Below are 53,304 nucleotides of genomic sequence, written 5' to 3' on the forward strand. Positions count from 1 at the left end.
TGTCGATTTTGATTATTTCGAAATCGGTCAATAATGAATGGCAATAGAGAAATAATTAATAATACAATGATTACAAAAAGATATTTCTGTCTGTTTTTGCTTATCGTATTAGGCAGAGGACATGCTGTCAATGCACAAAATCCCATTGTACAAACAATGTACACCGCCGATCCGGCGCCTATGGTTTACAAGGACAAAATGTATTTGTATACCAGCCACGATGAAGACAATTCCACTTGGTTTGTCATGGACGATTGGAAACTCTATACAACGGAGGATATGGTCAATTGGACGGACCACGGGGTTATCGCCTCTTATAAGACATTTCATTGGGCAAAAGGAGATGCTTGGGCAATTCAGGTCGTTGAGCGAGACGGTAAGTTCTATTTATATGCACCGATAACTTCCGCTATTAACAACCGTCCGGCAATCGGCGTCGCTGTCTCCGACAGCCCTTATGGGCCATTTTACGATCCACTGGGTCATCCCTTGGTGCAGACGAATGAAGGGGATATTGACCCGACTGTATGGATAGACGATGACAGACAGGCTTATTTGTATTGGGGGAACCCTTTTCTGTATCATGTGAAACTGAACGAAGATATGATCTCGCTGAGCGGTAAAATTACAGAGGTTCCCATGACTTCGGAGGCATTCGGCACGCGGGAGGGAAATGTAGAAAAGAGACCGACGCTCTATGAGGAGGGACCATGGTTATATAAAAGAAAAGACCTGTATTACCTATTGTGGGCTGGTGGGCCTATACCGGAACACTTAGGTTATTCGACTAGCGAATCACCGATTGGTCCGTGGAAATACGGTGGAAAGTTAATGCCGACAGAAGGGCATAGCTTTACGAACCATCCCGGAATTATAGATTTTAGAGGAAAGACGTATTTATTTTATCACAACGGTGCACTGCCGGGTGGAAGCGGTTTTACACGTTCTGTGGCGGTGGAAGAGGTAGAATTTACTAAAGAGGGCGCAATCACACCCTTAAACATGACGCAGGGGGTTACCGAGCAGCTGAAGCCATTGAACCCATACCAGAAAGTGGAAGCAGAGACGATCGCCTGGTCTGAACATGTCAAAGCGAAGCAAAATGAGGAGGTTGGCGTATTCGTACAAGCCATGCAAGACGGTGCCTATACGAGCGTAAAAAACGTGGATTTTGCTGCGGGCGCTTCTAGATTTACGGCACGGATTGGAACGACGCACAACACGGGTGTCACGATGGAAGTCCGTCTAGATGGAGTAGATGGACGGGTACTGACCACGATAGAAGTACCGCGGACGGGAGGAGATAATAGATGGGCACTAGTGTCGCATGATATCCCGAAGATCTCGGGGAAGCACGACGTATATTTTGTTTTCAAAGCAAAAAATAAGCCCGGCATAATCATGTATTTTGATTATTGGATGTTTTCTAAAGAAAATTAGAATGGACAAGCTGTTTTTTCGACTAACCATTGTTTTTTGCTTATTAGGTGGATCTGGTGTCTTGGCCAAAATACGTTTACCTGCACTTATCGGCGACAAGATGGTCCTGCAGCGTGACATTGATCTCCGTATCTGGGGATGGGCGGATGTAGGCGAGAAAGTAACCGTTCGGTTTCAAGGTGAACACTATTATACGGAAGCGGGCAACGATGGCAAATGGTTTGTGTCCTTACCTCCGCAAGCTGCAGGAGGGCCGTATATCATGGAAGTCAATGAAATCGTAATTAGAGACATCCTCATTGGCGACGTATGGTTGGCATCCGGGCAATCAAACATGGAAACGCCTATTGCGCGTTTAACGCATCGCTATCCGGAAATAAATGTATCCAATAACCACATGATCCGCCATTTTAAAGTGCCTACACAAAACACGGTCGAATCGGTACAGGAAGATATTCCTAAGGGCGGAAAATGGCACTCAGCCGTGGCCTCGGAAGTGATGAATTGGACGGCTTTGGCCTATTTTTATGCACAAGAAGCTTACAATCATACGAAAGTGCCTGTGGGTATGCTCGTCTCTAGTTTGGGCGGTTCCGCGATTGAAAGTTGGATTAGCCAAGAACATCTCCGGGAGTTCCCGCATTTATTGGTTGATCAAGTGGCCGTCGACAGCTTGCCTAAAGCAATGCAAGACCAGGGAGCAGGAAAGTGGACGAACCCGAATTGGGATGATATCCACTGGAAAATGATGACCGTGCCGGGGCATTGGCGCTCTCAGGGAATACACACGAAAGGCGTAATCTATTTTCGAAAAGAATTTGAAATGCCTAAATCGATGGACGGACGGCACGCAAAACTCCGTTTGGGCATGTTGATCGATAGTGATTCTGTTTTCGTGAATGGACACTTTGTAGGTTCTACCTCCTATATGTATCCGCCGCGTGAATATCATATCCCGGCGGGTGTGTTGCGTGCTGGGAAAAATAACATTACGGTACAGTTAACGGCAAAGAACGGCGGCGGTGGTTTTGTAGAGGACAAGTCTTATAAGGTCATTGGAGATGATATCGAGGTGGATCTAAGTGGTGAATGGCAATATCAGGTCGGTGTAGACTTTGACGAAATTGCGGTATACAGAGCCCGCCTCCAAAATATAAAAACAGCCGGATCGGGATTGTACAATGGCATGATTTACCCTATCCGTGATTACCGGGTACGAGGAACAATTTGGTATCAGGGAGAGACGAATGCCGGTCGCCCACAGGATTATCAAACCCATCTGGAGTCGTTGATGCGTAATTGGCGGGAATTGTATCGAGCTCCTGAACTGCCATTTTTGATCGTACAGTTACCCAATTACTTAAAAAAATCGGAAGAGCCTGAGGAAAGTGGTTGGGCAGAAATACGCGAAGCACAGCTTAAAGCGACGCAGCGGGTTCCGAATACGACATTAGCCGTGACATACGATGTGGGCGAATGGAATGACATTCATCCTTTGAACAAAAAGGATATTGCGCATCGGTTATTTTTAGGGGCAAGGAAAATATCTTATAGCGAAAAGTTAACCAGCTCGGGGCCTATATATCAGGGTATGAAAATAGAAGGCGATAAAATAGTATTGTCTTTCACGGAGATTGGTGGAGGATTGTGCAGTAGAGACGGAGCGTTACGGCATTTTGCGATCGCAGGAGAGGATAAAAAGTTTGTGTGGGCGCAGGCCGTCGTCAAAGGCAATACGGTTGTGGTCCATAGCGAACAGGTGAAAAATCCGCTAGCCGTCCGCTATGGCTGGAGCAATAACCCGGAAGACGCCAACCTAGAGAACAAGGCGGGCCTGTTGGCTTCGCCGTTCCGTACTGACGATTGGTAGAAATAGGAAGAATGTATAGAAGTATTATTTATAAGAGATTTAAAATGATGTTTAAGAAAAAGCAAATCGTGTTATCCGTTGTTGCTGCGACGTTGTTTTCTGTAACCGAGGTAAAAGGGCAGGACCAGACCACGCAAGGAACAGCTGCTCAGCAGAAATTTGTACACAAGGCGGCTGGAAATCCGTATTTACCCCTTTGGGAGCATGTGCCCGATGGCGAGCCTCGTGTATTCGAAGATCCCGATAATCCCGGGAAATATCGAGCGTATATTATCGGTTCGCACGATTTGAGATTAACCAGTTATTGTGGACCGGACATTCGGATGTGGTCGGCCCCTGTGGAGGATTTATCCAGCTGGAGGGATGAAGGTGCTATTTTTACCTACAAAATTGACGAGCAATGGGACGTGATGTATGCGCCGGATCTTGTAGAGGTAAAAAGAAAAGACGGCAAAAAGGAATATTACCTGTATCCGCATAGCCGCGGACCGCATAGAGAGGCTATGGTGGCAAAAGGGGATCGACCGGACGGTCCGTTTAAACCCATCAACCTAACAGCCGATGGAAAGCGTACGGTGCCAGGAAGTATTCTAGGATTCGATCCGGCGGTATATATTGAATACATCACGGATCCGAATGATCCAGATTATGAAATTGGCTACCGCGCATATGGATATTGGGGTTTCCAACGTTCTTTGGCGGCTCAGCTAGACCAAAATACGATGTATTCGGTTAGACCGGGCACAGAGGTGATCAATTACTTTATACCGGCAAGTGCCCGATATGGCCAGTTGCGTGATCCCGAAGGAACGGAATATCCGAACATCTTACCGGGTGAAGACTTGGGCTCGTTCAACTTTTTCGAAGCGTCGTCGATTCGGAAAGTCGGCAATAAGTACGTTTCCGTCTATAGTGGGTACTCGGGGCCGGAATATGGAATCGGTAGCTCTAATTCTACTCTACGGTATCTGGTAGGTGATTCCCCATTGGGACCGTGGAAAAGCGGCGGTGTATTAGTCGATTCACGTGGACCGGTGCTCAACCGGGACGGAAGTGCTTTGGAAACGACCAATGGCGGACATAATACACACGGCAGTATCGAATTGATTAACGGACAATGGTATGCTTTTTACCACAGGCCTCCGAGAAATTTTGGTTTTGCACGTCAGGCAGTGGTAGCGGCTATAACAATAGATTGGGATGAGAAGCCAGTATCCGAGGGTGGTACCGTCAGGATCCGTGCTTACGACCCGTATGCTGCGGACAGTGTATGGACAGCCAAAGATAGCCAAGGAAGGGAATATACGGGAGCAGAGGTGACGTCAGAAGGCTTTCACGTCTACGGCTTGGATCCTTATCAGTATTACTCGGCGGGTTATGCTTGTTATCTTTCCGACGTAAGCACGATGCAAGATTCTTGGGATATTTGGGATAACCATATGCCGATAACAAAGGTAAAAGATGGTCATATCATAGGGTATAAATATTTTGGTTTCGGCGGGCTCGATCAGGATAAGAAAGGTTTAAAAGCGTTTGAAGGAACGAAAAAAGGTAATGAAACAGCTTTTAATGTATTTCTTACGCCCAAAACTGCAAAAACTTTTAAAGTGAATGTTTGGTTAGATGGACCGTGGGATAACGAAGGCTGGAAGGGGAAAAAGATCGGAGAGATTACGGTTCCTGCTAGTTCTGCGCAGGAGCCGACAAAATTCACGGTAGACGTGGCTGAGTTTGTAAACCATTTAGATAAAAAACATGCGATCTTTCTAGTCGCTGAAGGCGATGAATCGGAAGTGCTTTTCGATCTGGCGGGGATTGGGTTCAGTTCGAATGAAAAGGAAATCGTCCGTCCCATCGTGCCTACCGTGAATATCACGGTCGATGGGAAAGAGATCGTGCTGCCGGATGCCCCTATTCGATCCACCAACGCGAATGGTATTGTCGGTTATAATCGTTATGAGGCGACTTATAAAATGCCGACTAACACGACCACAATACCGATGGTGTCGGCTTCTGCGGATAACCCGGATGTAAAAGTGAGTATAACACAAGCAGAAAACATTTCGGAAGGCGCGATAGTGGAGTTTGATTATAACGATGTAGTTAAAACATACTGCGTTCTATTCTCTTCGGAGTAAGGACGTTGATAAAGAATGGACGTATACGATAAACCCGATAACGATATGAAAAATATATTTTATTCGATGGGTGCTTTTTTGATCACGGTAGTGATGGCCTGCACCCACAAGGGAAATGAAAAGAATGATCATCCTTTTAGAAATCCAGATCTTCCTGTTGAAGAACGAATAGACAACCTCATCGGAATGCTGAACTTGGAAGAAAAAGTTGGATTGATGATGAACAGTTCAAAACCGGTCCCACGCTTGGGGATCCCGGCCTATGATTGGTGGAACGAAGCGTTGCATGGGGTGGCACGTTCCGGTAAAGCAACGGTATTTCCGCAAGCCATTGGTATGGCTGCTACTTGGGATGAAGAGAATCATTTAAAGACATTTGAGATCATCTCGGATGAAGCGCGTGCGAAATATAACGAAGCGGTGCGTCAAGAAGAACGGGGACGTTATTACGGCTTAAGTTTTTGGACGCCCAATATCAATATCTTTCGAGATCCCAGATGGGGACGCGGACAAGAGACGTATGGGGAAGACCCCTATTTGACAACCCGCCTCGGATTAGCAGCCGTGAAAGGTTTACAGGGAGACGATGACAGATATTTTAAAACGCACGCCTGCGCCAAACATTATGCGGTACATAGCGGCCCAGAATGGAACCGACACTCGTATAATGCGGTGATTTCCGATCGTGATCTTTGGGAAACCTATCTGCCTGCGTTTAAAGCGTTGGTACAAGAAGGAAACGTGCAGGAAGTGATGTGCGCTTATAACGCCTTTGAAGGACAGCCCTGTTGCGGAAGTGATCGGCTGATGATGGATATTCTCCGGAATAAATGGGGCTTCGAAGGCATGGTCGTATCGGACTGCTGGGCGATTGATGATTTTTTTAAAAAAGGACATCACGAATCCCACGACACGCCTGCGGAAGCAGTCGCAAATGCGGTGTTAACTTCTACGGATTTGGAATGCGGACAGTCTTATGAACATTTATTAGCGTCGGTGAAAGAGGGACTGATCACGGAAGAACAAATCGACGTTTCATTGCGACGTATTTTACGAGGTTGGTTCGAATTGGGCATGTTTGATCCGGCAGACCGTGTGCCATGGAGTCAATTATCTTATGACATTGTAGCCTCCGACAAGCATAGACAGCAGGCTTTGGACGTTGCGCGCCAATCCATGACGTTGTTGAAGAATGATAACCAAACACTCCCGTTAGGCAAAAAATTGAAACGGATAGCCGTTGTGGGGGCAAATGCGGCGGATAGTATGATGCTTTGGGGCAACTATAATGGTACGCCGACCTCGACGGTGACGATTTTAGAAGGCATCCGGGAAAAAGTGCCCAATGCGGAAGTCATCTATGAAAAAGGTAGCGACCTTGTCGACCCTTGGGTAAGACATTCCCTGTACGAATCGTTCTTCACATCAAAAGATGGTGAGCAAGGTTTGAAAGTAGAATTTTACAACAACAATATGTTGGAAGGGAAGCCCGTGCGTACGTTAACAAACCGTTTGGGAATTGAATATTCTAACCGTGGCGGTACCGCCTTGGCGCAGGATGTCAACCTGGAAAATACGTCCACGCGTATTTCGGGTGTTTTTGTGGCTCCTTATACCGGTGAAGTCGTCTTTAAAGCGAACGCCAACGATGGTTACGTTTTAAACTTTGATGGAAAAGAAATAGGTAAAATGGAAGGTCGTCAAGCGGTTCGTGGTGCGGAATATGCCGTGCAGGTAGAGAAAGGAAAAGCCTATCCGATGGTATTCGAACATCGCCAAAAAGGCAGTATCCTGACGATGGGATTCGCTGTCTTTAAAAAGGAGAAAGCTGACTTTACGGATTTGACAGAGCGTTTGAAAGATGTCGATGCTATTGTTTATGCTGGTGGCTTGTCCCCACAACTAGAAGGGGAAGAAATGTTTGTGGATGCGGAGGGGTTCAAAGGAGGCGACAGAACCTCTATCGATTTGCCCAAAGTTCAGCGCGACCTGTTGGCTGCATTACGCCAAACGGGAAGGCCGGTGGTGTTCGTTCTGTGTACCGGAAGCTCCCTGACCTTGGAGCAAGATGAAAAAAACTACGATGCTTTGCTTTGTGCTTGGTATGGCGGAGAAGAAGCGGGAACTGCGGTGGCGGATGTCCTTTTCGGCGACTATAATCCAGCGGGACGTTTACCTGTGACTTTCTATAGAACCTTAGCACAGCTGGATGGCGCCCTGACCCAAACCGGAGACGAAACACGGCAAGGTTTTGAAAATTACGATATGCAGGGACGTACGTATCGTTATATGAAGGATACACCGTTATATCCGTTTGGGCATGGCTTGAGTTATGCCACTTTTTCTTATGGTGATGTACAGTTAGCGCAATCAACTTTTAAGGGCGATAGTCCGGTGCAGTTGTCCATTCCAGTGACCAATACCTCAAAGATAGATGGCGAAGAGGTCGTACAAGTTTATGTGACGCGGAATAATGATGCGCTCGCTCCAGTTAAATCGTTACGAGGATTTGCGCGGGTCTCCCTCAAAGCAGGACAAACAAAAACGGTCGATGTGGCAATCAGCCCTGAGGCTTTTCATTTTTATGAGGAAAGCGCAGATGCTTTACAGCGAAAAGTTGGCGCATATACTATTCTTTATGGAGGTACTTCGGCCGATATGGGATTGAAAACTTTAACACTTAAAATCGCGGATTAGAGAGCATAAACGCATGATGTAACCAATTGAAACGTTTATGTTACATGTACGAATATTATCATTCGTGCATAATCCTAATATTGCATTAGCAACCAAGATAATTCTATTCACAGTTCCGATACTATTGTAGAAGAGTGCAACCGGTTGTATGGAGAATGCAACAAATTGAACACTAAATTTAAACTTAACATGATAACAAAACCTGATTTTTTATCGTCCGCACGATTTCAGATGAAGAGGAGAAAAGCTCCGCTCCATCGTTTCATGCTGTTACTGTTGTTTTTGTTGGCAAATAATGTATGGGCGCAGGAAAGAGAAATTAAAGGGAGAGTCACCTCGGAAGAAGGAAAACCATTGGTCGGTGTTTCTGTTCACGTCAAGGGAACAACTACGAGCACGTCTTCTGGAGACAACGGACAGTTTTCTTTAGCTACAAGTTCAGGGTCTGTATTACTATTTTCATATGTCGGTTTCTCGGCACAGGAATATGTATTAGGCGATGAAACGTCGCTTCAGATTACGATGTTAAGTTCCGATTCTCAGTTAGACGAAGTCGTCGTCGTTGGTTACGGTACACAACGCAAAGAAGCAGTAACAGGATCGGTGGCTTCCATTAGTGGTGAAAAGATGAACGAGGTGCCGGCGGCTAACATTACACAGGCATTGCAAGGCCGGGTGGCAGGGGTACAGATGACCCAAACATCATCCAAGCCTGGAGCAGCAATGCAGATACGTATACGCGGTACACGCTCGTTAAATGCGAGTAACGATCCGTTAATCGTGTTAGATGGGATTCCATTTGCGGGATCTATTGGTGACATCAATCCCATTGATATCAAAAGTGTGGATATCTTAAAAGACGCTTCAGCTACCGCAATTTATGGTTCTCGGGGAGCAAATGGGGTGATTCTTGTAACAACACATAAAGGGTATACCGGGCAACAAGCAAGAGTCACTTTTAATAGCTACACAGGATTGAAAACATTGTTTGCGCGTTATCCCATGATGAATGGTGCCGAGTTCGTCGAGCTTAGAAAAGCCGCCGGCCTATATCAGAACGGCGTAGATGAATCGGATGATGTGGATGTAGACTGGCAGGATCTGTTATATAAAAATGGTATCATGACCAGTCAAGACTTGAGTGTTTCCGGCGGTACGGAAAAAACAATCTATAATTTTAGCACAGGTTATTTTCGTGATGAAGCTGTCTTGCCCGGCCAAAATTTCGATCGCTTTTCGTTGCGGGGAAGTCTAGACCAGAAAATTGGAGAGCGGATACGGGTAGGTTTCAGCACAAATAATAATTATTCGGTTAATAGAGGAAATAATTTGGGTGTCTATACGACTTTAAGTACGACACCTATTGCAAACCCTTATAATGAGGACGGTTCCTTCAAGAATATCGTCGGGATGGCACAGGATAATCATTGGGTATATTCAAGAGAAACCATAGAAAATCTTGGAAATAAATGGGTAGATATGGCCAAAGGCTTCGGCTCTTATAACACCTTTTTTGGGGAAATAGATATACCTGGTATAGCGGGGCTGAAGTATAGAGCGAATGTAGGGCTCAATTTTAGGACAACGAACGGAGGGGCATATACGGGAGAAGGGGTTTTCAGTTCCGAAATCAACAATCCGTCTACGGCGTCGATTAACAATTCATTACATACGCAGTGGACGATAGAAAACCTATTGACCTACGACCGCACATTTGCAGAAAAGCATAATCTTAACGTGGTAGGACTTTACTCGGCAGAACAAATCCGTTACAATAGCTCGCATGTTTCGGCCTTGCATATTCCGGCAGACCAGTTCCAATTTTATAACTTGGGACATGCGACGGGTGAGATTACGGTCGACCCAAATAATCAGGACTATTATAAAACAGGCTTGTTGTCTTGGATGGGGCGTGTTATGTATGACTATGACGGACGGTACATGGTTAGCGCGACAATTCGCACGGATGGTTCGTCAAGATTAGCACCGGGACATAAGTGGCACGCTTACCCGGCGGTATCCGCGGGATGGAACGCAAAAAGAGAATCGTTTCTCTCGGATGTCAGTTGGTTGGACCTGTTAAAAATCCGCGCAGGATTCGGTCAAACTTCTAATCAATCAGTAGCTCCTTACAAGACGTTAGGGAGATTGTCTACACGCCCGTATAATTTCGCGGATGAGTTTGCAATGGGATATTACGTAACGGAATTACCGAATGCCGCATTGGGTTGGGAATACACGAAGACATGGAATTATGGGGTCGATTTTGCTCTTTTGAATAACAGATTACGGGGTACTTTTGAATATTACACGCAGCATACAAAAGACTTGTTGTTGAGTGTTGGATTGCCAGCATCGTCGGGTGTAGGTAGTTATATGGGAAATATTGGCGAGACGCAAAACAAGGGTTTTGAATTTTCATTGGACGGTTTGATTTTAGATAATCCAGACGGATTGACTTGGGAAGCTGGATTTAACTTCTATTTGAACCGGAACAAGCTATTAGCGCTTTCTTCTGGACGCGACCGCGACGAGGGGAATGCATGGTTTGTAGGGCATCCGATTGATGTGATTTATGATCATGAAAAAATAGGCCTCTGGCAGGAGAATGACCCTTATTTGGATGTTTTAGAGCCAGGGGGGAATCCGGGTATGATTAAGGTAAGGTATACGGGAGAATACAGTGAGGACGGCGCGCCTGTACGACAAATTAACGCCGACGATCGACAGATTATGGATGTTAATCCCCGGTTTGAGGGTGGATTTAATACACGTCTAGCATATAAGGGGTTTGATTTAGGGCTTGTTGCGGCATTTAAAAATGGCGGAACGTTAATCAGCTCACTGTATTCTTCAGCGAGTTATTTAAACTTGATGAGCGGACGTCGGAATAATGTGAAAGTGGATTATTGGACACCGGAGAACACCGATGCCAAATATCCGAAGCCGGGTGGTATAGCCAGTGGCGATAATCCAAAATATGGAAGCACACTGGGGTATTTTGATGCCTCTTATTTAAAGATCAGAACAATTTCGCTCGGGTATAATTTCAATAGCGAAGGTTGGATACAACGAGTAGGTATCGGGGGACTGCGGATTTATGGAACAGTACAAAATCCTTTTGTGTTATTTTCTCCGTATCATAGCGAATCTGGTATGGATCCTGAGCCTAATTCGAGAGGCGATGAGAATCAAGCTGTGTCTTCTTACCAAAGTAGACTTATGGTCATCGGTACCAATACCCCAGCCAACAGAAATTACATGATCGGACTTAATGTGTCATTTTAAAAAGAGGATGTTAGTTATGAAAACTATATATATAAAACTTATATCGGGGGTTGTCTTTTTTGCAACGTTAGGTTTAGGCAGTTGTTCCAAAATACTAGAAGAAGAACCAAGAAGTGTATTTACACCGGATTTTTTTAAAACGGAAAAGGGCGTCGTTGGTGGAATCACCGCGTTGTATGGACATTTACGGAATATATACGGAAACGGTTACTATTATAACGCCTGTTTAACTGGAACCGATGAGTATACCTACGCGCAACAAGCAGATGGGAATTTTAAAGATGCGGATTTATCAGGAGTGGGGTCGTTGACACCGAGTAGCAGCCGATCAGACGTGTTGTGGAACGAAGCTTTTCCAGCGATAAATACGGCAAACGGTGTTATAGAAAATGCGGTGGAAGTAGAAGGCATTTCGGACGCCATAGTCGCAGAAGCCTATTTTTTTAGAGGATTTGATTATTTTATGTTAGTACAGTCCTTTGGTGGTGTACCATTGGATTTGGGATCTGGTGAGCTAAAGTTCAATACATCAACAATCCGGACATCGGTTCGTAATACGGTTCCGGAGGTATATACGCGAGCTGTCTTTCCGGATTTGTTAAAGGCTATTGAGGACTTGCCCGATGTTGGACGTGTCAAGGGAGGTGCAACGAAGACGTTGGCCCGTTTATATCTTTCGAAAGCATATCTCACCTATGCGTGGTGGTTGGAAAATCCCAACAATATACCTACCTATCCAGAAACGGCGCGCACAGATCCCGATGGTCACGATGCAACATATTATTACCAAATGGCCTACGATATTGCTGTCGAGGGGATTGATAACCCGGGAGACTACGGTTTGCAAGAAACGTATTATGACGTCAACTACGGCCCTAACGACCGGAATAGCGAAATTATGCTTTACGCAGATCATACAGAAGATAGTGAGTATTTTAACGGAGGAAGTCATTCTTACGGAAGTGGTGGAGCACCGGATAACTTTGCTGTTTGGATGGTCACCTGGGACTATACTTTTTTAGAAAGTGCAACGACGCAAGACTGGACATCCAAAGTGAGATCGGTACAGCGAGAAGCCGCGCAAGCATACGGCCGGCCGTGGACTCGGATGGCGCCTACGCAAAACGCGATTATCAACACCTTTGAAGACAAAGTGAACGACTCGCGATATGACGGCACGTTTGTAACCACGTGGAGAGCGAACTGGGATAAAGGAGGTATTGCTAATGCAGTGCTTTACAATGCCAACGGCTTGGAAGTTCAGCCCGGGGATGCCATCTTAACAATTTTGGATGAAGAGCCAACCGTGGCCGTGGATTACTCGAACTCACCATATAATAGTAATGTTGGTGCTGGAATTATTCCCGGACAAGCATCATTTGTGATACCTCCTAGTGCAATTAGTAGAAGAAAACACCCCAACTTGTGGAAATTAGGAACCTATCGCACGGATAATGGTACGGGCTTGGGACAGCCAAATGGCGGTAGTACACGTCCTTTCAATATTGCTAAATTTTCAGAACTGTATTTCGTTGCGGCTGAAGCAGCGGTAAAAGGTGCCTCTGTGCAGGCAGGAAAAAGTGCGCGTGAATTGATCAATGTAATGAGAGCGCGAGCTGGAATGTGGCGTTGGGACAATAACGGAAACATAGAAAGAAATGAAGATAGAAGTTTAGATATGATAGCGGCAACTCCTGCCAATATTACCGTTGATTATATATTAGAGGAACGTTCTAGGGAATATTTTGGAGAAGGCTACCGTTGGTTTGATTTGGTCAGAACGCAGAAATGGACGGATGTTGCAAAAACGTACCAAATTGCGGGACCTGATGTTGGAGATCATACGCCTATTACCTTTACGCGGGATATTCAGCCCTTTCATTACCTACGCCCCATCCCTCAAGGTCAAATGGATGCGATGGAACTGGAGGCAAATGAAAAAGCTGCGTATCAGAATCCGGGGTATAATTAATAATATCTAGAAAAACATCATTTCTTAAAACTCGCTCATCTAATCTTGAAGGTGGGTGAGTTTTTTATTAAATATCCGTTGATTTCCTATAGCAAGTTGTTGCTTCAAGTAGAAAGTTTTCATAGACCATACCCTGTCTATTTTGTTGTTTTTCTATCAATGGAATCAATAAGTCCAGCGTAAGTTGTGCCATTTGTTGTGTGGGCTGCCGAATCGTCGATAGTGCCGGATTTAAGTAATCTGCCAAATTGGTATTGGTAAAGCCGATAACCGCAACGTCGTCTGGAACGCGGAGGTCGAGATCAGCCAATACGCCCAAAATCTTAATCGATAACGTGTCTGTACCACCTACAATGGCATTAGGCATATGATTACTGGCCTGCAGTTTTTTGAAAACTTCTTTCAACTCGCTATCAATATCTTCGGTCGGATCTTGGTAGTCGGCATCGATCACATACTCTTTTTGAAAGGGTATGCCGTAGTTGTGAAGTGCATTTTTGTAACCACGAATGCGGTCTTTTGTATTACCGATATCTTTTCCGCACAGAAAAGCAATCCGTGTACGTCCTTTTTTGATGAGTTCTTCTGTCGCTTTGAATGTTTCCAAGCTATTGTGTATACCGATCTTATACGTATTCAGATCATGCTGTATGCGGTCAAATAGGATGACGGGACAGTATTGGTGATGAATATCTCTTAATAACGCCGTATTGGAGTTTTCAAAAGCGGGGGAAATGATGATTCCAGCGACATTCTGACGAATAAGAAAATCTAAGGCTTCTTTTTCTATTTCCTCCCTATTTTGGGTTTGAAAGGGAAGTAAGGTGTAGTGATGCAGCATGGCTAGTTTATAAAGCTCGTCAATAAATTCTAAAAAGAATGGACTGGAAAGGAATGGAATGACGACGCCAATAAGGTTCGTTTTTCCGGTTTTGAGGTGCTTTGCAAATGGATTCGGTCTATAATTATGTTTTGCGGCATACGCCAAAACCCGTTGTTTAGTTTCCTCTCTGATTTCATAGCTATCATTTAATGCCCGGGAAACCGTTGCCGGAGACAAATTGAGCGCCGCTGCAATAGACTTTATGTTGATTTTTCCCATGATGGACTACGGATTGTTTTTGGCTAAATTATCGATTTATTTCCATATAACGGGGCGGTGGGTGGAATAACTGACGCATTTGAATCTATAAGATGCTGTTTGCTTTGGCGCAGAATTTGCACACTGTTGCAAAATAGGAGATTGGATATGAAAAGAATTTTAGGATTTTTAACAATAATATTGCTGTTTTTCGTGGTTTCTTCTTGTTACTCACACCGACACCCTCACGGGCATCTACCGCCGGGTAAAGCGAAGAAAATTTATGGGGACAAATCGGCTAAACGGCATGCCCCAGGTCAGAAAAAGAAAAGATATAAGAAAGCCAAGAAAGGAAGAGGACATTATAAACATGATGTAGTGATTCACTTTGGAGGGTGATCAGCTTGTCTTTAATTCAGAATGGGCTGTATAGTGTTATTTTTTTGTAGATTAGTGTCTTCAAAAAACTCTAAACTAAAGTTATGCTAAAAAAGTATGTTGGCTATAGCACATTGATGTGTTTATTAACAGCAAGTTTGATTTCCTGTAACAACGGAACAACGGAACAAAAACAGAAAGAGGAAATACATAATGCCGCTACACAGGTGGTGCCCGAAGAGGCGGAAGGACTGATCGGGCGATGGGATATCACAGTCGATAAAGAAGGCAAGGAAGCGCCATCTTGGTTGGAAGTGAAACTGTCGGGATTTAATGTATTAGTAGGATCTTTTGTCGCGGATGCGGGAAGTGCTCGACCTATTTCGTTTATTCAACTCAAAGAGGGGAAGTTTTCATTTCAGATTCCACCCCAATGGGAAGGAGGAGATGGATTCTTTACAATCGAAGGTGAATTAGTAGGGGATGGAATCAAAGGTACGATTACAACTAATAAAGGGAACAAATTCGATTTCACTGGGGTGAAGGCTCCCTATCTCGTTCGTACAGGCGAAGCACAATGGGGAGAGCCTATCGAGCTTTTCAATGGAAAAGATCTTGCCGGATGGAAGACTTCGGGTGATAATAGTCAATGGATGGTAGAAGGTGGTATCTTGATTAACAAGGAAACAGGAGCTAATCTGATTAGTGAACAGAAATTTGATGATTTTAAGCTTATTGCAGAGTTTCGTTATAAAGAAGGAGCTAATTCGGGAATCTATTTGAGAGGCCGCTACGAAGTACAGATCGAGGACTCGCCAAAGGATAGACATCCAGGATCTATGTATTTCGGTGGGGTATACGGTTTTCTATCGCCCAGTGAGATTGCTACATTAGGACCGAATGAATGGAATACATATGAGATAACGTTACGTGGACGTATGGTGACGATCGTGGCGAATGGAAAAACAATCATCAGCAACCAAGAGATTCCCGGTATTACAGGAGGTGCTTTGGATAGTAAAGAAGGCGATCCAGGGCCGATTTATTTACAGGGTGATCACACAGGCGTAGAATTTAGGAAGATCACGGTTATCCCGGGAAAATAACAAGCTTTTTTGCTAACAGATAGCGGTCAGTTTTAATAGATGACCTTAAATTGAACAGAGGAGAAGCTTGTTCTTGAAAAATTGCATATGCATTTTCGCGAAAATGCATATGCGTTTTTTTACAAAGTATAAGTTGTTCGGTAATAGTGAATTATGCTTTTTGTGAACCCAGGCCGTTAGTTTCCGACTTTTACTTTATGCAATCCCGATACAGAACCACCCGAAGTAACTTTAAACAGCTCGGTAGCAGAATTTGTAGAAGGATTATATTCAAAATAACCGTTGCTGCTGCCGTCTTTCGTATTGACACGAAGTAATATCTTGTTATCAATTTCGATAGCACAAAAGGCTGCACCCGGATTTGTTACTACTGGTACACCGCCGATTTTTGTCCGCTCTTTGGAGGCAATATCGATGCTGAAATATTCCCATACATCTTCAAAATTGATATTGCCGGTCGGCCCTCCTGTTAACGACGCGTTAGGAATAAGCGTAATGATTTTTCCATCTTTAGCAAATACGGAGACAAATTTACGTGGGCCCTCGCCTGTAATAGCATCCATATCCAAGCTCCAATCCGAATCAATGTCTGTTTCGTTGGCTTTGATGCGCACAATTTTTGATTTTCCACCCGTGCCTCGGGGATGGACGCCTTGTGTGACGATATATAAATCACCATTGGTGTCGAAATCGTACATGTTGTTATCGTTAATATAAGTAATAGCACCTGTATCTTTTATTTTGATGGTTTTTTCATGCTTACTGGTTGCTATATCAATAACAGCAATGTATACATCGGGATAGAAATCATCCCAAAAACCTTTTTGCGTACCGTCTGATGTGGCATAGGTAATGTTGGCAAATAATTTTCCGTTTTTCACGGACAGGAACTTCTGTCCGATAGCACGATATAAAATTTCAGGTTCATCGGCGCCACGCTCGTTAACAGCCTCTGCCAAATCTATATCGCCGGTTCTCGATAGTGTTGTCGGATTAAATACTTGAATTTTTAATGGAGAGGCTCCATCCCAATAATACCCTTTCGTTTCATCTACGATGACAAAATTTCCTGTTCCGTTGGTGGTGTTGTCTCCTGCAATAAACTGTCCAGGTGTAACTTTGCCATCAGCATTTACTTCTAAGCGTTCTATTCCCAATGCATTGGCATCGGTGCTGAACATTTTGAACAACCAGTTGCCATATGGACGCCAGCCTCCAAATCCTAAACCTTGTAAGCTATTGTTTCCATTATTAATTACATTCCCTGAGGGCAGCTCATCAAAAGCAGTTGCGTAACCAGGCTTCGTGTTGACATTGTCACTCATGGTGATTAAAACGTATTTGCTTTCCTGGCTCTCATCAGGATCAGGTGTCGGTCCGTCGTTATCACTACAACCGGCAAAAAGTACCCCGATCGTCAGTGCGATTATTCCAGTTTTGAGTTTTAAAGGTTTCATTTTTGTTTATGATTAATGATTATACTACTATTTCTTTTTTGTTAATGATTACCCACCTTTAGCTAATGTATAACTCAATTTCAAGTGAAAGCTTCTGCCAGGACGCTGTACCCGATAATAGTCATACAGGTTTTTATTGAGCATGTTCCGTATTTCAGCACCAATGTTGACATCGCCCGATGGTAATTTATAAGTAAAGCCAGCATTCAATAAATGTTGATTCGGAATTCGGAGGTTGGAATTGATATTTGCTTGTCCGGACAGTCCCAGAAAGCCGCCCGGCTCCAAATCCTTCCGTATCGTTTCCAAATAAAACTCCCGCAGGAAATTATAATGAACAAAGACCTTGAGATTGTCGTTTTGGGAGAGAATAGCACTGTGGTTTGACTGTATACCGGCATTGGCAAAGAAGTAAGGCGTATTCCGCAACCGGGCATTGTTTTTCCATCGATCTGTTTCGTCTGTAATGCCGAATAATCGAAGGTTTTGCCAAGTGGCATTACCACTTAAGGTGTAGTGGGTGGCGAAATGATAATTGAGGTCCAGATCAAAACCAAATCCTTTTACGTTTTCCTGGTTTTGGTACTGAGCATTCGGTGCTTGTATCGGAACAAGTAAAATAAGACCTTTCGTACGACGATAAAATCCATTGGCTTCTACCGTAAGACGTCCGCCAATAACCTGTTGATAGCCTAAACTCGCGTTGAAACTCTTTTCGGGATTCAACTCGAAATTGGGCACCACAAAAATATTATTCCCAAATAGCTCTTCTCTTTCTGGAAGGCGATAGGTATATTCTAAAGATCCCCGGATAAAGGCGCTTGGCGTTAGCCGGTATCGCAGTGCTTCCGCAATACCCCAATAATTTCCGGATAGCCGACGCTTGTCTGCTTCTGTGACACCTGTAGAAAACCACGTGTTTTGGATGCCGGAAGCGCTGTAGTGATAAAATTTCCCCATTAACTGGTTGTGCAGTTTCTCATCCAGCCAGTATTTATCCAGGGATAATCCATATATCTGCTTTTGATAGGTTGACTCCAAGGAAAGAACATCAATATCTGTATCTTGTAAACGCTGTCCATAGGGATCTTCACCATCGCGTCTAACGTCGGTAAAGATGTAATTAAAACCCAGTGATGTACTACTGTTGATTTGATACCCAATGTTGGTCCGTAGTACGGTCTGCCGTTCGTGAATTTTGGAAAGCGAGGGTAAACGACTTTCTCCCGGAGTCGTTTTTGGTGTAAACTCACCATACCAGTCATAACTGCCCATCAACGTATCGATACGACGCGTCTGCAAATTGTTGTAGGATGCGAACTGGTCAATCGAGAGCCGCCCATCTAGCAATTTTTTCTTGTAACGCAAGCTAGGTGCCACGGTTTGCTGCTTGCCGAGTATTGCACCGTACGGATCGGTCATCAATGCAGGATGCTGTTGCTCTCGTTCCAATGCGAACGCCGCCACGCTTAGACGAAGCTCGTCTGCCCAATTACGGTTTTGGATATTGACATACGCCTCACCGTAGGAATGTTGAAATGCATTGTGAAACATGCGCATATCCATATATTCCAGGTTGGCGGTATTCGGGTTACGCACACCCACGAAGGCATTATAATCGTTGTCGGAGTGATTGAAGAAAAGCTCCGTACCATACGACCATTTTTGATCTTTTGTTTCGTGAGCCGCCGTTACCCCTAAACGATGCGTGTTGAAGGAGCCGATTTCATAAAAAGTGTGCATGTGAGAACCTCTCCGTTTTGCGGAGACGAGGTTGACTGCACCGCCTAAGGCATCCGCGCCTAGTGAAACTGGAAGTACACCTTTATATACTTCAATTCGCTCCAATGCTTCCAAGGGTAGACTGGCAATATTGTAGCCATCTCCCATATAGTCTAAAGGAATACCGTCTTTAAAATACTTAATCGCTTTGCCTTGAAATCCATTAATGGATATTTCCGGGCGACCACCCAATCCACCATTTTGTCTTATTCGTACACCAGTACTTCGATTCATTAAATCAGTTAAGGTAGTTGCCTGTGTAGAAACTGCTCGTGTATCCACGACCACTGCACGTACGGTCTGCTCTTTCGCCTGCTGTGTTTCTGATTTACCCAAAACCGTCACCTCCTGCAAGACCTTATCATCTTTAGATAGACGAATTTGTAGTGCCAAATTTTCTTGCGCTAATTTGACAATAGTATCTTGAAAAGCGGTGTACCCAACCGCAGATACCACCAATATATGTTTACCCGTCGGGATGTTTTTAAGACTAAAATAGCCATTGGAAAGCGCCGTCGTACCGTAGTTTCCTACTTGCACCGTAGCATCCCCGAGCGGAATTCCGTCTTCATTGTGCACATACCCTGTTACTACGTCGGTTGTTTGTGCCAGTATAAACTTGGACAAAAAAAACAGAACCGATAGCATGTATATTTTATAGCGCATGGATTATTCTTCCTAATAATTGCTGCAAATATAAGGTAATTTAGATTAAATTTAAATAACTCTTGTTATTTGTTTAGAATCTATCTAAATTAGCGCCAATTTATAGTTCCGGCTTAACGCAGGGTTTAATTTATCTAGGCATGTCAAAGAAAACGTTTACGGTAGTCATCCATATTTTGAACAACAGCAATAATTTTGTTGGTGAGCCGTGTTATTTGACAAGCAATCTTAGTAATTGGCAGGTGGATGCGCATCCGGTAGGTTTGATACCACCGCTAGGGAAAAAAACAAGCGTGGTACTTGAGGGATTGGAAGAAAGTGAACTGGAGTTTAAGATTACAAGAGGGGGGTGGGATACATTAAATACTGCGGCAAACGGCGAGCTTCTCGCGCCACATCGCATAGATGTTAGTCGTTGTTCCGAGATGGAGGTCACCATTGATGGCTGGCGTGATAAATTTCCTTCATCTACGGCGAGTCCGCAGGTGCATGTCTTGGCGGATAGGTTCTATTTTCCATATCTCGACACATACCGTAGGATATGGATTTATCTGCCGAAAGATTATCAATATTCAGATAAACAATATCCCGTGTTATATATGCATGATGGCCAACATCTTTTTGATGAAGCGACATCGGTGGGGAGAACGGGACCAGTGGAATGGATGGTAGACGAGACCATCGATGCCGCAAGTCGTCAGGCGATTGTTATTGGAATCGAGCATCCCAATCAAACAGCCGACAGGACTCGCGAGTTTCTGCTTTTTCCATTTAGAGAGGTCGATGAACCGGTCGGACATTTATACCTGCGTGATATCGTGGAAATACTGAAACCTTATGTAGACAAGCATTATCGAACGTTAGCAGATAAAAGGCATACAGGCATGGTAGGCAGTTCATTCGGCGGTTTGCTTACACTTTACGCGGGCGCGCTCCATGCCAATGTATTTGGTACGTTAGGTGTTTTTTCGCCATCGATTTGGACAGGGAAGCAGCAGCTGGCTGATCTTTTTTCGATAAAATTGGAAAGCAATCCCTGTTTGCTCTGTGGACAATGCTATTATTTTTATGCCGGTGGCAGGGAAAAACGTAGAAATGCACCAGAGGGGGAAGGTGATATGCGAGCGGATATGCTGGACTTTATTGATACGCATAAAAAAGCGATGTGTGTAAAAATCATGATTGATATTGATGAAGAGGGGAAACATGGTGCGTTGTATTGGCAAAAAGCTTTTACCCGTTTTTATGAACGCTGGCAGCAAGAAATTTCAGACAATTAACATATAGTAGATTACTTAATTACAATAATTTTATGGTTACGAATAAATTCTTTAAAAAAAGCAACAGAACGAATCTCTTGTTGCTTGCAGGGCTAGCCGCGTTACCGGCTTTACAAGTGTCTGCTCAACAAGTCGAAAAATCCGCACCAGCCGGTCGCGGTGTATATGAAGCAGTTATTAACCAACAGGACGGTTTTTTGTATGTTACCGGAGCAGGGTCTCGGACGAGTCCAGGAGGCGCGTTATATAAAATTGATCGGGCAGACCTTTCGATAGTCGACAGTATCAGGTTGGCGGAAAATCCACCTTTTGGAATCGGAATCAACAATAAAACACAGACGGTGTATACGACCAATACAAGAACGAATTCGGTCAGTGCCGTTGATTTGAAATCAGGTAAACTGATTGCGACATTTAATCACGGAGGTGAAAAATCGCATACCCGCGAAGTGCTGGTGGATGAAGATAATAATGTTGTATATGTAAGTGATGTTGGCGATCCAAGCAGTATTTGGGTGATAGACGGCAAGACAAATACGTTTTCGCATCTGATTGAGAATCTTGGTAAAACGCTAACGGGAATGGCTTTCGCAGGAAGTAAGGACAAGATATACGCCACCATCATGGGTACAAATAGTGTGGCTATAATCAATACGAAGACAAAAAATATAGAGAAAACATTCCCTTCCGGTGGAGAGTCACCTGTAAATATCATTAGTGACGGCAAACGTTTGTTTGTGACCAATCAGAAATCGGGCACACTCACTGTTTTAGATACCGATGGAACGCTGTTGAAAACTATTGAAACTGGCGCTGGAGCTATCGGTGTAGCGTATGATCCTGTTAAAAACAGAATATATTCTGCAAATCGCCAAACCGGAACAACAACGGTTATTGACGCAAATTCATATGAAATATTAGCTGATTTACAAACAGGTTCTCATCCGAATCACGTAAAAATTGATGCAGAAGGCATAGCCTACGTTATCAATAAGACCAAGGGAGGAAGACCGGTGGAAGGTCAACCCGTTGTCGTGGATAACAATGGAGATACGGTGACAAAAATTAATTAATTAATACCTTTGTACGTACATAGTATTTTCTGTAGAGACGTAATATGTTGCGTCTCTACATTTGTAAATGAATTAATTTGAGAACAAAGAACCGGAGTGTAATCTATTATACCGTTTCTGTATGCTGTATCCTGCTATTAGCATGGATTTCTTTGTTTACAGGGGTTAAGGATATTCGAGTAGTGGATTTGTTGGGCGATGAGGATAAGCTTATCGTTTTCTTAATAAGTCGTATTCCACGTACGCTAGCTTTGATTTTGATCGGTGCGGGACTGAGTATTTCGGGTTTCATTATGCAACAGCTCTCACAAAACCGATTTGTTTCACCGACAACCTCGGGTGCATTGGAGTCTGCAAAAATGGGCATACTCTTTGCCTTGGTATTTTCGCCTGAAGCTTCCTTAATGGTTCGGATGCTCTTTGCTTTGGTTTTTACGTTTTTATCCTCCCTTCTTTTTATTTGGTTTGTAGAACAAGTCAAAGATAAAAACACCGTTTTTATCCCATTGGTTGGGATTATGTTTGGAAGTATTTTAGCATCTATTTCCACCTTTTTTGCTTACAAAAACAATATCGTCCAGAATACACAGGAATGGTTATTAGGTGATTTTTCGTCGGTTATGCAGGGGCAATATGAAGCCATTTATATCATCTTGCCCATCGTGTTGATTAGTTACCTGTATGCAGAGCGGTTTACCATTGCTGGAATGGGGAAAAGTTTTGCTACGAACTTGGGATTATCCTATCATACTGTTGTCAATATAGGTCTTGTGGCCGTCTCACTCGTCGTCAGTGCATCTGTCGTAACCGTAGGAGCGATTCCTTTTGTCGGGCTTATCGTGCCTAATGTCGTGCGTATGCTCATTGGTGACAATCTTCGGCGTGCCTTGCCACTAACGGCTTTTCTGGGAGCAGTGCTTTTGTTGGGGTGTGATATTATCGGCCGATTGCTGGTCTTCCCTTATGAAATACCGATTGGAATGACGGTAGGTGTCGTTGGTGGAATCGCTTTCTTTTTGCTTATATTAAAAAAGAGTAAATGAAGCAGGGGAATAAAATTATATTATTGATCGTGTTGTTGGTGGTATCTATCGTGTTCTTTATGACATACCATATGGGTAATAACCTCGATTACGTATTGAGCCGCCGCAGTATTCGATTAGCGACCATGACGATCGTGGGTATTAGTGTGGCTTTCTCCTCGGTTATTTTTCAAACGATTACCAATAACAGGATATTGACTCCTTCTATCATGGGATATGAATCGATTTTCATCCTCTTCCAGACGTTGATTGTGTTTTTTTATGGGGACAAGGCCTTTAAGGTCATCTCACAACAAGAGAACTTTTTCTATGCCGTATTGCTGATGCTTGGCTTTTCTGTATTCATGTATTTTCTGATTTTCGGGAGGCAACGAAAAAATATCTTCTATTTATTGTTAATGGGGATGGTGATGGGAACGTTGTTCAATACGTTGAGCCAATTTCTTCATGTCATCATCGATCCGAACGAATTTTCCATCGTACAGAATTTTATGTTCGTGTCTTTTGCTAAGATGAACGTTAAATTATTAGGAATAGCGACGATAACGTCGATTGGGACACTTGTTCTGACACTTCGTTATTTAAAGTATTTAGATGTGATTGCGCTAGGGAAAGATCATGCGATTAATTTAGGTTTGGACTATAATAAGTTGATCCGGACTTTTATGCTTATTATTGCTTTGTTAGTTTCTGTTTCGACAGCGTTGGTAGGGCCTATTACGTTTTTGGGCATTCTGGTTACCAACTTGACTTACGAGCTATTTAAGACGAACAAACATGTGCAAACAGTATGGCTTTGTAGCGCGGTATCGTGTATATGTTTGATTACCGGGCAGTTTTTTGTTGAACATATTCTAAGCTTTTCCACCACAGTAAGCATTGTTATTAACTTTGTTGGTGGTATCTATTTTATGTATTTGATATGGAGTTCAAGAAAGAGAATAAGCTGATTTTTCAAGGTCTTGTAAAAGAATACGGGAAAAAACGTGTCATTGACAAGCTGGATGGTAGCGTAGTGAACAACCGTATCACCTCGCTTATCGGACCGAATGGTGCTGGTAAAAGTACATTGCTTTCTATCCTTAGCCGTTTGCTTAAACAAGATGGGGGAGAGGTTTCTTTTATGGATAAATCCCTCCATGTTTACAAAAGCAACGAGCTTGCTCAAAAACTTTCTATTCTAAAACAGTCAAACCAAACGGATGTGAAGCTCACCGTCAAGGATTTGGTTGCATTTGGTCGTTTTCCTTATAGCAAGGGAAGAATGACAGAAACAGATTGGCAGAAAGTACAGGAAGCTATTGCTTTTTCCGATCTCGAAGATTTGACAGACGCCTATATAGATGAGTTGAGCGGAGGACAACGGCAACGTGCATTTATTTCGATGATTATTGCACAGGATACCGAATATATTCTGTTGGATGAACCGTTAAATAACCTCGATATGAAACATTCGGTGCATGTGATGAAGACCTTGCGAAGATTGGTAGATGAGTTAGGGAAAACCGTGGTGATTGTTATTCATGAAATTAATTTTGCCGCTCAATATTCAGACTATATCATTGCCATGAAAGATGGTAAAATACGTTATAATGATGAAGTCAATCATATTATCAGACCCGAAATTCTTCGGGAGATTTTCGGTATTGAGTTTGACATTATCGAAAAAAATAACAAGAAAATTTGTAATTATTTTAATCTTTAAGCCCGCCAACAATAAAATAACAAAAGAATGAATAAAATATCGAACATACCGTTTGCTTTTATCTGCTTCTTGTTTTTCCTCGTTCAAGTAAGCTGCAATTCGGGTACCCAACAGGGTCAGGTTTCTGGAGAGCAGAATGAAGTTGTACATAAGCTGGGGACAACGATGGTACCCCAAAATCCGTCTCGTATCGTGGTGCTAGATATTGGAGCATTGGAGACTTTAAAGGAACTGGGTGTAACGCCTATCGGGATTCCCAAGAAATACATGCCGGAATATTTAGACGATCTTAAAAATAACCCGGATATTGCGGATGTAGGGTCTGTAATCGAACCCAATTTTGAGGGGATAAATGCATTGTCTCCTGATTTGATTTTGATGTCTACCCGTCAGGAACGTTTCTATGACGAGCTGAATGATATTGCACCTGCTATCTTTATCGGGACAGATAATAAAGATTATTTACCTTCATTCAAACATAATGTTATGCTTTTGGCGAAAATTGTCGATAAGGAGCACGTGGCGGAGGAAAAGCTTCATAAATTGGAGGAAAAAATCAAAGCGGCACAGCAAAAATTCGAAGCGAATCCTGGCAAGGCACTCTTCTTAATCTATAATAATGGCAAATTTAGTGCTTTTGGCAAAGGAAGCCGTTTCGGCTTTATACATGATGTATTGCATATTAAACCCGTTATGGAATTAAACGACGAATCGGTACACGGACAACGGGTGTCTAACGAACTTATCGCTAACGCTAATCCAGATTACCTTTTTATCGTGGATAGGAATGCGGCTGTTGTCGGAAAAAAAGCGAATTTAAGTGAGGTGGAAAATCTGCTCGTAAAACAAACAAACGCGTTCAAAAACGATAAAATATTTTATCTAGCCCCCGATTTGTGGTTTATTTCCGGTGGTGGCTTGACTTCTGTTGACTTAATGGTTGACGACATTGTAGAAAGGTTCAAATAACTAACGACGCTATTTTTTGACCACCCTGAACACTAAATCCGCGACTAATTTTGCGGTGCGGTTATCGATATCATAATCGGGATTTAGTTCGGCAAAATCCATACTGACAAGTTTTGGAGAATTGATTATACGTTCAAAGACCCACATAAAGAAAGCGTTAGGCACTATCCCGTTGTAGGCTGGTGCGCTTACGCCGGGAGCGTAAGGTGAAGCAAATACATCCATATCGACCGTTACATACAACTGATCTATTCCTTTTATAAATGAAGATAGCTGTTCCTGTATTATTTCTCGATCGGAAACATCAAAATCCTGTGCTTCTATCCAATTTACGCCAAGGGCACGCGCGGTGTTGAATAATGCTTGTGTATTGCTTATTTGCTGTATGCCAATAGGCAGATAATGGAAACTTTCTTCTCGTTGTGCTATTTGATAAAAGCCCGTACCCGAAGTAGCCTTATTATCTTTCGGTTCCCGGATATCAAAGTGAGCATCGAAGCTGATGATACCGATTTTTTTATCACTGGCATTCCGAAGTCCGAGATAATGCCCAAAAGTAACCTCATGTCCGCCACCGAGCACAATAGGAAAACCACCTTTCTTTAAGATGCAGGTTATCGTTTCACCCAGCGCTTCTTGCGATGCTTCCAAATCGTTATTATAGCAACGGATGTCACCCACATCTATTATACGAACTTGTTGTTCTTGGAAGATGGGCAAATTCGATAAACTTTTTCTTAACAACGCCGGTGCTTTTGCCGCCCCTACGCGTCCTAGATTTCGTTTCACACCTTCATCACATGCGTAACCGAGCAAGACAAAACAATTACTTAAATCGTCTGTTTCATCGAGGTGTATACATGCTGCAACCTGGTGCCAACGAAGGTGCGCTTGGTCAGAACCATCCACTCTTCCTGTCCAATTTGCAGACGAAGGAGCTGTATAATAGTTTTGGTATGCCATCGACTGATTATTGGAAAATATGATTTAATATATGGTCATCGACTTCATTTGCCAGCGTCACTTTCAGTGAGCTTGTTCGGTTCAATTCCATCTCGATGGCTTGACGAGCTTCTTTATTACGCGCCCATGAACGACGTGCTATACCGTTATTAACATCGTAAAACAACATACTTTCTAGTTTTCGATCTGCCTCCGCAGAACCATCCAAAACCATGCCGAAGCCACCATTGATGACCTCACCCCAGCCGACACCGCCCCCGTTATGGATAGAAACCCATGTCGCGCCGCGGAAACTGTCACCGATAACGTTATGGATCGCCATATCTGCTGTGAATTGACTGCCATCGTAAATGTTACTCGTCTCGCGATATGGAGAATCCGTGCCACTGACATCATGGTGGTCACGTCCTAAAACTACGGGAGCCGTAAGTTGCCCATCCCGAATAGCTTTATTGAATGCTTTGGCAATCCGTATGCGCCCGAGCGCATCGGCGTAGAGTATTCGCGCTTGTGAACCGACAACAAGCTGATTTGCTTCCGCCTGCCGGATCCATTGGATATTATCTTGTAGTTGTTGTTCAATTTCCGGGTATGCCGATGCCAATAACGCTTCCAATACCTCCATAGCGATTGTATCGGTTTCATGAAGATCGCTGGCCAGACCGGAAGTACACACCCATCGAAAAGGGCCAAAGCCATAATCGAAGCACATCGGGCCTAAAATATCTTGTACATAAGAAGGATAACGGAAATTGATATTATCGGCTGCCATCACCTCAGCACCCGCCCGACTGCTTTCCAAAAGAAAGGCATTGCCATAGTCGAAGAAATAGGTCCCTCGAGACACGTGCTTGTTGATGGCGTCCACTTGCCGTATCAATGAACGCTGTACCACTTCTTTAAAAACTTCGGGTTGTTCGGTGAGGAGTTTATTGGATTCTTCGAACGAAAATCCTGCCGGATAATAACCGCCCGCCCAAGGATTGTGCAAAGATGTTTGGTCTGAACCCACCGATACCTGTATATGAGCATCCCAAAAAGCTTCCCATACATCAACGACATTCCCGATGTAGGCAATTGAAATCACCTCTTGTTGTTTAACGGCTTGATTTACCCGGTTAATAAGCTCGGGCATATCCTCGATCAACAGATCGACCCAGCCTTGTTCGTGGCGTTTATGTGCAGCAGCAGGGTTCACTTCTGCACATACGGTGATACATTCTACGATATTTCCCGCTTTGGGTTGTGCACCACTCATACCACCGAGTCCCGACGTAAGAAATATTTTGCCATGGGGGCTTTCGTTTTCGGGTAGTTGTTTTCGAAAGGCATTCATCACCGTGATCGTCGTACCATGGACGATACCTTGTGGACCGATATACATATACGACCCGGCGGTCATCTGCCCGTATTGCGTTACGCCCAACGCATTGTACCGTTCCCAATCGTCCGGTTTGGAGTAATTAGGAATCATCATCCCATTGGTCACGACTAGCCGCGGTGCTTCTTTAGAAGAGGGAAATAATCCCATCGGATGCCCGCTGTAGACGTGGAGCGTCTGTTCGTCTGTCATATCGGATAAATATTGCATCGTTAGCAGGTACTGCGCCCAATTCTGAAAAACGGCTCCATTTCCACCGTACGTAATCAACTCGTGCGGATGTTGCGCTATGGCGGGGTCAAGGTTATTCTGTATCATAAGCATAATAGCCGCGGCTTGCTTGCTTTTGGCAGGATATTCCGAAATAGGACGTGCGTACATGGCATATTTTGGACGGAATCTGTACATATAGATACGGCCATAGTTGTTGAGTTCTTCCAAAAACTCTGAAGCCAGTTCTTCGTGCCATGCAGCGGGAAAATAACGCAGGGCGTTTCGAACGGCGAGTTTTTTCTCATCGGTTTGCAATATATCTTTGCGTTTCGGAGCATGGCTGACCGCTTTACCGTATTCTGGTTTTGGAGGTAGTGCCGTAGGTATACCTTGTGCTATTTGTTCCTGAAATGTCATGGTTGCTCTCCTTTTGTATAGATTAACTTGCCGCTTTTCCAAACTTGTTGGGGTAAGAGCGTTCCTTGCCTGTACGTGATGTTTTGATAGTTAGAGGTCGTATAGATATTGAAGTCGGCAAGCTGTCCACGTTTTAGCTGTCCTCTATCTGATAAATTCAACGCGCTCGCCGCCCTAAAGGTAATAGCGGAAAAGACTTCTGCATTGCTGAGTTTTTCGGCGGTCGCTAAAATAGATGCCTGTACCATGAGCTGCCCCATAGGCGCTGAGCCGGGATTCCAATCGGTTGCTATCGCTAAAATCGCTCCTTCGTCCAGCAGACGGCGCGCAGGTGCGTACGCGCATCCAAGTCCTAAGGATGCGCCGGGCAAAGCTACGGCGACTGTATCTGACTTAGCCAGCATTTGAATTTCGTTTTCTGCGGACGCTTCCAGATGGTCTGCACTTACGGCGCCAAATTCAACGGCAATTGCAGCGCCACCAGCTGTAAACTGGTCGGCATGTATTGTAATATCAAAACCTTGTTCTTTGGCGCTACGGAGGTAAGGCCTTATCTCGATAGCGTTAAATGCGCTTTTTTCGATGAAAGCGTCGATCCTATTCGTTAAGTTTTCGTTAAGCAGGATGGGGAAAAGTTCTGCCGCCATCTTGTCTAAATAGACGGTGGCGTCTCCGTCAAAATCGCGCGGTTTCATGTGTGCAGCAAGACAGGTAGGCACTAGATCTACAGGGACTTGTTTTTGAGCCTGCTGTATGGCGCGTAGCGTTTTGACTTCTTGGTCTACCGAAAGACCATAACCGCTTTTGACTTCGATAGTGGTAATACCTTGCTTTATTAGGGCATTGACGCGTTCCATAACATATGCAGCAAGCTCTTCTGTCGAGGCTTCTCGTGTATGTTGTACCGTACTCCAAATACCGCCACCCGCTTCCGCTATTTCCAAGTACGTGGCGCCGGCATTGCGTAGTGCAAAATCCTGTGCCCGATTTCCGCCGAAGGCGATATGGGTATGACAATCAATATAACTTGGCATACATACCGCCGGCTTGTTGATTTCGACGCGTGTTATCGTCGGACTATATTTTTCCTGCAAAGCAACGTACGGTCCAACGTCGACGATGCAATTGTGTTCTATAACCATACCGCCGTTTTCGATAATTTCCAAGGAACTATCGGCTAACGCGCCATGTAAAGGCATGTTTGTCAAGGGCAATAATTGGGTGAACGGACCTATTAGTTTTTTTGCCATGATTAAAATGTATTGAATTGTTCTGCATGTTGACCATAATAGAGAATACCTTGTTCTTCAGCCACCTGTAATGCCAATTTAACAAGCTCACCGGAACTGACCAATTTTTGCGCTCTGGATAGGATGTCCTCCATGGGTTGATCGGCTTCGATGTGCGGAATATGTTGCCTAATTCGTTGATGGACAGCTTCTATGATAGGAGTCGATTGTAAAGGCCTATGGAAATCAAATGCCTGTGCTGCGCAAATCAATTCGATGCTCAGGATACGGTTTACGTTTTGGATAACTTGGCGAAGTTTACGTCCACTGATAGACCCCATACTGACATGGTCTTCCTGTCCAAGAGAGGTAGGAATACTATCGGCACTGGCGGGGAAACATAACCCTTTATTTTCACTGGCTAAAGCAGCTGTCGTATACTGCAGGATCATAAAACCCGAGTTCAATCCTGTAGACTGAAGCAGCAATTTGGGAACATGGGGTGTGTCTCCTTCCAATGAAAGATAGATGCGTCTATCCGATACGTTCCCTAATTCGGAGGTAGCCAATGTGGCGTAATCCATGGGGAGTGCGATGGGTTGACCGTGAAAACTACCGCCACTAATGGTCAGCTCGTTGTTGATAATAACGGGATTGTCCGTCACGGCGTTAATTTCGATTTCAACAATATCTTTAAGATGTAACCAAGCCTGCCGGGATGCACCATGGATTTGGGGGATACAGCGTAGCGAATAGGGATCTTGAACCCGAGAACAGTTTTTATGGGACTCCACAATCTTGGAGCCGTTTAGCAAATTATAAATCGTACTGGCAACAAATTGATTCCCCGGATGTTGACGGAGGGCATGTAGCTCCGGGAAAAACGGTTTGATGGAAGCATTTAATCCTTCGAGCATCAAGGCGGCTATTAGGTCAGCATTTGTTAATGCGTTATGTAGTTCGGCTACCCCCATGACACCGTGTGCCGCCATGAACTGCGTCCCATTAATAAGAGCCAGGCCTTCTTTGGCACCTAATGTAATGGGAGCAAGTTGATGTTGCTCGAGAACGGAGGTTGTCTCTTTTATTTCGCCATTTACCCAGACCTTTCCCAGTCCGATAAGGGGTAAGAAAAGATGTGCTAGGGGAGCTAGATCGCCTGAAGCGCCTACAGACCCTTGTTCCGGAACGATAGGTGTGATGTCTTGCTCGATATGCCAGAGGATACGTTCCATGGTACTCCATTGTACACCGGAAAAGCCTTTTGCCAGCGCATGGATCTTCAACACAAGCATCAGTTTAGAGAGTAGCGGGGAAATGGGATTGCCGACACCCACTGCATGGCTCTTCAAAATATTTTCTTGTAGTTTTTGGGTGTCACTGGCGTTTATAATCGTTGTACATAACGGACCAAATCCGGTATTTACGCCGTATACGGTATCGCCGGCGGCGACAATATCTTGGACGTATGCTGCGCTTCGTTGCACCGCTTCTTTTGTGTCTTCCGATAAGATCCCCTTTTGTTGTCCTTGCGCTAAACGTAAGGCCGTGGAGCTGTGGAGAACGTCAATACCATATTTGAAGTTGTTCATCATATCATTTATATTTGGACGGAAGGATAACATCCTCGCTAAAAATCAAATTTAATGGATTTGATTTATATTCAGCAATCGGCTACCGTACACTGGATTTACCGTAATCGTCAAATTGCAAAAAACAAACTAAATAGGTGTTGTCTTGTTTAAAATTATAGACATATCGATATCAAAAAAGAAATATTATGCCGAAAAATTTAATTTTTATTTATTTAACAATGATAAGTTTACCTGTGTTTGCCCAAGAGATAAAAGACCCGCGTTTGGAGGTTGTTGCTTCTTTCGGAAAGTCGCAGCCGATAGGGGTAAGCGTTTCAAGTGATAACCGGGTGTTCGTATCCTTTCCGCGTCGGGAACCATATACCATGGGGTTATCGGAGATTATCAATGGTGAGCGTAAGCCTTACCCCGATACGGATTGGAATGCAAAAGAGGGACTATCAGACCATCGTTTTGTGAATGTACAGGACATCTATGTGGATACGGATGACCAATTATGGGTTTTGGACTCTAAACCTTCCTCGGCAGGATCTGTGTTCGGAAAAGATGGCTCCGAGGAGATTCAGCATGGACAATTCAAATTAGTGCAGATAGACTTAGCGGACAACAAAGTGGTTCGGCAATATACTTTCGACGATTTGGATAAAGCGAAATCAGGTTTAAACGACGTACGTGTCGATACGGATAAAAAGCTGGCTTACCTTTCGGATCCGGGACAGGCGGGGGTTGTCGTGTTAGATTTAAATACCGGGACAACGAGATTGCTGTTAGCAGAATCACCGTTTACAAAAGCTGATCCTGATGTGGTGTTAAGCTACGAAGGAAATAACATGCGTGACAGCAAAGGTAACCCATTTCGTTCCAACGTGAATGGTATTGCACTGACGAAAGACAATAGCTATTTTTATTTCAAACCGATCAATACGACGAAACTTTATCGGATAGAAACAGCTTATCTTGCAGACACCTCTTTAACGGAGGACGAATTGAAAACAAAGGTTGAAGATCTGGGAGAAACGGCCATCACGCATGGTTTGGTAGCCGATGTAAAAGGGAACATTTATTTGACTTCTTCGTTGGATTACAGTATCAAGCGTTATACACCGGAGGGTAAAATAGAGATAATAGTGCAGGATAGTCGTTTGATCTGGCCGGATTCTTTGGGTATGGGAGATGATGGTTATCTGTATTTTTCATGTGCGCAAGTAAACCGTTTGCCCCAATGGAACGATGGTAAAGATAAAGTTTCCTATCCTTATGAGGTTTATCGTGTAAAAGTGTTATAGACCAATATAGACGACCACGATATCTTCGTTATGGTACGACGGATGGTAGTTGGAAATGGCACCGCTCTGTTTATAGTCAGCTAATTCTTCATAAATAGCTTGGCGCAGTATGCCCTTCCCTTTACCGTGGATAAAGCGGATTTCTGTATAATCCCAATAGATGGCGGCGTCAAGCATCTCACGCATCAATTCTAGGGATTCAGCCAGTAATTCATTGGTCTCGTATATGTCGAGATTTCTCAGGAAAGCTTCTGCATGTAAATCCACCGTCTTTGGGGGCCTCGGTAATGTCCTTGCCATGTTTCAAAAATAATGGTTATTTTAGGATTATAAATAATAAATGTTTATGAAAGCAATTTGTAGGGTTTTACTTCTTGGTGTCTGTATTTTGGGAAAAGTAGTTGCGCAACAAGATTCGTTGATGATGGAGCGTATATATACAGCCTCTTTTGAGAATGGGAAAGCCTATGAGAATCTGCGCTACTTAACCAAGAACATTGGTCACCGTATTGCGGGCTCAGCGAAAGCGGAGAAAGCTGTATTATGGTCTAAAGCGCTTATGGAGGGATTAGCATTTGATCGTGTTTATCTGCAAGAGGTGGAGATGCCTTTTTGGGACAGGGGAGAGAAAGAAGAAGCCTATATTGTATCCACCAAGGAACCGTTAAATATATTGTCCTTGGGAGGTTCGGTAGCGACACCGCCAGGCGGGTTGGAAGCAGAGATTATAGAAGTAGAATTATTGAGTGAATTGCGTGCACAGGGAAATAAGGTAAGGGGAAAAATAGTATTCGTCAATAAGCCTTGGGACGAATCTATGGTGGAAACAGGTATCGCATACGGTTTAAATAGTAGCCAACGTAGTCGGGGGCCGGTGGAAGCAGCTAAACTGGGCGCAGTAGCTTATCTTTTTCGATCTTTGTCATCGTCTCCGGATGACGATTACCCACATACAGGAGGTACAAGATATGTAAATGACATTGATAGTATCCCGGCTTTGGCTATATCACCTGTCGGCGCAAATAAACTTTCCGAAGCATTAAAGAAGGATTCGGCAACGCGTATTCACATCGTAAACCATTCCGCATGGAAAGGAAATGTTACCACACATAACGTCATCGCCGAGTGGCGCGGGACGGATAAACCCGATGAGATTATAACGATAGGTGGACACATTGACTCTTGGGATGTGGGGGAGGGTGCACATGATAACGGAACGGGTACAATGGGGACTTTAGATGCGATACGGACTTTGATGAAACTGGATTATAGACCGAGACATACTATTCGGCTGGTCTTTTATATGAACGAAGAAAATGGCGTGCATGGTGCGCTACAATACGGAGAAACGGCGAAAGCAAATGCAGAAAGGATAATTGCCGCTATCGAAAGTGATGCGGGAGGATTTGCGCCGCGTGGATTTGACATTAAATCGTCGGCCGAACGGGTGAATTGGATCCAACAACATTGGAAGCCACTCTTTGAACAAAAATTTTGGGTGTCACGATTTTTACAAGGGAGTCCCGGCGTAGATTCGGGCGTATGGGGACGGCATTTCCCGAACACGATCATGTTTAATTTTCGTCCGGATCCACATCGTTATTTCGATATACACCATACTGCCAAGGATGTTTTTGAAGCAGTAGACCGACGTGAATTACAATCTGGGGTGGCCGCTATTGCTTCTTTATTGTATTTGGTCGATCAGCAAATAGACCAGTTGCCATAAGAAAGGGAGAAGGTTTTAAAGCAAGGGTTTAAAAGGTGATTGACGGATATGGTCAAGTTTTACCTGGAACAACGCGGCCATTTTACGTCCGCGACTTTTTGCTTCTTCGGCGACGGGACCTGCAAATAGATCGTTTACCGTCTTATCGAAAAGCTGTAGCCAGCGATCGAAGTGTTCCGCTTCTATCGGTAATTGTGCGTGCGGAGGGAAGGGGCGGCCTTGGTAGGTGTACTCGTCAAGTAAGATGGTCTGCCAAAAGGTATACATTTTCTCTAAATGCTCCGGCCAATGATCTTCCAATTTGGCGTTGAAGATCGGCCCGATAAGATCGTCTTTCTGTACACGGCCATAAAATGTATTGACCATCAGTTTAACGTTATCTAATGTTTGTATATCTGCTTTTATCATCATGTATCTTCCTTATACAAAGTTAAACAACAAATAATAGAAAAAATATGATGGAACGCACAAAAGGCTGCACATTTGTCTGTGTAGTGCAACCTTTTGGGAGATTCGATATAGGACAGTCTATTTTAGTAGTCGTATTTTTCGACCGATTTAATTTTATTTTCCCCTTCTGTGAATACAAGCGTCGGTTGGTATGTATCTGCCTCTTCCGGAGATAACTGGATAAAAGAAAGGATGTGTACGGTTTCTCCTAGTTTGGCGTGAAGGGCGGCTCCGCCATTCATACAAACTTCTCCACTGCCTCTTTTTCCGGGTAATACATAGGTCATAATTCGGCTACCGTTAACGGCATTGTTAATATAAACTTGTTCATATTTCTTGATGCCCGCTGCGTCAAGTAGATCGGCATCGATCGTAATAGAACCGTTGTATGCTACATTTGCCTCTGTAACCTTAACCGTGTGAATTTTTGCTTTTAAAATTGTCACTTTCATATGTATATAACTTATTTTTTTAATGGTTCTATGCAATATCCAGTTATATTATTATAAAATAGCTTTTATTTTTTCTGGATTGCTGTCTGTTTTGTTCGTGTCCGTTTCTGTTGAAAAGATGTAGAGATTGTTGTCCTGTATAACCGCATAGCTGTTATACAGGAAGTTTGGGGTAAAAGTATATGGACGATTGATGTCGAAATTTTGCATGCAGGTTGTCTCTACGTTATACTCTAGTTCGCCGGAGGCGTCATATTTATAAATGATAAATAGATTTTGATCTTGAGGCTGCTCTAAATGGAACCAGGCACCTTCACCGATACCGCCCATCCATTGTGCATGCGGAGATATGTGAGACGGATGTGGTGGAGCCGCGATCATCCCGGGTATTTGATCGGAAGCCAAGTGTTGTGAGCCTTTTTTTGTGAAATTGTCTTTCAGCAAACGGAATTGGAACAGCAGAGAATCTTTGCGTCCCATCTTCCACTGCTCCAGTGTACCTCGTTCGTAACAAAAAATATCTTCAGAAGTGGCGTTAACGACATTGCTTGTCGGACTCGCTTTTAGACACTCGGGATATAATATTTTTCGACGCCTTTTATCATCAATATCCATACCTTCGGTTAATATTTGGGCCACAAACCGGGAACAGCTGTTGTTGTCTCTCGCCAGTGCTCCATATAAAATAGGACCCTCGGCAACGAGTTTTTCCGCATACGCGACACTTTTTGAGAAAGAAACTTGTTTACATATGGAAAATACGGTGCGCCCACCTCCATGTGTAGCTCCTTCTTTTTTACATAGCTCCTCCAAAACTTCTTCTATATTCTTTATTTCACTTTGTCGTCCTATTTGTGCTTTTGTGTCAATCTCTAAACGTGGATCGAACAGAGCAGATCTCGCTCTGCCGTAACCGCGTGGAGATAAATAGCGTCCAAAATCGAAATACAGTATACTGCCACTATTTCGTTCAATGAGCAATATAGCGGCATGCCCTACTTTAAAATGGAGGTTTTTTACAAGGCCTATCTGCTTTAAAAATGCCATCCATTTTTCATCTCCCAAGGCTGTTTTATCGGGCCAAGAAATCGGGATAGCGATATCATTGAAAGTGTACATATTCAAAAATTAGGATGACGTTATGTTGGAGGAAGCGATTGATTGATGAGCGCTTCCCTTATAAAGTTTACTAATATACCGGCTCCCGTGATCGGGAAAAAATAAAACAACCTTATCCGTTAGTTTGAAGCACATCTTACTGACGTAACTATCTAACGATGCGATTACGGCAGCGCTGGAAAATCCTGTCATAATGCCTGTTTGCGTATAATATTCCATTGCCATATGTCTTGTTTCTTGACAGTTCACCTGAAAGATATGGTCAATAGCGGCCGCATCAAAGGATCCTGGGACAAAGTTTCTTCCAATACCTTCAATGCTATCAAAAGAGACTGTATTGGTTGGCAAAGTACGGTATCTCAGAAAATGGCTAAGAATGGAGCCGTTAGGTTCTATCCCCCACACTTTAATGCCGGAACGCTGCTCTTTTAAGAAACGACCAACTCCGGATATGGTGCCGCCGGTGCCCACGCCCGCGATAAAATGGGTGATGGTACCAGCAGTTTGTTCCCATATTTCGGGAGCTGTTGTTTTATAGTGTGCCCTAATATTTTGGGTATTGTAATATTGATTGGTGAAGTAGGTGTTAGGATGGGTAGCAGCGAATGATTGTGCTCTAAATTGTGTGGAATTGAAATCGTGTAAACCGTTGGAATTTTCACAAATTTCGATCTCTGCACCAGCTTTTAATAGAAGCTCGATTTTCTCTTCTGAACAGCTTTGTGAAACGAATATTTTAGCACGATACCCTAATTTTTTCGCTATCAATGAAATCCCTAGTCCTGTGTTACCACTGCTCGCCTCTACAAAAAAACCACCGGGTTTAATCTTCTTTTTAGCGATAGCGTCTTTAATCATAAACAGGGCCGGTCTATCTTTGGCGGACATTCCAGGGTTGTGAAATTCCTCTTTAATGAAAATGTTGGTGTGATATCGAGTGGAAAGAGCATCACAGTATCGAAGTGGGGTATTGCCTATAAATTTGCTAATCAAAATATCGTCTTTCTTCATTATGCCATATCTATAACGACGAAATTGGTGTTATAGCATGTTGTTAAGACAAATATTAATTTCAAATTGGGAAACAATTGGGAATTTATCCGCCGACAAACGCGTGATCGCTTAACGTTTTGATAAAGGATATAATATCGTCCTTTTGTTGTTCACTTAGCGGTATTCTATTACCATTTTCTTTTAGAATTGGATCGAGATTGTCGTCATCTAATACGCCGTTATCCAGGTAATCCAAAACAGCCCTTAAAGTGGAGAATTGCCCGAAACTACCATAAGGTGCGGTGTATTCGGCATTCCTTAAAGAGGGAACTCGAAAACGCATATAATCTGCCGGAATCCCTGTTACTCTACCCCGTCCTGCCTCTTCCAAACTGGGGTTTAAAGGGAAACCGATATTTCTGAAACTTTGGTCTGTAAAAAGCTCTCCACTATGACAGCTTGCACATTTCTGCTGAAAAACTTGATATCCACGTGCTTCGCTTTCAGTAAATATTTCTCCCTTGTTTTGTTTCACTTTATCGTATTTACTGTTGGCGGAGATGAGCGTATATTCATACTGTGCAATGCTTCTGTAAATTCTGTCAGGGGTGATATGGTCGTCGCCAAATGCTTTTTTGAATAAATCAGTATATTCTGATTCTACCCTTATTTTTCCGATGACTTCCATAATGGAAGAATTCATCTCTTCGTGTGTGATGATGGGAACTAGCGGTTGGCTTTCTAAGGTGAGTTTATTGCCATCCCAATTGTAGAACTTCATAAAGGCCAAATTTTGAATAGGGGGGGTATTCCGTAGGCCTACTCTGCCATAAATCCCAATAGCCTGGATATTATTGTCTGCAAAAGCACTTGATTGTTTATGACAATCAGCACACGAAATGGTATTATTGCCGCTGAACTTTTTCTCGTGGAATAGTTTCTCTCCTAATTCGATACCGTATTTTGTAGGTTTGTTTTTATTTGCGGCACTGTTCAATGCTGGAAAGCCTTGTGGCGTGTTCAGTGTAACCTCCGGGTTTTCATGTATTGGTTCGACGACATTCTCCTTGTTACAGGATAGCAAAAGCAATATCATGGATATTATTATGAGTGCCTCTTTCATTGTATCAAAATGATATATTGGACAAAGAGCCACCGTTCTCTGCGGATTTAGGTGGCTCTTTTTCTTCGTTTTAATTTTCTACGTTTTCAACAGAAAACATACCGGTGAGATCGCTGGAACCATCACCGCCCAAGTTGTCCACGAACTTTACCATTTGAAGTGCGGACATTGTATTGGGAGTAGCATTACTATCATCGTTATGATTATTGTCGTCTGTTTTTGATTTCAATATGATCGTATTTGTCTTTCCACTTAACAATTTGTCGAAATCGGCATTTATGGTGATTCGCGGAGTGTTTTTCCCAACGAGAGCATAGGTGGAAAGCGCTAATGTGATATCCCGGTATGCATCCACGCCTTGTGTAGGAGCATCCTCTGAGCCTTCTATGGTACTTCCCGTATGTATGGACATCTGTTTATTATCTGTTCCATAAAAACCTTCGATTTTGGTAAAACGATATCCAGCTCCCCATTCCCACATCATTTTGGTGTCGTTTGCACCCGCTTCGCCATAAAACTTCGGAAATCTCACCTGGTCGAGCGTATTTAATTCAGGCTTAACACCTAATCCAAATTTGATCTGTTTATATTCACCTGCTGGAATATTGCTTAGCACATAGGCCAGCGTCTGTGGTTTTGCCTGATTTACGACGGTTGCCCCTTTATCTAGATCATTGATGTTATAAGGGATTTCAGTGCCATCTATCTTTAGGAGACGGATATTGCTTATCACGTATTTCAATTCGGAAAAGTGATGGATTTGATCTTCCGTGGAAGTGTTTTTGGTAGCCGTTGGAGATGTGGCGTCCCCAAGTATAATGGTATTGTTTTTAAATGTGTTGTTAAAATGCAAGGTGATATTGTTGGCAACAGGGTTGTCGTCGGTCTTGCTACAGGATGTAAGTGCAAGTGCACAGATCGACAATAATAGATAGTTTTTACGTGTTTTCATTTTTTTGTTATATTAAGGTGTATGAATGTATTCGTTGTTTAATCCGTTTTCGAGCATTAAAAATTAAATTTTAGGGAGGTGTAAATATTCCGCCCCATTCGCGGAATATTCCCCCAGTCTGCATAGGTGCTGTAATATTCGTTGAATAAGTTTTCCGCTCCAACTTGTAAAACGGCGCTATAATTTTTGATATTAAAGGTGTAGTCCGTCGAGACGTTCCATATGTGATATGCTGGCGTTGGATCTTCACCGTATTCGGGACTGTAATGTTCCTGTACGAAATCGCCATGTACAGATGTTTGAATACCGAATTTTCCGTACATGTAATGGAGTGAAGTTTGATAAGTCAGTGGACGGATGAACGGCAGGTTGCCATTCTTATGATCTGTGGCCCGGGCATAGGTAAGTGTTCCCTTCCAATGCAGATGTTGTAAGATATCGTATTTGGCGTTTATCGCTGTATTGAAAAGTTTGGCATAATCCAAGGATGTATAACCTTTTACCCCCACGGATTGGTAATTCATGGGACTTCCCAAATTCATAATTCTTCCTACGATATAATTTTGGATATGAAAATAGTTGATTTTTGCTTCTATGGCCATCTTGTCATTTTTGAACCCCACGCTTGCATTAGCTTCATAAGAAATTTCGTTTTTCAAATCGGGGTTTCCAATATAATCGTAGCGGTCGAAGCTGTTATAGATATAATATCCGTATCCTTCCGAAACAGAGGGTGCGCGATGGCCATAGCCTGTTCCGACAGAAAAATCAAATTGGTTGATATGCAGCTGGTAGCTGGCATGTAGTGCAGGCAATATTCTGTTTTTTTCCTGTGGTGTGCCGGGGTAGAAAATCCAATTAAATTCCACGTATTTGGAATAGTTGTAATTCCAGCCTAAAGAGCCTCCAAAATTTAGTCGGCTTATGTCCGAAAGGTCCCAAGAGTTGCTCATGGAAAGCCCGACAAAACGTGTTGTCACCCACGGCCAACTATATGCAAACATCGTTTTATTACTTCGGTCTTGCGGATACATGGTCATTTCGGCAATGGAGGTGTTGTCGTAAGCATTTAACTGGATTTCGGCATTGTAATCGGCACGTTTCAAATTTACACGTGAAACTAGTCCGTAAGTTGTACTCCATCCAGGCATATCCATGTGAACCAAATTTTCAGGTCGTTTGGTGTCGTCCATATAATGCTCTACCGTATTGAAATACAGTTTTGTATCCCAAACGCGGACAATTCCTTTTTCAAATAACTGCTTGTAAGCGGCAGAGGTGATCAGGGCGCGAGATAGCCATAAGTCCATGGGAAGGGCGGGGAAGCCCACATCCTCTGCTTTGTCGTAGATAGCATCCATCCGAATGGAGGAAAGCGGACTCATTTTGTAAGCTAGACCCAAAGAGGTGTTAAATTTACTATATTGCGAGTGCTTTACTTCATTGTTGCTACCGTCATAATAATTGCCGGCTTTACGAAAGGCTATACTTCCATCTGCAACAAATCTATCACTTGAATAAGATAGGTTTCCGAGATTAAAAAACTGCTTGTTGTTGGTCTCAAACCCCGTTTGATAACCGCCGCTCCATTTCTTTTTAAGTCCGAACGGGGTACTTTTCTTTTTTAGATCGATACTTCCCGCGACAGTTGCGCCATGTAGGCTTCCTTCTTGGCCAGATGTTATATCGATTGCGGAAAGATTGTTGCTTTCAACATAGGAAGTAACTGGATCCATTTTATCGGTGCATGCACCAAAAATGTGCATGCCATCAATCGTAATGGTGGAACGTTCTGTACTCATATTATTGAGTAACGGTTCCCATGCGTAGGCGCCTCGTTTTATAAAACTGATGTTATCTGAAGAAGCTAAAAATTCGTCTACCGAAATGGCCATCTTCATTTCGGTTTCTATTTTTTTCTTCACGTTGGCGGTAACATTCACTTCTTCAATTTTGTGGATACTATCACGCGTTATAGGCACATGTTGGGCTTGCGTATTTATTCCGAGAAAAAGTATTCCAAAAATAATAAGTAGATTCTTCATAAATCCTAGAATAGAATGTCAATATATAATTCACTTTTTACACCCTCGATTCCAGGAGTGAAATCTGTAGGCACCTCGGTTCCTTTGAGAAGATCTCCCTGCTTGTTCAGTAGGATGAAATTCAATGTCCAGTTTCCCGTCATCGTGTAATTTACGACGCCGTGGTACAGGCCGTCATCCCGCTGTGTTAAATCCTGGTTGTTGGGTGAAGAATGGTTGCCCATAGAGGGCTCCGGCATACGGGGATCCAATTTCAGGGTATAGTCTCTCACTTCCGTGTATGAAAACTGTGTGGGATCTGGAAAATCACCAGATGCTGGATTATTCGGCCGATTGAATCGATAAATTCCTGCGATCAGTTCGTTCTCGCCAATCTGAGGCTTTTGGGGAGACACCAAGGCAATAATATACTGCTCGTTGTCTTTTCCTGTAAATACGGTTGCATTTAAATTTTTATTCGTCTGTTCTTGAACATTAACCGCTTGCTTCGCAGTATAGGTTTGATTATCAAGAGTAAAAGTAATGTGAAGCTCCCAGTTTCTAGTTGTATTACTTTTGTCTGTAAATACGGTGTATCCTGAAAAATACTTGCCTTCCGTTTTATAATCTAGATGATAGCGATGAGGGCAGGTGAGGATATTGCCATTGGCTTCCGTCAAAATGGGTAGATATGTGGTTGCGGTTGCATTTACCTCTTTCTGCGTTTTACGATCGATGATTTTCAAACGAATTTCATTGTAGCCTTTATAAAAAGTTCCATTCAGTGCCTCAATGCTGATGTCATGATCGGCGGCATGGATACGTGTAGCTTCTTTAAATGCAATGTATTCAGGGACGGTAATGTCTATTTCTGCTTCGTAATCCGTTTTTTCTTTTGTACAGGATGACACGGCAAAACAAATTGCAGCAAGGAAAAATATGATTTTGTTCATTATTGTTGATGAATATTGTGGATAATGACTAAAGTCCACGCATCAATGGTAATTATCTTTAATAGATAAAGATATCCTGCCTTAAATTTAGGCAAGAAATGCGTTGTATCTGTATAATAAATAGCGTTTGATTGACACTAAGCTATACGCCATGGGGATGGTTTAGCTGAGCGGGGGATGGAATACGGAAGTGTTGTAATCAAATAGGTAATCAATCCGATAAAATGAGCAATGCTTTGGTGCGATTTCATTGTTCGGTTGGTATACTGTATATGCCGTACGCTCTTTATGGACATAAAGAGAACTGTAATCATAGACGACGAGATTCTTTTTTGTTTCCTCTTTTTCTTTTTCGTTTATTTTCTTCATCAGCACGCATTGACCATCGCAATGGAGTTGCGGTTGATCTTTGTTGATACATTTTGCTAGATACTCGGGTAAGTGTATCTGATATTCCACGGCCATAATACTGCGATAGAATGATTGCAGGGTCAAAGCGAGCAGTAGAATATAGGTGCAAAAACGTATCAAGCCTTTTCTTATCTAATGAATCTGTCCCAAATGTACGGAAATATTATTTCTTAGAGATGATAAACAGCACTTTTGTATATTGTTTTAAGATTCATATAGCAGGCGGTGCCAACTTGGCCGCCTGCTATGGTCATTCTAGTTTTTTAGTGGGCCTTCCTGTATTTCTGCAGATGGTTTTAGAATGATGTGATTTTCTGGTGAAAGATTACCGAACACTTCTGTCAGTGTATCCACGCGTATGCCTTCTTTGATGGCAATACGTTTGATCGCGTTATCGTCCAAGGTCATGATATATTTTCCCGACTGTGTATGGAGGATGCTTTTCGAAGAAACCCAAAACGAAGGTTTTTTACGCTGTAATATCAACTTAACTTGTGCATAATCACCACCCTGCAATTCATCCGAAGGATTGTCTACATCAAACTCCAATGTAAGGGAACGATCCTGTTGGTTGAGTAGGCCGGAAGTGCGCGACAGTGCCGCGTCAAAAATTTTTCCCGGCTGTGAACTCACGGTAAATGTCGCTTGCATATCTCCCTGGACGGACGTCGCGTGTCTTTCGGGCAAAGAGAGTGTCAGACGGAGTTTATTGCCTTGCGCCATCAAAAACAAGGGAATGTTCGAATCTGTGCCCGCCAGCGCACCGACCGAAACATTTCTTTGCGTGATTACACCATCGAAAGGGGCTGTGATACGTAAATATTGTTGTAGTTGAGCGGAATGTGCTGTACCCGCTTGGGAAGCTTGATAAGCGGACTTGGCACTTTCCATAGTACTTTTAGCCCGATCTAGCTCTATATCTGCTACCGCCCCCGTTGTCTTAGAAGCATCTACCAATCGCTCATATGCCTGTTTCGCATAGAGGTAATCACTATATATTTTTTGTTCATTGGATTTGTTGGACAGATACCGTTGTTCCATTTCTGGTGCTTCCAGAAGGGCTAGAAGTTGTCCTTTGTGGACGCGATCGCCACGATCAACATACAGCTGTTTGACAAAGCCTTTAACCTTGGCGTATATGGAAACCTGTTCATAAGGATTTAGTTCCCCGGGAACGGATATTTCGTATTGGGGATTAATGAACTGTACAGGTGCCGTCGGATAACTCACGGTCGTTGGCTTCGTATTTTGTGTTGGTTTTTGGCCTTTACCTCTTGGGGAACACGCTGTAACAACGAATGCTAAGATAATTGTCAATGCTCGCAATGCGGGCGATATTCTATTTTTTGAAATGCTTTGATACATCATTTTGTGTTATTTTAAAAGGTGGTTATATCGTCTCTTTTTGTGCGTAGTAGGGGCTTTCCTTATCGTCAGGATCTAATGACGGACTAACAATAGAAGTTCGGGACATCATGGATGAAAAAAAGTGTGGAACCAATAATAGTATAGTTACTGTGGATGCAACCAATCCCCCAATGACCGCTCTACCTAAAGGGGCAACCTGTTCAGCTCCATCACCCAAGCCCATTGCCATGGGTAGCATTCCTGCCATCATGGCGACTGCCGTCATTAATACTGGCCTTAATCGGGACGAGGCTGCTAACCTAGCGGCATTAGCAGGTTTGAGCGCCATTTTTTTACGATAGTACTCTGCCTGGTTAACAAGTAGTACGGCATTTGACACCGATACGCCTAATGACATAATAATTCCCATGTAGGACTGAAGATTGAGCGTGCTACCCGTGAGGAAGAGCAAGACTAGGCTCCCAGCAATAACTCCGGGTAGTACCGATAGAATAACCAACGGAACTTTAAAGGACTGGTAATAGGCTGAGAGCATTAGAAAAATAACGATAATGGCTACTCCCAAACCGATCAAAAGACTGCCGAGGGTTTCATCGAGTAACTGTAGCGTTCCTTCTGTCCATATTGTAGTTCCGCGAGGCGGTTCACCGGCATCGTTAATGGCTGCTTTAACTGCTCGTGATGCGGTACCCAAGTCCTTTCCGTAAACATTGGCTACTAAAGTAACATACCGATTAGGGCCTTTTCGGTTTACCTGTGCGGGGGAGGTAATTTGACGTATGGTTGCGATATCTTCCAGTACAGGGCGCATGCTGCCTTTTTTCACGGGAAGCGATCGCAATTTTTCTTCTGATGATATATCGCCTTCCGGTATTTGTACTTGTGTTTGAAATACCAACCCTGATTTTGGATCGATCCAAAGATTTTTATCCGTAAAACGGGTGGATGAGGTGGCGGTTACCAAACTTCGAGTAACATCCTGCATCGTTAATCCAAATTGTCCAGCTAAATCGCGATCTACATCAATCTCCAATGTGGGGTAGAAAAGCGCTTCGGCAATGCGGACGTCTCGCAGATAGGATATTTCTTTGAGGTTTGCTTCAATCTTCGACGCATGGGCAAATGCATCATTTATTTGATTTGCGCCTACTTTTATTTCAATCGGTGTCATAGCACCTTGTCCCATTATTTTCTCGGTCAGTTCCATCGGTTCGAAATTGAATCGGACTTCGGGATATTTTTCGGCAATCTCTTGCCTGATATCTTCTTTCAGATCTTCCATAGATCCGCTGTATACATCCTGATTGATGGATACCTGTAAGACAGCTTCGTGCGAGGCACTTGTGAAGAGAAAAATAGGATTGATTGGCGAGCCCGCAGGGTGCGTGCCTACAAATGCCGATGTTAGGTTTATTCCGTTATCCGGTACTAATGTCCTAATATCTTCGGTAACTCGGCTAACTATTTTTTCCGTTTTTTCAATCCGGCTTCCTTGGGGAGCTTGTATCCGCAACTGAAAATCCCCGTTATTAGAAACAGGCATTACATCTGTTCCCACAACGGCTAACAACGTAGCGGCAATCCCTCCGGCAATTAAAGCATATATGCCGAAAAGAAATAATGACTTTGTTCCCCATTTGCGCATCCTGTAAGAATAGTTCACCCGGAATTTTTCAAAGAAAGCTCTTTTTCTTGGCGTATCGGCTTCTTTGTTATGCTTGTTTTTCATCATCCAATTCGCTAAGATGGGGACGAAAGTTTGTGATGCTAAAAAAGACGCTATCATAGCGAAAGCAACTGCCATCGATAAGGGCATGAACATGTCTCTCGGAATACCTGTCATGATAAACGCAGGTGTTAACACAGCGAGGATACAGAGTAATATCAATAATTTGGGAATCGAGATCTCCAACAAGGCATCCACAATGGCACGCTGTTTTCTCTTGCCCATTTCCATATGCTGGTGGATATTCTCTATCGTTACAGTAGCTTCATCGACCAAAATGCCGATAGAGAGGGCTAGGCCACTTAATGTCATGATGTTGATGGTCTGGCCAAAAAGGTGCAATACCGTAACAGCCGAAAGGATGGCAATTGGAATAGTCAATACTACAATAACCGCACCGCGGGTATCACCCAAAAACAACAATATCATCAAGCCTGTGAATACAGCACCCAATATGCCTTCGTGAATAAGTGTCGAAAGTGCTCGTTCGATATAGGTTGACTGATCGAATTCATAACGAACATCTACATCCTCAGGTAGTTGGTTTTTGAGCAGGGGGATAGCATCCTTTAGGTTCTTTACTGCATCCAACGTCGAGGCATCCGCTTTTTTGATGATGGGCAAGTAAACGGACCGTTTGCCGTTTACCAGTGCATACCCCACGGTTTGATCGGCGCCATCTAGTACATTTGCTACGTCCTTCACATATATGGTACGGTTCCCGATTTTCTTTACCGGTGTATTCAGAAACTCTTCTGGGTTTTTGGCGATCGAGTTAATCGGTGCCATTAGATTTTGATCACCTATACGGATATTCCCAGCAGGGGAAGGGAGGCTGTTCTTCATCATCGCGATAGTCACTTCCTCGGGACTTAGTTCATTTGCTTGCAATGCTTCGGGATCTACATTGACAACTATAGAGCGGATGTTACCGCCGAAAGGTGCGGGCGACGTAATGCCCGGTATTTCTACGAACATCGGTCTAATTCTTGTAATTGCGAGCGTTTGCAGTTCATTGACCGATCGTTGCTCGCTCTCGAATACAAGTTGCCCCACGGGAAGCGAGCTCCCGTCAAACCTTACCACCATTGGGGGTACGGCACCGAGAGGTAGAAAACCCATCGCTCTGGAAACAGTGGTAGATACCTCGCCGGCAACTTGTGCCATATCAGTCCCGGGATAAAAGGTAAGCTTCATAAGCGTCAAACCCTGTACGCTTTTGAAATCTATGTTCTTTACCCCACTTACAAACAACAGTACTTTTTGAAACTCATTGGCCATAAACCCATCCATATAGGCAGGAGATAATCCCCCATAAGGCATAGCGATATATATCGCCGGCAGTTCCACTTCGGGAAAAATATCTACATGGATGTTTTTTATGGTATTATAGGAAAAGAAGCCTATTGTCATCACAAAGACCATAATGGCAATCGGTCTTCTTAACGCAAATCTTATCAGGTTCATGTGTAATAATTAAAGATTGTTAAATAGAAAATCAAAATCAGCGGTCAACTCTGCCTCGTAAGCGAGTAACGCCCAATAGTCACGGGAAGCCTCTATATGAGCATTTTCAGCCTGTTCTAGTAAAGTGCGTATCTGTAATAATTCGCTTAATGTAATCAGACCGCTTTTATATCTTGCTAAATACATACGGTAGGCGTCCTGCGATTGCTTTACTGCAAACCTCGTTTTTCCAAGCTGTTCATATTGCCTACGGATCTTTGTCTGTGACGCGGACAGATCTGCCTGCATCGCTTTGCCGTATTGTGCTTGGAGTAACTTGGTGCTTTCTGCATTCTTAGAAAACTCTTCACTTTTTAAACGGTTGGTATGGAGGCTGGTTATATTCCACATGATGCCGATACCAATTAAAATGTTGCTGGAGGTATTTCTGAAGCCATCTTGCCATTCGCCCGACACGGTGCCGTTTGGGTTGATGCCCGTTCCACGATAAGCATATCCTCCCAATAGATTTATAGAGGGTAAAGAAGCCCTTTTTTGAGCGTCGCCACGCAGTGTATAATATGTAGCTTGTTTATGCAAAGCTTGTAGCGTGGGGTGTGATACATTGATGCCGTGTTTTTCGCTTAACCGATCGTTTTTTGGATTGCCAAAACGATGGGCGGAGATTCCGTAATCAACGGTGTCGTGGCCATACAGTTCCAACAGCTTGATCAGCGAGGCATTTTTAAAGCCATCCCATTTATCTCGCTCCCCCATAGCCTGGACATAAGACGATGACGCTAATAGGCTATCTGCCGCTGGTCTTATCCCGGCAGCGGAAAGACCGGATGTAATGTTGCGTATACTGTCTAGGCGCTCCGCATTTCTGGTTGCCCAGCTTAGTTTGGCGTTGTTATATAATAGCGTAATATATCGTTCGGACAATGTTCTTTTAAGGTCCAGTAGATAAGCATCCTTTTCGCTGACTGTTTTATCGATCAGGGTATTCGCGGCTTCATTTGCCTTGCGAAGTTTTCCAAAAGAAAATAATTCCCATTCTACCGTAGTGGAACCGAAGCTGTTGGCTGCCAGAGAGCTACCGTTTGAGCCAGTTGTTGCACCACTTACATTAAAAAAACCTGCTTGAGGGAAAAATGCGCCTGCGCTGCCTTCGTATGTTCCATAGGTGTTTTGTACCTGTGCCTTAATTTGTGGTAGCATATTAGCCCTAACGACCCGTTCATGAACTTTTGCGGCATCAATAGCGGACATTTTTGCTCCAACTCCGGGGTAGTTTTTTTCAACATCAGGCCAGAGGCTACCCAACGTATATTGCTGCTGTGCGTATAATGGAAACACGGCAGGAATGACGAACCACACCGTGATTGCCATAATCTTTTTTATCATATTCCTATAAAATTTGGTAGGTCGTAAAGCCGACCAAGGATGATTTAAAAAATAAAAAAATAAAAATCACCTGTCGAAATCTTATCTCAACAAGAAAAGCCTGTCAGGAAGGGTATTAAATGATAAGTTTCCGGTATTGTAGGAAAATAGGTAGGGTACCGGCTAGTTTTAAGTTTCCATAAAGGGGATGTGCTTTTTCTTTACGGTGAGGAATGCAGAAAAGGAAAAATACAATAGCCGTAAACAATATCGCAGGTAGTATATCTACATGTTGCGATGAACCTTGTTTGATAACTTTCGTTGTCAACTCCGTATCCGCACAACGGTCAGAACTATGGAATAGGGCGTTTGACCGATTAGTGGACGATTGTTCTTTTTTTATTGGGTTATCTGCGAAATTTTTGATACTGGCCTTCACCGGACAAGAAGAAAGAAGCACAAAAAATAGCAGTGCTACGCCAGATAGGTATCGCTGATAAATTTTAAAGCTATCTAAAATATTCTTGTACATGGTTTACAAACATAGGTTTATTTGTCTAACTGCACAAAATAAAATCTCTGTTGGGTATGATTTAATATCGTTTAAAACATTTTGTCATCATTTTTTTACGCTAATTACCCCAAATTGGATATCCTATCATTTTGTTTACCTTTGTGGTAGGTAGATAATAATTATGAATAAACACGTTAAATCGATTTATAAAAAAGTGCTGGCAGCAATACTTTTGCTTGGCCTTTTCTGTATGATGATAAATACGTGCCCGATTAGGACCTTATTATCAAGTATCTCTTTACCTGGGACACATACGGAAAAATCCTCTGCTCCGCAACGGTTAATCGATCAGGGGGCTCGATGTTATGGCACCAACATGATTGAAGCCACGCTGTTGAAACGTTCGAAAGTCCGCAAAAATAATCATCAGAACGTTCCGGTTTTTTTTCGCGCAGGTTTATCTTTAGCTTCACTGCTTTTGTGCTCAGCTGCAAAGTCGATTGGTAAAAAGCGGAGATACTATTTTGTAGAAAGGGTTCCGCTGTTCCTTAGAAACCAGTCTATCATCATATAGTACCCATTCCATCCAATTTTTTCGGGGTCCAAACTTCTATGATTTTTAAAGATTTTGACCGCCGACTCGCTCAAAAACAGCTTTACTGGGTTTTGCTACACAATGGTTCGATAACGACCTAGGATACCAGAACCAAGAAGCCATATTTATAAATTGAATACTCAAAATACGAATACCATGAAAATAGGAATATTTTTAACCAAGATATTTGCATTAATCTTTTTTAGTGCTTGCAATGCAGCCAATGATGATAGTTTTATACTTGCAGGGCGTATTGATAATGCTCCTCAACTCCGTTCTATTGTCTTGTATGAAGGAGAAACATTTGTCGACTCTATTGCTTTAGATGAGAGCGGTAATTTTTATATGGAAGGTACAGCATTGGAACCAACGTTATACGAATTGCTTGTCGAGCAAGAGTCTTATATGTTGATATTAGAGAATGGAGAAAAGGTCGAGTTTAAAGCCGATTTAAATGCACCTCGCCAATACACGGTAAAAGGTTCTGAAACTTCGACAAAACTAAAAGAGCTTAACGAAATGCGTGACAGATTTCAAGAACACCAAATGAATTTACAAAATGAATTTGAGCAACGTTTGGGGAAGGGAGAAGAACAGGCGGTCGTTCAACATGATCTTATAGCTAAAAATGATGTCTACACCAGCGATTTAGCGGAACAGGTTTTGCAGTTTGCGCGGAATAATGAAGATAACCTAGCGGGTTTCTTCGGTATGTTGGTTCTCTATTCCGTAGATCCCACAGGATATGAAGAGGTGCTTGTTGAGTATGCGGAAAAAGCACGACACCAGTTTCCTAACAATGAGACAGCACAATCTTTTGCTACTCATATGGAAGAGATTAAGCCACTAAGCATCGGTCAAATTGCGCCTGATTTTAGTTCGACAACACCGGATGGCAAAGAAGTGAAGCTTTCGGATCTCAGAGGTCAATATGTTTTACTAGATTTTTGGGCAGCGTGGTGTACGCCGTGCCGTCATGAGAATCCGAATATTGTGACCCAGTATCATCAGTTTAAAGATAAAGGATTTACAGTGTTTGGCGTCTCTCTGGATCAAGATCGTGAAGCCTGGTTAAAAGCGATTAAAGACGACAAACTGGAGTGGACACAGGTCTCTGAGCTTAAAATGTGGAATAGCGAGGCGGGTCGGTTGTATAATATCACCGCGATTCCTGCATCTTTTATGATAGATCCTGATGGAAAAATAATAGGAAAGAATCTCCGTGGGCCGGCTTTGAAACAGTTTTTAGATAGAAATCTATAATTATATTAGAAGCTCATACAATTAAGCCTTGGGCTCTTATCCGGTCCACTTTGAAAAAAGCTCGATTTTGGTCGAGCTTTTTTCGATTAAGCATCAAAAGCCCCTATTATTATATTTGTTAGCTGCGGGCTTTTTTAAATTCAAGTAATAATCTCTCGTTTCCGGGGCGAATTTCTCAATTGCATAACGAAGCGTTATTCTTGGCATATCAGCCGCATATTTGTCAAGGAAAATTTTTAATGTTTTTTCATCACGTTTCCCCGCTTCTCTTATCCAACTTCCCACAGCTTTTTGCACGTATTCATCGGTGTCATTTATTAGAATTTCAGCAATTTTAAATGTATCTTCCACTTCATTTTTTCTAATAAAGTAATAGGTACTTACGATTGCAGTTCGACGTTCCAATGGGTTTTTAGATTTTGCTAAATTGTACAATTGTTTTCTATCTTTGTCGTGTAGATATCTACCAACCACATAGGGGGCTGCTCTATCTACTAAACCCCAATTATCAATCCATTTATGATTATCAATAAACGCTCTATATATATCTTGTCGTTCATCTTTGGAAGTTTTATTATTTCGTGCTTTCCAATCTAAAATAGATACAGCTCCAAGTCTATGATTGTCATCTTTTTCTCTTAGCAATTTTACAACCTCAAATACTGGAGTTTTTTCGTGTTTTTTTGCTAGAGAAAATATTTCTCTCTTTGGGATTTCTCCAGAATAATTTTGGCTTATTATGGTTAATGTTTCGATAAATTCTTTAGCGGTCATAGTCTAAGGATTATGTATTTTTTTATTTTTACGAGAAATTGTCAGTTTAACAATCCCCAGCAGGATGAGGGCAAGTGTAGCTATTAGAAAAAGTACGCCAATACCGTTCAATAAAGCCTTCGGATAGCCTAATTTGCTGGCATCGGCAAACGGGTAGGGGTAATGCTGTGTAAGGGTACCCAGAAGCATAACATACAGGATATACAGCAAAGGATAGAGTAGCCAAGGCAGAAACCCTTTCCAGGTCAACCCGTCTTTGGAGATGAAGCAAATCCAAAACAGCATGAAACCTATAGGTTGAACCGTATGCAGCAGTTCAGTGATCAGTAGCGGAAAACCCGAAAACTCGGATAATGGTCGGAGAACGGTATGGTATATCAATCCAACAATGGCAATAAACACGGTAATTGCAAAAATGGAGTCAGGCCGTATTAACCATTTCCCAATACGGGAAGCCCCTTTAAATCCATAAAATGTATAACACAGGGCAACCAGCGTATTGGTCGTTATGGTGAAGTAACCTATGAATTGGGCAAGATATCGTCCGAATGAAAGAGACCCTTCGGCAACCAAAATGGAAAACTGCGCGATAACTGCGAACCACCCGACGATGGCTCCGATAGCAACGTAAAAGTTTTTTGCTTTCATGGGATGGATATGCTATAAGATATCCAATAAAGATAGAAAGAATTTATCTGGGTTTGTATAGAACAACCTCTTGATCTTTCCATACACTAAAACAAAAAAAAGCCCGACTTGTTGTCGAGCTTTTTGTCGGGGTGGCAGGATTGCTTTAGCCACGCAATCCCCAAGCTCCACCCTAAAGCTCCTTCGGATCGAACCAACGGTTCTCATCCTGCCCCAGAACAAAAAAAGCCCGACTTGTTGTCGAGCTTTTTGTCGGGGTGGCAGGATTGCTTTAGCCACGCAATCCCCAAGCTCCACCCTAAAGCTCCTTCGGATCGAACCAACGGTTCTCATCCTGCCCCAGAACAAA

41 protein-coding genes (1 of these 41 cut by a window edge) are annotated in these 53,304 nt (G+C 43.1%); 17 read left to right on the forward strand and 24 right to left on the reverse strand.

Translation table 11 applies throughout. The features are described 5' to 3' along the window. The 7 genes from H8B17_RS06135 to H8B17_RS06165 all read left to right on the forward strand — a co-directional run. A protein-coding gene (locus tag H8B17_RS06135) for a glycoside hydrolase family 43 protein (protein WP_190308236.1) crosses the window boundary here: on the forward strand, positions 1–34 show its 3' portion. It extends 1,532 nt beyond the left edge of the window; 34 of the gene's 1,566 nt are visible here — the last part of the coding sequence; its start codon lies beyond the left edge, outside the window; the stop codon is at positions 32–34. A 32-nt stretch (positions 35–66) separates the two neighbouring features. After that, positions 67–1,440, forward strand: coding sequence for a glycoside hydrolase family 43 protein (locus H8B17_RS06140; protein ID WP_190308237.1), 1,374 nt, complete (start codon positions 67–69; stop codon positions 1,438–1,440). A 1-nt stretch (position 1,441) separates the two neighbouring features. Then, positions 1,442–3,310 (forward strand): sialate O-acetylesterase, encoded by a 1,869-nt coding sequence (locus tag H8B17_RS06145; RefSeq protein ID WP_190308238.1) that lies wholly within the window; start codon positions 1,442–1,444, stop codon positions 3,308–3,310. A 44-nt stretch (positions 3,311–3,354) separates the two neighbouring features. Further along, positions 3,355–5,448: a hypothetical protein gene (locus tag H8B17_RS06150; RefSeq protein WP_223816383.1), complete on the forward strand. Its 2,094-nt coding sequence runs from the start codon at positions 3,355–3,357 to the stop codon at positions 5,446–5,448. 45 nt (positions 5,449–5,493) lie between these two features. After that, entirely contained in the window at positions 5,494–8,145 is a 2,652-nt protein-coding gene (locus tag H8B17_RS06155; RefSeq protein WP_190308239.1) for a glycoside hydrolase family 3 C-terminal domain-containing protein, read from the forward strand. A gap of 231 nt (positions 8,146–8,376) precedes the next feature. Next, the gene (locus H8B17_RS06160; RefSeq protein WP_190308240.1) at positions 8,377–11,433 is read left to right on the forward strand and encodes a SusC/RagA family TonB-linked outer membrane protein; all 3,057 of its coding nucleotides are present in this window, start codon (positions 8,377–8,379) and stop codon (positions 11,431–11,433) included. A 16-nt stretch (positions 11,434–11,449) separates the two neighbouring features. Continuing rightward, on the forward strand, positions 11,450–13,405 hold the full coding sequence (locus tag H8B17_RS06165) for a RagB/SusD family nutrient uptake outer membrane protein (protein WP_190308241.1): 1,956 nt from the start codon (positions 11,450–11,452) through the stop codon (positions 13,403–13,405). A 67-nt stretch (positions 13,406–13,472) separates the two neighbouring features. Here H8B17_RS06165 and H8B17_RS06170 read toward each other — a convergent pair whose 3' ends face one another. Then, positions 13,473–14,507, reverse strand: a complete 1,035-nt coding sequence (locus H8B17_RS06170; RefSeq protein ID WP_190308242.1) for a LacI family DNA-binding transcriptional regulator — start codon at positions 14,505–14,507, stop codon at positions 13,473–13,475. Between the two features lie 461 nt (positions 14,508–14,968). Between H8B17_RS06170 and H8B17_RS06175 the strand changes: the two genes are divergently transcribed. Then, entirely contained in the window at positions 14,969–15,970 is a 1,002-nt protein-coding gene (locus tag H8B17_RS06175; protein WP_190308243.1) for a 3-keto-disaccharide hydrolase, read from the forward strand. Between the two features lie 176 nt (positions 15,971–16,146). On the opposite strand, the gene H8B17_RS06180 is transcribed toward H8B17_RS06175, so the two are convergent. Together H8B17_RS06180 and H8B17_RS06185 are read right to left on the reverse strand one after the other, a co-directional pair. Continuing rightward, on the reverse strand, positions 16,147–17,427 hold the full coding sequence (locus H8B17_RS06180; protein WP_190308244.1) for a hypothetical protein: 1,281 nt from the start codon (positions 17,425–17,427) through the stop codon (positions 16,147–16,149). A 48-nt stretch (positions 17,428–17,475) separates the two neighbouring features. Then, positions 17,476–19,875 carry a TonB-dependent receptor gene (locus tag H8B17_RS06185; RefSeq protein WP_190308245.1) on the reverse strand — a complete coding sequence of 800 codons (2,400 nt, stop codon included), beginning with the start codon at positions 19,873–19,875 and terminating at the stop codon, positions 17,476–17,478. Between the two features lie 140 nt (positions 19,876–20,015). On the opposite strand from H8B17_RS06185, the gene H8B17_RS06190 reads away from it, so the two are divergent. From H8B17_RS06190 to H8B17_RS06215, 6 genes are all read left to right on the forward strand, one after another. Further along, entirely contained in the window at positions 20,016–21,155 is a 1,140-nt protein-coding gene (locus H8B17_RS06190) for an alpha/beta hydrolase (RefSeq protein ID WP_190308246.1), read from the forward strand. A gap of 32 nt (positions 21,156–21,187) precedes the next feature. Beyond that, entirely contained in the window at positions 21,188–22,228 is a 1,041-nt protein-coding gene (locus H8B17_RS06195; RefSeq protein WP_190308247.1) for a YncE family protein, read from the forward strand. Between the two features lie 77 nt (positions 22,229–22,305). After that, the gene (locus H8B17_RS06200) at positions 22,306–23,271 is read left to right on the forward strand and encodes an ABC transporter permease (protein WP_223816384.1); all 966 of its coding nucleotides are present in this window, start codon (positions 22,306–22,308) and stop codon (positions 23,269–23,271) included. Next, on the forward strand, positions 23,268–24,221 hold the full coding sequence (locus H8B17_RS06205; protein WP_190308248.1) for an iron chelate uptake ABC transporter family permease subunit: 954 nt from the start codon (positions 23,268–23,270) through the stop codon (positions 24,219–24,221). Before H8B17_RS06200 ends, H8B17_RS06205 begins: the two co-directional genes overlap by 4 nt. Beyond that, positions 24,194–24,976, forward strand: coding sequence for an iron ABC transporter ATP-binding protein (locus tag H8B17_RS06210; protein ID WP_190308249.1), 783 nt, complete (start codon positions 24,194–24,196; stop codon positions 24,974–24,976). Before H8B17_RS06205 ends, H8B17_RS06210 begins: the two co-directional genes overlap by 28 nt. Positions 24,977–25,003: 27 nt before the next feature. After that, entirely contained in the window at positions 25,004–25,945 is a 942-nt protein-coding gene (locus H8B17_RS06215; RefSeq protein WP_190308250.1) for a siderophore ABC transporter substrate-binding protein, read from the forward strand. A gap of 9 nt (positions 25,946–25,954) precedes the next feature. Here H8B17_RS06215 and hutG read toward each other — a convergent pair whose 3' ends face one another. From hutG to hutH, 4 genes are read right to left on the reverse strand one after another with little or no spacing between them, the layout of a single operon-like run. Continuing rightward, complete coding sequence (gene hutG, locus H8B17_RS06220) at positions 25,955–26,908, reverse strand: formimidoylglutamase (protein ID WP_190308251.1); 954 nt, start codon at positions 26,906–26,908, stop codon at positions 25,955–25,957. 7 nt (positions 26,909–26,915) lie between these two features. Then, complete coding sequence (locus tag H8B17_RS06225; protein WP_190308252.1) at positions 26,916–28,919, reverse strand: urocanate hydratase; 2,004 nt, start codon at positions 28,917–28,919, stop codon at positions 26,916–26,918. Further along, positions 28,916–30,169: an imidazolonepropionase gene (gene hutI / locus H8B17_RS06230; RefSeq protein ID WP_190308253.1), complete on the reverse strand. Its 1,254-nt coding sequence runs from the start codon at positions 30,167–30,169 to the stop codon at positions 28,916–28,918. Before hutI ends, H8B17_RS06225 begins: the two co-directional genes overlap by 4 nt. A 2-nt stretch (positions 30,170–30,171) precedes the next feature. Then, a complete protein-coding gene (hutH, locus tag H8B17_RS06235; protein ID WP_190308254.1) occupies positions 30,172–31,743 on the reverse strand; it encodes a histidine ammonia-lyase in 1,572 nt (523 codons plus the stop codon). Positions 31,744–31,961: 218 nt separating this feature from the next. On the opposite strand from hutH, the gene H8B17_RS06240 reads away from it, so the two are divergent. After that, on the forward strand, positions 31,962–33,029 hold the full coding sequence (locus tag H8B17_RS06240) for a major royal jelly family protein (RefSeq protein ID WP_223816385.1): 1,068 nt from the start codon (positions 31,962–31,964) through the stop codon (positions 33,027–33,029). On the opposite strand, the gene H8B17_RS06245 is transcribed toward H8B17_RS06240, so the two are convergent. Continuing rightward, on the reverse strand, positions 33,024–33,329 hold the full coding sequence (locus H8B17_RS06245; RefSeq protein WP_190308256.1) for a Smr/MutS family protein: 306 nt from the start codon (positions 33,327–33,329) through the stop codon (positions 33,024–33,026). The genes H8B17_RS06240 and H8B17_RS06245 overlap by 6 nt on opposite strands. Positions 33,330–33,375: 46 nt before the next feature. On the opposite strand from H8B17_RS06245, the gene H8B17_RS06250 reads away from it, so the two are divergent. Further along, positions 33,376–34,758: a M20/M25/M40 family metallo-hydrolase gene (locus H8B17_RS06250; RefSeq protein WP_190308257.1), complete on the forward strand. Its 1,383-nt coding sequence runs from the start codon at positions 33,376–33,378 to the stop codon at positions 34,756–34,758. Positions 34,759–34,773: 15 nt separating this feature from the next. Here the strand turns inward: H8B17_RS06250 and H8B17_RS06255 are convergent, their stop codons facing one another. The 13 genes from H8B17_RS06255 to H8B17_RS06315 form a co-directional block, all read right to left on the reverse strand. Further along, positions 34,774–35,169 carry a group III truncated hemoglobin gene (locus H8B17_RS06255; protein WP_223816386.1) on the reverse strand — a complete coding sequence of 132 codons (396 nt, stop codon included), beginning with the start codon at positions 35,167–35,169 and terminating at the stop codon, positions 34,774–34,776. A 122-nt stretch (positions 35,170–35,291) separates the two neighbouring features. Continuing rightward, positions 35,292–35,660: an aspartate 1-decarboxylase gene (gene panD, locus H8B17_RS06260; protein WP_190308258.1), complete on the reverse strand. Its 369-nt coding sequence runs from the start codon at positions 35,658–35,660 to the stop codon at positions 35,292–35,294. 51 nt (positions 35,661–35,711) lie between these two features. After that, the gene (locus tag H8B17_RS06265) at positions 35,712–36,779 is read right to left on the reverse strand and encodes a DUF6695 family protein (protein WP_190308259.1); all 1,068 of its coding nucleotides are present in this window, start codon (positions 36,777–36,779) and stop codon (positions 35,712–35,714) included. A 9-nt stretch (positions 36,780–36,788) separates the two neighbouring features. Next, on the reverse strand, positions 36,789–37,790 hold the full coding sequence (locus H8B17_RS06270) for a PLP-dependent cysteine synthase family protein (protein WP_190308260.1): 1,002 nt from the start codon (positions 37,788–37,790) through the stop codon (positions 36,789–36,791). Positions 37,791–37,875: 85 nt separating this feature from the next. Further along, positions 37,876–38,868, reverse strand: coding sequence for a cytochrome-c peroxidase (locus H8B17_RS06275; protein ID WP_223816387.1), 993 nt, complete (start codon positions 38,866–38,868; stop codon positions 37,876–37,878). A gap of 97 nt (positions 38,869–38,965) precedes the next feature. Further along, complete coding sequence (locus H8B17_RS06280) at positions 38,966–39,847, reverse strand: MbnP family protein (protein WP_190308262.1); 882 nt, start codon at positions 39,845–39,847, stop codon at positions 38,966–38,968. Between the two features lie 56 nt (positions 39,848–39,903). Continuing rightward, complete coding sequence (locus tag H8B17_RS06285) at positions 39,904–41,892, reverse strand: TonB-dependent receptor plug domain-containing protein (protein ID WP_190308263.1); 1,989 nt, start codon at positions 41,890–41,892, stop codon at positions 39,904–39,906. A gap of 5 nt (positions 41,893–41,897) precedes the next feature. After that, on the reverse strand, positions 41,898–42,824 hold the full coding sequence (locus H8B17_RS06290; RefSeq protein WP_190308264.1) for a hypothetical protein: 927 nt from the start codon (positions 42,822–42,824) through the stop codon (positions 41,898–41,900). Positions 42,825–42,986: 162 nt separating this feature from the next. Continuing rightward, positions 42,987–43,355 carry a hypothetical protein gene (locus H8B17_RS06295; RefSeq protein WP_190308265.1) on the reverse strand — a complete coding sequence of 123 codons (369 nt, stop codon included), beginning with the start codon at positions 43,353–43,355 and terminating at the stop codon, positions 42,987–42,989. A 135-nt stretch (positions 43,356–43,490) separates the two neighbouring features. Then, positions 43,491–44,603 (reverse strand): efflux RND transporter periplasmic adaptor subunit, encoded by a 1,113-nt coding sequence (locus tag H8B17_RS06300; RefSeq protein ID WP_223816388.1) that lies wholly within the window; start codon positions 44,601–44,603, stop codon positions 43,491–43,493. A gap of 22 nt (positions 44,604–44,625) precedes the next feature. Then, a complete protein-coding gene (locus tag H8B17_RS06305; RefSeq protein WP_190308266.1) occupies positions 44,626–47,796 on the reverse strand; it encodes an efflux RND transporter permease subunit in 3,171 nt (1,056 codons plus the stop codon). Positions 47,797–47,805: 9 nt separating this feature from the next. Continuing rightward, entirely contained in the window at positions 47,806–49,182 is a 1,377-nt protein-coding gene (locus H8B17_RS06310) for a TolC family protein (RefSeq protein ID WP_190308267.1), read from the reverse strand. A gap of 115 nt (positions 49,183–49,297) precedes the next feature. After that, positions 49,298–49,693 carry a hypothetical protein gene (locus tag H8B17_RS06315; protein WP_190308268.1) on the reverse strand — a complete coding sequence of 132 codons (396 nt, stop codon included), beginning with the start codon at positions 49,691–49,693 and terminating at the stop codon, positions 49,298–49,300. 733 nt (positions 49,694–50,426) lie between these two features. Here H8B17_RS06315 and H8B17_RS06320 point away from each other — a divergent pair. Next, positions 50,427–51,533, forward strand: a complete 1,107-nt coding sequence (locus H8B17_RS06320) for a TlpA disulfide reductase family protein (protein WP_190308269.1) — start codon at positions 50,427–50,429, stop codon at positions 51,531–51,533. A 93-nt stretch (positions 51,534–51,626) separates the two neighbouring features. Here H8B17_RS06320 and H8B17_RS06325 read toward each other — a convergent pair whose 3' ends face one another. The 3 genes from H8B17_RS06325 to H8B17_RS20580 form a co-directional block, all read right to left on the reverse strand. Further along, entirely contained in the window at positions 51,627–52,307 is a 681-nt protein-coding gene (locus tag H8B17_RS06325; RefSeq protein ID WP_190308270.1) for a DNA alkylation repair protein, read from the reverse strand. Positions 52,308–52,310: 3 nt separating this feature from the next. Next, positions 52,311–52,955, reverse strand: a complete 645-nt coding sequence (locus H8B17_RS06330; RefSeq protein WP_190308271.1) for a Pr6Pr family membrane protein — start codon at positions 52,953–52,955, stop codon at positions 52,311–52,313. 12 nt (positions 52,956–52,967) lie between these two features. Beyond that, a partial coding sequence (locus H8B17_RS20580) for a hypothetical protein (protein ID WP_223816389.1) occupies positions 52,968–53,304 on the reverse strand: 337 nt, incomplete at its 5' end.

Source organism: Sphingobacterium arenae (assembly GCF_014692505.1).
Taxonomy (GTDB): Bacteria; Bacteroidota; Bacteroidia; order Sphingobacteriales; family Sphingobacteriaceae; genus Sphingobacterium; species Sphingobacterium arenae.

Coding starts and splice junctions, on each gene's coding strand:
- H8B17_RS06140 (WP_190308237.1), top strand. CDS start 67: ATGATTACAAAAAGATATTTCTGTCTGTTTTTGCTTATCGTATTAGGC.
- H8B17_RS06145 (WP_190308238.1), top strand. CDS start 1,442: ATGGACAAGCTGTTTTTTCGACTAACCATTGTTTTTTGCTTATTAGGT.
- H8B17_RS06150 (WP_223816383.1), top strand. CDS start 3,355: ATGATGTTTAAGAAAAAGCAAATCGTGTTATCCGTTGTTGCTGCGACG.
- H8B17_RS06155 (WP_190308239.1), top strand. CDS start 5,494: ATGAAAAATATATTTTATTCGATGGGTGCTTTTTTGATCACGGTAGTG.
- H8B17_RS06160 (WP_190308240.1), top strand. CDS start 8,377: ATGAAGAGGAGAAAAGCTCCGCTCCATCGTTTCATGCTGTTACTGTTG.
- H8B17_RS06165 (WP_190308241.1), top strand. CDS start 11,450: ATGAAAACTATATATATAAAACTTATATCGGGGGTTGTCTTTTTTGCA.
- H8B17_RS06170 (WP_190308242.1), bottom strand. CDS start 14,507: ATGGGAAAAATCAACATAAAGTCTATTGCAGCGGCGCTCAATTTGTCT.
- H8B17_RS06175 (WP_190308243.1), top strand. CDS start 14,969: ATGCTAAAAAAGTATGTTGGCTATAGCACATTGATGTGTTTATTAACA.
- H8B17_RS06180 (WP_190308244.1), bottom strand. CDS start 17,427: ATGAAACCTTTAAAACTCAAAACTGGAATAATCGCACTGACGATCGGG.
- H8B17_RS06185 (WP_190308245.1), bottom strand. CDS start 19,875: ATGCGCTATAAAATATACATGCTATCGGTTCTGTTTTTTTTGTCCAAG.
- H8B17_RS06190 (WP_190308246.1), top strand. CDS start 20,016: ATGTCAAAGAAAACGTTTACGGTAGTCATCCATATTTTGAACAACAGC.
- H8B17_RS06195 (WP_190308247.1), top strand. CDS start 21,188: ATGGTTACGAATAAATTCTTTAAAAAAAGCAACAGAACGAATCTCTTG.
- H8B17_RS06205 (WP_190308248.1), top strand. CDS start 23,268: ATGAAGCAGGGGAATAAAATTATATTATTGATCGTGTTGTTGGTGGTA.
- H8B17_RS06210 (WP_190308249.1), top strand. CDS start 24,194: ATGGAGTTCAAGAAAGAGAATAAGCTGATTTTTCAAGGTCTTGTAAAA.
- H8B17_RS06215 (WP_190308250.1), top strand. CDS start 25,004: ATGAATAAAATATCGAACATACCGTTTGCTTTTATCTGCTTCTTGTTT.
- hutG (WP_190308251.1), bottom strand. CDS start 26,908: ATGGCATACCAAAACTATTATACAGCTCCTTCGTCTGCAAATTGGACA.
- H8B17_RS06225 (WP_190308252.1), bottom strand. CDS start 28,919: ATGACATTTCAGGAACAAATAGCACAAGGTATACCTACGGCACTACCT.
- hutI (WP_190308253.1), bottom strand. CDS start 30,169: ATGGCAAAAAAACTAATAGGTCCGTTCACCCAATTATTGCCCTTGACA.
- hutH (WP_190308254.1), bottom strand. CDS start 31,743: ATGATGAACAACTTCAAATATGGTATTGACGTTCTCCACAGCTCCACG.
- H8B17_RS06240 (WP_223816385.1), top strand. CDS start 31,962: ATGATAAGTTTACCTGTGTTTGCCCAAGAGATAAAAGACCCGCGTTTG.
- H8B17_RS06245 (WP_190308256.1), bottom strand. CDS start 33,329: ATGGCAAGGACATTACCGAGGCCCCCAAAGACGGTGGATTTACATGCA.
- H8B17_RS06250 (WP_190308257.1), top strand. CDS start 33,376: ATGAAAGCAATTTGTAGGGTTTTACTTCTTGGTGTCTGTATTTTGGGA.
- H8B17_RS06255 (WP_223816386.1), bottom strand. CDS start 35,169: ATGATGATAAAAGCAGATATACAAACATTAGATAACGTTAAACTGATG.
- panD (WP_190308258.1), bottom strand. CDS start 35,660: ATGAAAGTGACAATTTTAAAAGCAAAAATTCACACGGTTAAGGTTACA.
- H8B17_RS06265 (WP_190308259.1), bottom strand. CDS start 36,779: ATGTACACTTTCAATGATATCGCTATCCCGATTTCTTGGCCCGATAAA.
- H8B17_RS06270 (WP_190308260.1), bottom strand. CDS start 37,790: ATGAAGAAAGACGATATTTTGATTAGCAAATTTATAGGCAATACCCCA.
- H8B17_RS06275 (WP_223816387.1), bottom strand. CDS start 38,868: ATGATATTGCTTTTGCTATCCTGTAACAAGGAGAATGTCGTCGAACCA.
- H8B17_RS06280 (WP_190308262.1), bottom strand. CDS start 39,847: ATGAAAACACGTAAAAACTATCTATTATTGTCGATCTGTGCACTTGCA.
- H8B17_RS06285 (WP_190308263.1), bottom strand. CDS start 41,892: ATGAAGAATCTACTTATTATTTTTGGAATACTTTTTCTCGGAATAAAT.
- H8B17_RS06290 (WP_190308264.1), bottom strand. CDS start 42,824: ATGAACAAAATCATATTTTTCCTTGCTGCAATTTGTTTTGCCGTGTCA.
- H8B17_RS06300 (WP_223816388.1), bottom strand. CDS start 44,603: ATGATGTATCAAAGCATTTCAAAAAATAGAATATCGCCCGCATTGCGA.
- H8B17_RS06305 (WP_190308266.1), bottom strand. CDS start 47,796: ATGAACCTGATAAGATTTGCGTTAAGAAGACCGATTGCCATTATGGTC.
- H8B17_RS06310 (WP_190308267.1), bottom strand. CDS start 49,182: ATGATAAAAAAGATTATGGCAATCACGGTGTGGTTCGTCATTCCTGCC.
- H8B17_RS06315 (WP_190308268.1), bottom strand. CDS start 49,693: ATGTACAAGAATATTTTAGATAGCTTTAAAATTTATCAGCGATACCTA.
- H8B17_RS06320 (WP_190308269.1), top strand. CDS start 50,427: ATGAAAATAGGAATATTTTTAACCAAGATATTTGCATTAATCTTTTTT.
- H8B17_RS06325 (WP_190308270.1), bottom strand. CDS start 52,307: ATGACCGCTAAAGAATTTATCGAAACATTAACCATAATAAGCCAAAAT.
- H8B17_RS06330 (WP_190308271.1), bottom strand. CDS start 52,955: ATGAAAGCAAAAAACTTTTACGTTGCTATCGGAGCCATCGTCGGGTGG.